The 56,772-nt window shown below is 70.4% G+C and carries 55 protein-coding genes and 1 pseudogene (2 of these 56 cut by a window edge); 24 read left to right on the top strand and 32 right to left on the bottom strand.

The window, feature by feature from the left end:
• On the top strand, positions 1-625 hold the 3' portion of the coding sequence (locus tag ORI60_RS12255) for a glycosyltransferase (protein WP_266037232.1). 611 nt of this gene lie to the left of the window's left edge; 625 of the gene's 1,236 nt are visible here — the last part of the coding sequence; the start codon falls outside the window, past its left edge; it ends in the stop codon at positions 623-625.
• Between the two features lie 20 nt (positions 626-645).
• Here the strand turns inward: ORI60_RS12255 and ORI60_RS12250 are convergent, their stop codons facing one another.
• The 6 genes from ORI60_RS12250 to ORI60_RS12225 form a co-directional block, all read right to left on the bottom strand.
• Positions 646-1,056, bottom strand: coding sequence for an STAS domain-containing protein (locus ORI60_RS12250; RefSeq protein ID WP_266037293.1), 411 nt, complete (start codon positions 1,054-1,056; stop codon positions 646-648).
• Between the two features lie 180 nt (positions 1,057-1,236).
• Positions 1,237-2,994 (bottom strand): ABC transporter ATP-binding protein, encoded by a 1,758-nt coding sequence (locus ORI60_RS12245; RefSeq protein WP_266037230.1) that lies wholly within the window; start codon positions 2,992-2,994, stop codon positions 1,237-1,239.
• 141 nt (positions 2,995-3,135) lie between these two features.
• Positions 3,136-4,068, bottom strand: a complete 933-nt coding sequence (locus tag ORI60_RS12240; RefSeq protein ID WP_266037228.1) for an arsenic resistance protein — start codon at positions 4,066-4,068, stop codon at positions 3,136-3,138.
• Between the two features lie 56 nt (positions 4,069-4,124).
• Complete coding sequence (locus ORI60_RS12235) at positions 4,125-4,514, bottom strand: MerR family transcriptional regulator (protein WP_266037227.1); 390 nt, start codon at positions 4,512-4,514, stop codon at positions 4,125-4,127.
• A gap of 5 nt (positions 4,515-4,519) precedes the next feature.
• The gene (locus tag ORI60_RS12230; protein WP_266037225.1) at positions 4,520-4,819 is read right to left on the bottom strand and encodes a hypothetical protein; all 300 of its coding nucleotides are present in this window, start codon (positions 4,817-4,819) and stop codon (positions 4,520-4,522) included.
• A gap of 60 nt (positions 4,820-4,879) precedes the next feature.
• Positions 4,880-5,248, bottom strand: a complete 369-nt coding sequence (locus tag ORI60_RS12225; RefSeq protein WP_266037224.1) for a nitroreductase family deazaflavin-dependent oxidoreductase — start codon at positions 5,246-5,248, stop codon at positions 4,880-4,882.
• 64 nt (positions 5,249-5,312) lie between these two features.
• Here ORI60_RS12225 and ORI60_RS12220 point away from each other — a divergent pair, with 64 nt between their 5' ends.
• The 3 genes and pseudogenes from ORI60_RS12220 (at position 5,313) to ORI60_RS12210 (ending at position 8,207) form a co-directional block, all read left to right on the top strand.
• Positions 5,313-5,855, top strand: a complete 543-nt coding sequence (locus tag ORI60_RS12220) for a hypothetical protein (RefSeq protein ID WP_266037223.1) — start codon at positions 5,313-5,315, stop codon at positions 5,853-5,855.
• Positions 5,856-5,984: 129 nt separating this feature from the next.
• Positions 5,985-7,793: pseudogene (locus tag ORI60_RS12215) on the top strand (glycoside hydrolase family 3 protein); the annotation flags it as partial.
• Between the two features lie 24 nt (positions 7,794-7,817).
• Positions 7,818-8,207 (top strand): carbohydrate-binding protein, encoded by a 390-nt coding sequence (locus ORI60_RS12210; RefSeq protein WP_266037292.1) that lies wholly within the window; start codon positions 7,818-7,820, stop codon positions 8,205-8,207.
• On the opposite strand, the gene ORI60_RS12205 is transcribed toward ORI60_RS12210, so the two are convergent.
• The 4 genes from ORI60_RS12205 to ORI60_RS12190 form a co-directional block, all read right to left on the bottom strand.
• On the bottom strand, positions 8,204-9,295 hold the full coding sequence (locus tag ORI60_RS12205) for a glycosyltransferase 87 family protein (protein WP_266037222.1): 1,092 nt from the start codon (positions 9,293-9,295) through the stop codon (positions 8,204-8,206). The two genes, ORI60_RS12210 and ORI60_RS12205, sit on opposite strands and share 4 nt — an antisense overlap.
• Before the next feature lie 107 nt (positions 9,296-9,402).
• Positions 9,403-10,029 (bottom strand): response regulator, encoded by a 627-nt coding sequence (locus ORI60_RS12200; RefSeq protein ID WP_266037221.1) that lies wholly within the window; start codon positions 10,027-10,029, stop codon positions 9,403-9,405.
• Complete coding sequence (locus ORI60_RS12195; RefSeq protein ID WP_266037219.1) at positions 10,026-11,042, bottom strand: sensor histidine kinase; 1,017 nt, start codon at positions 11,040-11,042, stop codon at positions 10,026-10,028. Before ORI60_RS12195 ends, ORI60_RS12200 begins: the two co-directional genes overlap by 4 nt.
• Positions 11,043-11,111: 69 nt before the next feature.
• Complete coding sequence (locus ORI60_RS12190) at positions 11,112-12,338, bottom strand: aspartate aminotransferase family protein (RefSeq protein WP_266037218.1); 1,227 nt, start codon at positions 12,336-12,338, stop codon at positions 11,112-11,114.
• A gap of 77 nt (positions 12,339-12,415) precedes the next feature.
• On the opposite strand from ORI60_RS12190, the gene ORI60_RS12185 reads away from it, so the two are divergent.
• Positions 12,416-13,285: a LysR substrate-binding domain-containing protein gene (locus ORI60_RS12185; protein WP_266037216.1), complete on the top strand. Its 870-nt coding sequence runs from the start codon at positions 12,416-12,418 to the stop codon at positions 13,283-13,285.
• 86 nt (positions 13,286-13,371) lie between these two features.
• Complete coding sequence (locus tag ORI60_RS12180) at positions 13,372-14,376, top strand: LLM class flavin-dependent oxidoreductase (protein WP_266037214.1); 1,005 nt, start codon at positions 13,372-13,374, stop codon at positions 14,374-14,376.
• Here ORI60_RS12180 and ORI60_RS12175 read toward each other — a convergent pair.
• Positions 14,365-15,639, bottom strand: coding sequence for a lanthionine synthetase LanC family protein (locus tag ORI60_RS12175; protein WP_266037212.1), 1,275 nt, complete (start codon positions 15,637-15,639; stop codon positions 14,365-14,367). The genes ORI60_RS12180 and ORI60_RS12175 overlap by 12 nt on opposite strands.
• 24 nt (positions 15,640-15,663) lie before the next feature.
• On the opposite strand from ORI60_RS12175, the gene ORI60_RS12170 reads away from it, so the two are divergent.
• Positions 15,664-16,515: an aminoglycoside phosphotransferase family protein gene (locus tag ORI60_RS12170; protein WP_266037211.1), complete on the top strand. Its 852-nt coding sequence runs from the start codon at positions 15,664-15,666 to the stop codon at positions 16,513-16,515.
• A 30-nt stretch (positions 16,516-16,545) separates the two neighbouring features.
• Positions 16,546-19,575, top strand: coding sequence for a BTAD domain-containing putative transcriptional regulator (locus ORI60_RS12165; RefSeq protein WP_266037210.1), 3,030 nt, complete (start codon positions 16,546-16,548; stop codon positions 19,573-19,575).
• A gap of 18 nt (positions 19,576-19,593) precedes the next feature.
• Here the strand turns inward: ORI60_RS12165 and ORI60_RS12160 are convergent, their stop codons facing one another.
• From ORI60_RS12160 to ORI60_RS12115, 10 genes are all read right to left on the bottom strand, one after another.
• A complete protein-coding gene (locus ORI60_RS12160; protein WP_266037209.1) occupies positions 19,594-20,367 on the bottom strand; it encodes an ABC transporter permease in 774 nt (257 codons plus the stop codon).
• Complete coding sequence (locus tag ORI60_RS12155) at positions 20,364-21,314, bottom strand: ATP-binding cassette domain-containing protein (protein ID WP_266037207.1); 951 nt, start codon at positions 21,312-21,314, stop codon at positions 20,364-20,366. The genes ORI60_RS12160 and ORI60_RS12155 overlap by 4 nt, the downstream gene beginning before the upstream one ends.
• A 66-nt stretch (positions 21,315-21,380) precedes the next feature.
• Complete coding sequence (locus ORI60_RS12150) at positions 21,381-22,493, bottom strand: MalY/PatB family protein (protein WP_266037205.1); 1,113 nt, start codon at positions 22,491-22,493, stop codon at positions 21,381-21,383.
• A 104-nt stretch (positions 22,494-22,597) separates the two neighbouring features.
• Positions 22,598-24,079, bottom strand: coding sequence for an alpha/beta hydrolase (locus ORI60_RS12145; protein WP_266037203.1), 1,482 nt, complete (start codon positions 24,077-24,079; stop codon positions 22,598-22,600).
• A gap of 113 nt (positions 24,080-24,192) precedes the next feature.
• Positions 24,193-24,585: a hypothetical protein gene (locus ORI60_RS12140; RefSeq protein ID WP_266037201.1), complete on the bottom strand. Its 393-nt coding sequence runs from the start codon at positions 24,583-24,585 to the stop codon at positions 24,193-24,195.
• Between the two features lie 135 nt (positions 24,586-24,720).
• Positions 24,721-25,467 (bottom strand): glucose 1-dehydrogenase, encoded by a 747-nt coding sequence (locus tag ORI60_RS12135; RefSeq protein WP_266037200.1) that lies wholly within the window; start codon positions 25,465-25,467, stop codon positions 24,721-24,723.
• Positions 25,468-26,973, bottom strand: a complete 1,506-nt coding sequence (locus ORI60_RS12130) for an aldehyde dehydrogenase family protein (RefSeq protein ID WP_266037199.1) — start codon at positions 26,971-26,973, stop codon at positions 25,468-25,470.
• A gap of 24 nt (positions 26,974-26,997) precedes the next feature.
• Positions 26,998-27,846 (bottom strand): SDR family NAD(P)-dependent oxidoreductase, encoded by an 849-nt coding sequence (locus ORI60_RS12125; protein ID WP_266037198.1) that lies wholly within the window; start codon positions 27,844-27,846, stop codon positions 26,998-27,000.
• A gap of 25 nt (positions 27,847-27,871) precedes the next feature.
• The gene (locus ORI60_RS12120) at positions 27,872-28,957 is read right to left on the bottom strand and encodes a Zn-dependent alcohol dehydrogenase (RefSeq protein WP_266037197.1); all 1,086 of its coding nucleotides are present in this window, start codon (positions 28,955-28,957) and stop codon (positions 27,872-27,874) included.
• A 76-nt stretch (positions 28,958-29,033) separates the two neighbouring features.
• Entirely contained in the window at positions 29,034-29,225 is a 192-nt protein-coding gene (locus tag ORI60_RS12115; protein ID WP_266037196.1) for a ferredoxin, read from the bottom strand.
• Between the two features lie 45 nt (positions 29,226-29,270).
• On the opposite strand from ORI60_RS12115, the gene ORI60_RS12110 reads away from it, so the two are divergent.
• Both ORI60_RS12110 and ORI60_RS12105 read left to right on the top strand, forming a co-directional pair.
• On the top strand, positions 29,271-30,431 hold the full coding sequence (locus tag ORI60_RS12110) for an acyl-CoA dehydrogenase family protein (RefSeq protein WP_266037195.1): 1,161 nt from the start codon (positions 29,271-29,273) through the stop codon (positions 30,429-30,431).
• 9 nt (positions 30,432-30,440) lie between these two features.
• Positions 30,441-31,355, top strand: a complete 915-nt coding sequence (locus ORI60_RS12105; RefSeq protein ID WP_266037194.1) for an acyl-CoA dehydrogenase family protein — start codon at positions 30,441-30,443, stop codon at positions 31,353-31,355.
• On the opposite strand, the gene ORI60_RS12100 is transcribed toward ORI60_RS12105, so the two are convergent.
• Complete coding sequence (locus ORI60_RS12100; RefSeq protein ID WP_266037193.1) at positions 31,339-32,427, bottom strand: NAD(P)H-dependent flavin oxidoreductase; 1,089 nt, start codon at positions 32,425-32,427, stop codon at positions 31,339-31,341. The two genes, ORI60_RS12105 and ORI60_RS12100, sit on opposite strands and share 17 nt — an antisense overlap.
• A complete protein-coding gene (locus ORI60_RS12095; RefSeq protein WP_266037192.1) occupies positions 32,408-33,994 on the bottom strand; it encodes an acyl-CoA synthetase in 1,587 nt (528 codons plus the stop codon). The genes ORI60_RS12100 and ORI60_RS12095 overlap by 20 nt, the downstream gene beginning before the upstream one ends.
• Before the next feature lie 74 nt (positions 33,995-34,068).
• On the opposite strand from ORI60_RS12095, the gene ORI60_RS12090 reads away from it, so the two are divergent.
• From ORI60_RS12090 to ORI60_RS12075, 4 genes are all read left to right on the top strand, one after another.
• Positions 34,069-34,860: a crotonase/enoyl-CoA hydratase family protein gene (locus ORI60_RS12090; protein ID WP_266037191.1), complete on the top strand. Its 792-nt coding sequence runs from the start codon at positions 34,069-34,071 to the stop codon at positions 34,858-34,860.
• 97 nt (positions 34,861-34,957) lie between these two features.
• Positions 34,958-35,728 (top strand): hypothetical protein, encoded by a 771-nt coding sequence (locus ORI60_RS12085; protein ID WP_266037189.1) that lies wholly within the window; start codon positions 34,958-34,960, stop codon positions 35,726-35,728.
• A gap of 25 nt (positions 35,729-35,753) precedes the next feature.
• A complete protein-coding gene (locus tag ORI60_RS12080) occupies positions 35,754-36,479 on the top strand; it encodes an HAD family hydrolase (RefSeq protein ID WP_266037188.1) in 726 nt (241 codons plus the stop codon).
• A gap of 323 nt (positions 36,480-36,802) precedes the next feature.
• Complete coding sequence (locus ORI60_RS12075; protein WP_266037187.1) at positions 36,803-37,705, top strand: DUF1963 domain-containing protein; 903 nt, start codon at positions 36,803-36,805, stop codon at positions 37,703-37,705.
• Between the two features lie 556 nt (positions 37,706-38,261).
• Here the strand turns inward: ORI60_RS12075 and kstD are convergent.
• Genes kstD through ORI60_RS12055 form a run of 4 tightly spaced genes read right to left on the bottom strand, consistent with a single transcriptional unit; the run spans position 38,262 to position 42,996 of the window.
• On the bottom strand, positions 38,262-39,968 hold the full coding sequence (gene kstD, locus ORI60_RS12070) for a 3-oxosteroid 1-dehydrogenase (protein ID WP_266037186.1): 1,707 nt from the start codon (positions 39,966-39,968) through the stop codon (positions 38,262-38,264).
• On the bottom strand, positions 39,965-40,420 hold the full coding sequence (locus tag ORI60_RS12065; protein WP_266037185.1) for a pyridoxamine 5'-phosphate oxidase family protein: 456 nt from the start codon (positions 40,418-40,420) through the stop codon (positions 39,965-39,967). Before ORI60_RS12065 ends, kstD begins: the two co-directional genes overlap by 4 nt.
• Positions 40,413-41,927 carry an acyl-CoA synthetase gene (locus ORI60_RS12060; RefSeq protein ID WP_266037184.1) on the bottom strand — a complete coding sequence of 505 codons (1,515 nt, stop codon included), beginning with the start codon at positions 41,925-41,927 and terminating at the stop codon, positions 40,413-40,415. Before ORI60_RS12060 ends, ORI60_RS12065 begins: the two co-directional genes overlap by 8 nt.
• Positions 41,928-41,952: 25 nt before the next feature.
• Complete coding sequence (locus ORI60_RS12055; protein WP_266037183.1) at positions 41,953-42,996, bottom strand: LLM class F420-dependent oxidoreductase; 1,044 nt, start codon at positions 42,994-42,996, stop codon at positions 41,953-41,955.
• Positions 42,997-43,041: 45 nt separating this feature from the next.
• Between ORI60_RS12055 and ORI60_RS12050 the strand changes: the two genes are divergently transcribed.
• Genes ORI60_RS12050 through ORI60_RS12030 form a run of 5 tightly spaced genes read left to right on the top strand, consistent with a single transcriptional unit; the run spans position 43,042 to position 47,485 of the window.
• Positions 43,042-43,986: a Zn-ribbon domain-containing OB-fold protein gene (locus ORI60_RS12050; RefSeq protein WP_266037182.1), complete on the top strand. Its 945-nt coding sequence runs from the start codon at positions 43,042-43,044 to the stop codon at positions 43,984-43,986.
• Positions 43,987-43,993: 7 nt separating this feature from the next.
• Positions 43,994-45,049 (top strand): thiolase domain-containing protein, encoded by a 1,056-nt coding sequence (locus ORI60_RS12045; protein ID WP_266037180.1) that lies wholly within the window; start codon positions 43,994-43,996, stop codon positions 45,047-45,049.
• Entirely contained in the window at positions 45,049-46,191 is a 1,143-nt protein-coding gene (locus ORI60_RS12040; RefSeq protein WP_266037178.1) for a thiolase domain-containing protein, read from the top strand. The genes ORI60_RS12045 and ORI60_RS12040 overlap by 1 nt, the downstream gene beginning before the upstream one ends.
• Positions 46,188-47,048, top strand: a complete 861-nt coding sequence (locus tag ORI60_RS12035; protein WP_266037176.1) for a TIGR03619 family F420-dependent LLM class oxidoreductase — start codon at positions 46,188-46,190, stop codon at positions 47,046-47,048. The genes ORI60_RS12040 and ORI60_RS12035 overlap by 4 nt, the downstream gene beginning before the upstream one ends.
• Positions 47,045-47,485 (top strand): nuclear transport factor 2 family protein, encoded by a 441-nt coding sequence (locus tag ORI60_RS12030; protein ID WP_266037175.1) that lies wholly within the window; start codon positions 47,045-47,047, stop codon positions 47,483-47,485. Before ORI60_RS12035 ends, ORI60_RS12030 begins: the two co-directional genes overlap by 4 nt.
• 54 nt (positions 47,486-47,539) lie before the next feature.
• Here the strand turns inward: ORI60_RS12030 and ORI60_RS12025 are convergent, their stop codons facing one another.
• Positions 47,540-48,766, bottom strand: coding sequence for a cytochrome P450 (locus ORI60_RS12025; RefSeq protein WP_266037174.1), 1,227 nt, complete (start codon positions 48,764-48,766; stop codon positions 47,540-47,542).
• Positions 48,767-48,893: 127 nt separating this feature from the next.
• On the opposite strand from ORI60_RS12025, the gene ORI60_RS12020 reads away from it, so the two are divergent.
• Positions 48,894-50,021: a steroid 3-ketoacyl-CoA thiolase gene (locus tag ORI60_RS12020; protein WP_266037173.1), complete on the top strand. Its 1,128-nt coding sequence runs from the start codon at positions 48,894-48,896 to the stop codon at positions 50,019-50,021.
• Here the strand turns inward: ORI60_RS12020 and ORI60_RS12015 are convergent.
• Genes ORI60_RS12015 through ORI60_RS12005 form a run of 3 tightly spaced genes read right to left on the bottom strand, consistent with a single transcriptional unit; the run spans position 50,005 to position 52,578 of the window.
• Positions 50,005-50,955 carry a hypothetical protein gene (locus ORI60_RS12015; RefSeq protein ID WP_266037171.1) on the bottom strand — a complete coding sequence of 317 codons (951 nt, stop codon included), beginning with the start codon at positions 50,953-50,955 and terminating at the stop codon, positions 50,005-50,007. The genes ORI60_RS12020 and ORI60_RS12015 overlap by 17 nt on opposite strands.
• A 10-nt stretch (positions 50,956-50,965) precedes the next feature.
• Positions 50,966-51,820, bottom strand: coding sequence for an SDR family oxidoreductase (locus ORI60_RS12010; RefSeq protein WP_266037170.1), 855 nt, complete (start codon positions 51,818-51,820; stop codon positions 50,966-50,968).
• Positions 51,820-52,578, bottom strand: a complete 759-nt coding sequence (locus ORI60_RS12005) for an SDR family oxidoreductase (protein WP_266037169.1) — start codon at positions 52,576-52,578, stop codon at positions 51,820-51,822. Before ORI60_RS12005 ends, ORI60_RS12010 begins: the two co-directional genes overlap by 1 nt.
• Before the next feature lie 63 nt (positions 52,579-52,641).
• Here ORI60_RS12005 and ORI60_RS12000 point away from each other — a divergent pair, with 63 nt between their 5' ends.
• From ORI60_RS12000 to ORI60_RS11985, 4 genes are read left to right on the top strand one after another with little or no spacing between them, the layout of a single operon-like run.
• Positions 52,642-53,409 carry an enoyl-CoA hydratase family protein gene (locus ORI60_RS12000; RefSeq protein ID WP_266037167.1) on the top strand — a complete coding sequence of 256 codons (768 nt, stop codon included), beginning with the start codon at positions 52,642-52,644 and terminating at the stop codon, positions 53,407-53,409.
• Positions 53,384-54,181 carry a CoA transferase subunit A gene (locus ORI60_RS11995; protein ID WP_266037166.1) on the top strand — a complete coding sequence of 266 codons (798 nt, stop codon included), beginning with the start codon at positions 53,384-53,386 and terminating at the stop codon, positions 54,179-54,181. Before ORI60_RS12000 ends, ORI60_RS11995 begins: the two co-directional genes overlap by 26 nt.
• The gene (locus ORI60_RS11990) at positions 54,178-54,891 is read left to right on the top strand and encodes a CoA-transferase subunit beta (protein WP_266037164.1); all 714 of its coding nucleotides are present in this window, start codon (positions 54,178-54,180) and stop codon (positions 54,889-54,891) included. Before ORI60_RS11995 ends, ORI60_RS11990 begins: the two co-directional genes overlap by 4 nt.
• Positions 54,888-55,937 carry an NAD(P)H-dependent flavin oxidoreductase gene (locus ORI60_RS11985; protein ID WP_266037163.1) on the top strand — a complete coding sequence of 350 codons (1,050 nt, stop codon included), beginning with the start codon at positions 54,888-54,890 and terminating at the stop codon, positions 55,935-55,937. The genes ORI60_RS11990 and ORI60_RS11985 overlap by 4 nt, the downstream gene beginning before the upstream one ends.
• On the opposite strand, the gene ORI60_RS11980 is transcribed toward ORI60_RS11985, so the two are convergent.
• Positions 55,921-56,772: the 3' portion of an acetyl-CoA C-acetyltransferase gene (locus ORI60_RS11980; protein WP_266037161.1), read on the bottom strand. 279 nt of this gene lie beyond the right edge of the window; the window shows 852 of its 1,131 coding nt (coding positions 280-1,131); the start codon falls outside the window, past its right edge — the gene reads right to left on this strand; it ends in the stop codon at positions 55,921-55,923. The two genes, ORI60_RS11985 and ORI60_RS11980, sit on opposite strands and share 17 nt — an antisense overlap.

Here is a 56,772-nt window from a genome sequence, read left to right as displayed (position 1 = left end):
CGTCGACCGGCGTCGCCCGCGCAAGATCGTCTCGGTGGGCAGGTTGTTGCCGCGCAACGGATTCGACGACCTGATCCGCGCTCTGTCCACAACAGACGGAGCTGAGCTGGTGATCGCCGGCGGCGCGCAGGGGGATGTCGGCGGCGATGCGGAGGCGAAAAGACTGCGCACGCTGGCCCGTTCGGCGGGTGTCGGCGACCGTGTCTCGTTCGCAGGTCACGTGCCGTACGCCGAACTGCCCGCGCTGCTGCGGTCCGCGGATGTGGTGGCGTGCACCCCGCGGCACCGGTCGTCCGATGGCGTGGCGCTGGAAGCGATGGCCTGCGGCACCGCCGTTCTCGCCACCGCGGTCGGCGGTCTCGTCGACGTCGTGCTGGACGGGCTCACCGGCGTGCTGGTCCCGCCGGGAAAACCGGGGGCGACAGCCAAGGCGCTGAGGGCCTTGCTCGCCGACGGCATCCACCGGGATGTGCTCGGCGCGGCAGGACAAGACCGGGCACACGCGAGGTATTCGTGGCACCGTGTCGCGTCCGACCTCGTCCGCGTCTACTCGGCCGCGGCGGGCACCCGCACGACGGCTCCTGCCACCGCCAGGGCACGGTCCGCACGCGCTCAGGCGGGTTGAGCGCCGGGGTGATGAATCCCCTACGGCAGGCTGGCGTGCCGGCACGCCAGCGCCTCGCCGACGTCGAGGTGGAGGTCCAGGAGGCCGGACAACCCGGTGATCGTCAGCGGTGAGCGCACCTGGCGGGTGCGCGCGACCACGCACAGGCTGGTACCCGTCCGCTCCGCCATCTCCCGCACGTGCACCAGAACGGTGAGACCGGCCGCGCTCAGGAAGCTCACCTCGGAGAGGTCGACGACGAGGTGGTGGGTGAACCGCAGTTGTTCGGCGATGCGGTCGCGCAGCACCGCGCAGGTGATCATGTCCACCTCACCGCTGACGGCGACCACGACCGCTCCGGACGGGGCGGTCCGCAGGGTGGTGGTGAGGAGTTCGGCGAGCCGACGGCGCGTCTGAACAGGTCGCGGGCCGCTGATCGTGGTGATATCCATGTGTGCCACGGGACCTTCCCTCGTCGGCTGACGCCGCGCCGGGGTCCGGGGCACTTGCCTCAACGCTACACCCACCACGCCCGACGCGGAAGCTCCGCGACCTGGGCACTGGTCCACGCGTGGAACGTCCACAGTGGATTCCAAGACCCGGTCAGCAGGGCCGGCATTCGCGAGGACTGATCACCGAGTACCGACCGCCTCGTCGAGGAAACCGCCGGACTGGTGGTGCCACAGCTTCGCGTACGTCCCCGCGGCGTCGAGGAGTTCCGCGTGGGTGCCCTGCTCGACGATCCGACCCCGGTCGAGCACGATCAGCTGGTCCATTCGCACGACCGTGCTCAGCCGGTGTGCCACGACGATCGCGGTGCGGCCCTCCATGAGCCGCCACAACGCCTCCTGGACGAGCACCTCGCTCTCCGAGTCCAGCGCGCTGGTCGCCTCGTCCAGCAGCAGGATCGGCGCGTCGCGCAGGATGGCGCGGGCCAGCGCTACCCGCTGCCGCTGCCCGCCGGACAGCTTGATGCCGCGTTCGCCGACCATCGTGTCGAACCCGTCGGGCAGCGCGTCCGCGAACTCCGTCACGTGCGCGGCGTGTGCGGCGCGGTGGATTTCGGCTTCGGTCGCGCCCGGCCGTGCGAACGCGATGTTCTCGCGCAGCGTCCGGTGGAACATGGCCGGGTCCTGCGGCACGTACCCGATCAGGCCGCGCAGGTCGGCCTGGCCCAGGCGGGCGATGTCCTGGCCGCCGATGAGGATGCGGCCCCGATCGACGTCCATGAGCCGCAGGAGCAACCGGGTGAGCGTGGTCTTACCGCCGCCGGAACGGCCGACGAGCCCTATCCGCGTTCCGGCCGGGATGTTCAGGTCGAGCCCGTCGAACAGCGGCTCGCCTCCGCCGTGCGTGAACACGACGTTCTCGAACCGGACACGGGAGTCCCTCGCGCGCAACGGTTCCGGATGCGGCAGGTCGAGCACGGTCGGCGGGTCGAGCAGCAGTTCGGTGAACTGGGCCGCCTCGGTGAGCGCGCTCTCCACCTGCCGGTAGATCTGGTTGAACTCGAACATGATCCGCGTCGCGTTCCCGAAGTAGGCGAACGTCACCACGATCGCCTCCACGCCGAGCCCGTCGCTGACGCCGATCGCGACCACGAGGCCGAGCACGTTGGTGAGCACGGACAGCGGTGCGATGACGGTGTCGATGCGCAGGTTGTTGTAGTCCCACGACCGCAGCGCCAGCGTGCGCTGCTTGGCGGCGCGGGTCCGGTGCTCCGCGCCCTCGCGCCGCTCGGCGGCGAACGCCCGCACCGTCTCCATGTTCGTGAGCGTGTCCGAGACGTGGCCGGACACCTCGGCGATGGCGGCCTCGCGCTGGTCGACCAGCCGCTGGCGCTGGCGGATCAGCGGCGCGACCACGCATCCCGTGACCAGGATCAGGCCGATCAGCACCGCGACGAGCACCGGGTGGTAGCTCCACAGCACGACGCAGGCGAAACCCAGCGGGATGAGGTTGGCGAAGATCTTGAACGCCAGGGTGTCGACGAAGTCCTCGAAGCGGAACGCGAAGCTCAGCACCCGTTTGGTGAGCGACCCGGCGAAGTTGTCGTGGAAGAACGCCGCGTCCTTGGCCAGCAGCTCGTCCATCGCGAGGGCGGACAGGTTCTCGATCCCGCGGCCGTCCACTCGGTTGAGGCAGTGCAAACCGATGCGCCACAACAGTTCCGACAGCAGCATGAAACCGCCGAAGGCCAGCACGTACGGCAGGACGACGCCGAGGCTCGTACCGCCCCCGCCCGCGAGCTTCCCCACGAGCCCGCCCACGGCCAGCGGCGCGAGGTAGAGCTGGCACGTGACGCCCAGCGCGGGCAACACGAGTGCGCCCGCGGTGAGGAAACCGTGGCGCCGCAGTTCCTTCCCGTACAGGCGCAGAGCGAGTGGCACCGCGTTCTTGCGGACAGGTCTTTCTGATGCTGACGCGACCATCCGACCCCCCTCCGGACACCTCGGCTTCCTCATGCTGCCGCAGGAGGTCCGGTCGCGGCGATCGAATATCGCCGCGTCCACGCGGCCGGCGGGGGATGATCAGGAAAGCAGCAGCCGCGGCACCACCCGCACGTAGACGACCATGCCGGCCACTTCGACGAGCGTCTGCGTCACCACGACGACAGCGGCGACGTCGCCGGGCAAGGCCAGTGCCAGCGGCAGCACGACCAGCGAGTTCCGCGTCGCCCCGGTGAACACGATCGCGCGGCCTGCCGCGACGTCCAGGCGGAACACCCTGGCGACCAGGAGCCCGGCGAACGCCATGACCACGAGGAACAGCACGTAGAACGGTGCCACGCGCGCGACCTGCGTCAGGTCGCCACCGAGTTTCGGCACCTGCGACGCGACCACGGCGAACAGGGTCGCGGCCATCAACGGCACCATCGTCGTGCTGATCGCGCCGATCATCCGCCCCGCCCGCGCCTGGGTGAGCCACGCGAGCGCCAGCGGGATCACGATCAGCACGACGAAGGCCTCGACGAACGGCCCGGGGTCGACGACGGCCAGGCCGGAGCCGAGGAAGAGCCACAGGTAACCGGGCAGCAGCACCATCTGCGCGAGCAGCAGCAACGGTGTGGCGGCGAGCAGGCGCCGGCTGTCGCCACCGGCCAGCCCGCTGAACACGATCACGTAGTCGACGCACGGCGTGAGCAGCACCAGCAACACGCCCAGCCGCACGGCCTGATCGTCCGGCAGGAACGTGAAGAGCGCGGCCACCACCAACGGCACCACCACGAAGTTCACGACGAGAGCGGCCGCGAGGAACCGCCCGGCCCGCAGCGAACGCCCGAGCTCGGCCACCGGCACCTGCAGGAACGTCACGTACAGCAGGACCGCCAGCACGGGGTTGATGGCGTGTTCGAGCACCGGGCCGGCTCCCGGAGCGGCCCAGCCCGCCACCGCTCCCGCCGCCAGCGCGCCGAGGTAGACGGCGACCTGGTGACGTTCGATCCCCGCGACGAACCCCGGCACGGCACCCTCCCGATCAGATGATCAGGACGATATCCCCTGGCAGGCGCCTCGCCCGCTCACCCCGGTCCGGCGAAAGGCAGCGGGCACGACGGCGAGTGCGAGCAGGTGACGAGGTCGTCGCACCCGGCCGAGATCGCCGCGCGCAGGGTGTCGCGGACGACCTCCAGGTCAGCGATCCTCGCCTCGACCTCGCCGAGTTTCACCTCGGCGCGTGCGCGCAGACCGGGGCGGCGGGAGCCGAGCGCGAGCAGGTCGGCGATCTCGTCGAGGGTGAACCCGAGCCGTTGCGCCGCCTTGATCACGCGGATCACCGCCACCGTGCCGGGCGGGTAGAGCCGATGCCCGCCGAGCGACCGCTCCGGCGGGGCGAGCAGGCCGACGCGCTCGTAGTACCGCAGCGTCTCCCGGTTCACCCCGGCCGCCTCGGCGACCTCCCCCGTCCGCATCCCGCTCACCTCGCCGCCAGCGCGTCGAGCACCTCGGCCCGCGAGTCCGGCACCGAGATCGCGAGGCTCAGGCCACCCCCGGTCGCCGTCAGCTCGAACGTGAAGAACGAGCAGCAGCCCGTCTCCCGCACCGCCAGGTCCGCCGCACGGGCGGCGACCTCCGGCCGTCGCTCCAGGTCCAGCACCAGCCGCGTCCTCACGGGACGGTGGCGTGCGGCGCCGGCGAGCAGGTCGTCGAACTCGGCCAGGCGTAGCGGTCGCTCGGCCGTGGGCAGGGTGCACGCCCAGTTCTCCGGTTCCTCCATGACTCGACGGTAAGCCCGTACCGGGGTACCGGATGCAAGTCCGTGCGGGGCGCGGTCCGGTCAGGCGACGTCCATGCGGAGGAACTCCCTGATGCGCAGCGACTTCGGCGGGCGCTTCACTCCTTCGGCGAGTGCCGCGAACGCCTCCGCCTCGCCCACCACGCGCGGCGCGGTCACCTCGACGTCCTCGCCGTTGACCGTGAGCGTCGCGTGCCCGGCCACCAGGACGTTGCGCACCCAGTCCGAGCGCGACCCGTAGACCAGGACGACCAGGAAGCCGCCCTCGACCGGATGCGCCTCCATCGGGGTGCGGTAGGGCATCCCCGAGTTGCGGCCGACGTGGGTGAGCACCGCCCACCTGCCGCTCTTCAGCGCGTGCGGGTTGAACACCCGCTTGTTGATGTGACCCCACCATCTGGGCATCGGCATGTCGGTCTCCTCTCCTGTTCCAAGACGCGTTCGGGGCGCCGAACCGTTGAAGTACCGTGCGCGCGTGGAGATCACCGACGACCGCGCCTTCCCCGCCGCGCTGACCGCGCTGAGCAGAATCGACTTCCCGTGGGAGTACGACGAGAAGGCCGACGAGCCCGCGCCGGGCAACATGGACTACGAGCCGTACGAGGAGTTCGAGTCGGCCGGGGACACGACCGACTGGATCAGGTCGTGGACGGGCAACGAGGACCTGGACGGGGCCGAGTTCCGGCTCTTCGGGAAGGACGGCACCGGCGGGCTCGCCGTGCTGTGGCTGGTGCGGGAGGGGCCGCTGACCGCCCAGCCCGTCGTGTTCTTCGGGTCGGAGGGCGAGGTCGGGCCCGTCGCCACGAACCTGAGCGAGTTCCTCTGGCTGCTCGCGGGCGGGGTGGGGCCGCAGGAGGCCGTCGAGTTCGGGGCGGACAGCGGTGTGCCGAACGAGGAACTGCGTGCCGTCGCCGAGAAGTACTCCGGGCTCGAGCCGCTCACGCCGGCCGAGGTGCTCGCAAGGGCGCGGGCGGAGTTCCCCGGCTTCGCCGAGACGGTCCAGTCCTGGTGCCGCTAGTCCGCGAGGGGAACCGGTACTCGTTCCGGTTCCCCGATGGTCTACACCACCAGGTGAACGCGGGTTACGCTCAGCGAACCCTGTTGTGCCGCAAGGTAAACAGGACCTCGTCCCCCGGAGGTCTGCCCTGTGAGAAAGTTCCTCGCGGCCGCACTTCTGCTCGGTGCCGCCGTCGTCCCCACCGGAACGGCCGCCGCGGCCGACCCGATCTACAAGGACCCCTCCCAGCCGATCCCGGCTCGTGTCGCCGACCTGCTGGGCCGCATGTCGCTCGACGAGAAGGTCGGGCAGATGACGCAGGCCGAGCGCAACTCGGTCAGCAACGCCGACCTCGCCACCTTCCGGATCGGCTCGCTGCTGTCCGGCGGCGGGTCCGCGCCCTCGCCGAACAACGCCACGTCGTGGGCGGACATGTACGACAACTTCCAGCGCGCGGCGATCGCGACGCCGCTGGGCATTCCCCTGGTCTACGGCGTCGACGCCGTGCACGGCCACAACAACGTCGTCGGCGCCACGATCTTCCCGCACAACATCGGCCTGGGCGCGACGCGTGATCCCGGACTGGTGCAGCGGATCGGCCGCGCCACGGCCGAGGAGGTCTCGGGCACCGGCATCGACTGGGACTTCGCGCCGTGCCTGTGCGTCGCGCGCAACGACCGGTGGGGCCGCACCTACGAGTCGTTCGGCGAGACGCCCCAGGACGCCACGGCGATGACGACGATGATCACCGGCCTGCAGGGCGCGAAGCTGTCGGACTCCGGCTCGGTGCTCGCCACCGCCAAGCACTACATCGGCGACGGCGGCACGACCAACGGCACCGACCAGGGCAACACCCAGGTCAGCGAGGCCGAGCTGCGCGCGACGCACCTGCCGCCGTTCCGCGACGCCATCGCCAGGGGCGTCGGCTCGGTGATGATCACCTACAGCAGCTGGAACGGCACGAAGCTGCACGGGCACAAGTACTTGATCACCGACGTGCTGAAGAACGAGCTCGGCTTCAGCGGCCTCGTCGTGTCGGACTGGAACGCCATCGACCAGATCGACGGCCAGCCCGGCTTCACCGCCGCCGAGGTGCGCGACTCGATCAACGCCGGCCTCGACATGATCATGGTGCCGACCGCGTGGCGGCAGTTCATCACCTACCTCAAGCAGGAGGTGCAGGCGGGACGCGTGCCGATGTCGCGCATCGACGACGCCAACCGCCGCATCCTCACCAAGAAGTTCGAGCTCGGCCTCTTCGAGAAGCCGCTGACCGACCGCGCGTACACGCCGACCGTGGGCAACGCCGCACACCGCGCGCTGGCCCGTGAGGCGGTGCGCAAGTCGCAGGTGCTGCTGAAGAACCAGAACGGCGTGCTGCCGCTGCCGAAGACCTCGTCGAAGATCTTCGTCGCGGGCAAGAGCGCCGACAACATCGGCTACCAGAGCGGCGGCTGGACGATCTCGTGGCAGGGCGGCAGCGGTCCGGTGACGCCGGGAACCACCGTGCTGCAAGGCATCCGCTCGGCCGTGTCCCCGTCCACCACGGTGACGTACAACCGCAACGGCACCGGCATCGACGGCACGTACCAGGCCGCGATCGCCGTCGTCGGCGAGACCCCGTACACCGAGGGCGCGGGCGACCGGCCAGGCGGCCTGGGGCTCGACGCCGAGGACATCGCGACCCTCAACACCCTGCGCGCCACCGGTGTCCCTGTCGTGGTGGTGCTCGTGTCCGGCCGCCCGCTGGACGTCGCGGCGCAGCTGCCGCAGTGGCACGCCCTGGTCGCGGCCTGGCTGCCGGGCACCGAGGGCAACGGCGTCGCGGACGTCCTGTTCGGCGACCACAGGCCGACCGGCACGCTGCCGTTCACGTGGATGCAGAGCGCCTCGCAGCAGCCGATCAACGTCGGCGACGGCAAGGCTCCCCTGTTCCCGTACGGGTTCGGCGCCCAGTTCCCCGCCACGCAGAACGCCTACGGCATCATCGGTGCCTCCTACTACGACGAGCAGCGCGGCACCCAGGTCGAGCGGTGCACCGACTCCGGCTGCGGGCAGAACGTCGGCTACCTGACACCGGGCGACCACGTGGCCTACGCGGACGTCGACTTCGGCGCCACGCCGCCGACCTCGGTGACCACGCGGATCGCGTCCGGCTCCACGGCGAACGGCACCCTGCAGTTCCGCCTCGGCAGCCCGACCGGCCCGCTGGTCGCGACCGTCCCGGCGGCGAGCACGGGCGGGTGGCAGACGTGGACCAGCCGCACCTCCGCCGCGTCCGGCGCGACGGGCGTCCACCGGCTCTACCTGGTGGCGGCCGGCGGCACGGGCGGTGACCTGGCGAACGTGAACTGGTTCCAGTTCGCCCGCTAGAGGCCGACGGCTGAACGGGGTTCCTGGCGGGAGCCCCGTTCGGCCTTGTCCCGCGCAGTGCTGATGACCGCACACCAGCAGAGGAACGCGAGACCCAGCCAGACGTAGGTGTTGCCGGCGAGGTGCTGCCACCACGTCCACGCCAGCTCCCGGTCTCCCGCCGTGGGCAGCAGCCAGTGCGGGCCGACCGCGAACACCGCCGCGACCGCGATCCGCACCCAGCCCCGCAGCAGCAGCAAGGCGGGCGCGATCCACACCCAGTGGTGCGACCAGGACACCGGTGAGATCAGCAGACCCGTAGCCGCGACCGCAACAAGCGCGGTGAGGTCGTCGCGCAACCGCGGCAACAGCACGATCGTCGACACGAGCAAGGCGGCCACACCGGCGAACCACAGGAACTCCGGGGCGCCGAGCCGGAACAGCAGGCCGCGCAACGACTGGTTCGCGCTGTAGGAGAGGCCGCCGACCCGCGCGGGGTCGAGCATGGCGTGGAACCAGAACTGCTTGGACTGGTCCGGCGCGAGCGCCCAGCCGAGCAGGCCGCACGCCGCGAACGTCGCCACGGCGGTCAGCGCGGGCCGCCACCGCCCGCGGGACAGGAAGAACAGCACGAAGATCGCCGGGGTCAGCTTGACCGCGGCGGCCAGCCCGACCAGCAGGCCGCGTGGCCACGGCGTGCGCGGCAGCAGGCAGTCGGCGGCGACCAGGCCGAACAGGATCAGGTTGACCTGCCCCATGTCGAGGGTGATCCGCAGCGGTTCGAGCAGCAGGCACAGCGCGACCAGGCCGAAACCGGCCCACCTGCGGACCGCCGCCGTGCACAGACCGATGCCCGCGGCCGTGAACAGAACCGCCGTGAGAGCCAGGGGAAGTGGCGCCAGAACGCCGAACACCATCGCCGCGAAGGGCGGGTAGGTGAACGGCAGTCCCCTCGGGCCGTGGAAACCCGCGGTGTACAGGTCGGTGCCGGCGAGCCACGCCTCCCCGCCCGCGAGGTACACGCGCAGGTCCAGCACACCGGTGCCGAAGCTGCGCACGAAGACCCAGACGAGCAGACCGGCAACCGTTGCGCCCCAGAGGTTTCTCACAGCACAGAACACTGCTGTGCGACGAGGTCCCGCCGGATCGGCCGGAGAGCGTCACGATCATGGCCGTTGGGACGGCCCGCGGAGCCGAACTGGCCGACTGGCCGTGGTCAGTCGGCCACCACGTGCGCGCGGAACGCCCACGCGACGATCTCGACGCGGTTGCGCGCCCCGACTTTCGCCTGCACCGACGCCAGGTAGGCCTTGACCGACGACACCGAGACCTTCAGCGAAGCCGCGATCTCGTTGTTGCTCAGGCCTTTCGCCACGTGCCGCACGACGTCCAGCTCGCGCTCGCTGAGCACCTGGGCGTCGGCGTTCGCGGCCGGCGGCACCGACCGGCGCAGCACCCGCAGCACCACCTGCGGTGACACCAGGACGTCACCCCTCGCCGCCGATCTGACGGCCTCGGCCAGCAGCCCGGGACTCGCGTCCTTCGTGAGGAACCCGCACGCGCCGAGGTCCAGCGCCTTGTTCAGCACCTCGTCGCTGTCGAACGTCGTGACCACCACGACGCGGGTGTGCGGCGCGAGCTGCCGCGTGACCTCCAGCCCGTCGAGCCCCGGCATCCGCACGTCCACCAGGCACACCTGGGGTTCCAGTTCACGAGCGCGCCGGACCGCGTCGATCCCGTCCGCCACGTCCGCGACCACGCTGATGTCGGGCTGCGCCTCCAGGATCAGCCGGAACCCGGCCCGCACCATGTCCTGGTCCTCGGCGATGAGCACGGAGATCACGCGCGCACCTCCAGCGGCAGCTCGGCGGTGACGAGCCAGCCCTCCCCCGTCGCACCCGCGAAGAACCGCCCGCCCAGCTCGTGCACCCGTTCCCGCATGCCGACCAGCCCGAAGCCTCCGGAGTGCGGCGGCCCCGCCCTGCCGTTGTCCACAACGGACAGCAGCACCAAGTCCGAAGTCAGCCGCACGTCCACTTCCACCCTCGTCGCGCCGAGGGCGTGCTTGCGGGCGTTGGTCAGCGCTTCCTGGACGATGCGCAGCACCGACCGCCCCAGCTCCGGCCGCACGTCCGCAGTCAGCTCGACGTTCGTCCGCACCGGCAGTCCCGACCGCTCGGCGAGCCGGTGCAGGTCCGCCGCGAGGTCGGTGGTCGCGGCCGCGGCCCCGTTGTCCCGCAACGTCCTGACCATCGCGCTCATCGCCCCCAGCGCGTCCGTGCCGCCCTCGACTATGCCCGGCAGCATCTCGCACGCCCTGTCCTTGTCCTGCGCCGCCACCACGAGCGCCGCCTGCGCCTGCACCAGCATGCCCGTGACGTGGTGCGCCACCACGTCGTGCAGCTCCCGGGCCATGTCGAGGCGTTCGTCGCGCCGCGCCCGCTCCTCCGCGGCCGCCGCCAGCGCCTCCCTCGACCGTTCCCGCATCCGCAGCAGCAGCCCGCCGGCGACCATGATGATGCTCAGGATCAGCATCAGCTGGACGGCGTCCGCGCGGGACAGCGATATGTGCGGGCGGTAGAACGCGGCGTGCTCGGCGACGGCCACGAGCACCAGGATCGACGGCACGGCCACGAGCACCGGTGTGCGCCACGCGTGGGTGAACACGAGAACCAGCACGACCGCCGACTCGGCGATCGTGTACACCGGGTGGTCGAACACCGACTCGCCCACGCCGGGACCGCTGATCAGGTGCAGCGCCCGCTCGAAGCCGATGATCCGGCCGGTGACCGCGAAGACGGCGGCGACCACGACGGCGGTGGCGATGATGAGCGGTCGGCCGCGTAGTTCCCCCACGCGACCGATCGTAGGAGCAGGGCGGGCCACCCGGCCTCGACCGTCCAGCCGAGGCGGGTGGCCAAGTGGTCAGGCCGCGCCGATCGCCTCGTCCAGGATGCCGATCCCCAACGCCAGCTCGTCCTCCGACGCCGTCAGCGGCGGCGCGATCCGGAACACCCCGCCCATCCCCGGCATCTGCACGATGTTCATGTGCAACCCCAGGTCCAGGCACTTCTGCGTGATCGGCGCGCTCAGCGACTCGTCCGCGATCTCCAGCCCCACCAGCAGCCCGCGCCCGCGGACGTCCGTCACCAGGTCGTGCTTCGCGGCGATGTCCTCCAGCCCGTTGCGCAGGAGCGCCCCGAGCTTCGCCGCCCGTTCGTCCAGCCGCTCCTCGGCCAGCACGTCCAGCACGGTGTTGCCGACCGCGGCCACCAGCGGGTCCGACACGTGCGTGGTGAAGAACAGGTAGCCGCGGGCGTGCGCCTCCTCCTCGATCTCGGCGGACGTGATCACGGCGGCCAGCGGCAGCCCGGCGCCCAGCGTCTTGGACAGCGTCAGGATGTCCGGTACCACGCCGTCGCGCTCGAACGCGTACCAGTTGCCCGTGCGGCACAGCCCGGTCTGGGCCTCGTCCATGATCAGCAGCATCCCGCGCTCACGGCACTTGGCCGACAGCGCGGCGAAGTAGCCGGGCGGCGGTTCGAGGATGCCGCCCGACGAGAGGATCGGCTCGACGATGCAGGCCGCCAGCGAGCCGACCGACTGCGCGTCGATCAGGTCGAACGCCAGGTCGAGCTGGGCCTGCCAGTCGCCGGACGGCGCCGGGATCGCGTAGTTGCCGGGGGTCGCGGGACCGTAGCCCTTGCGGCCCGCGCTGTAGGTGGCGGCGGCCGCGGCGGCGGTCATGCCGTGCCAGGAGCGGGCGAACGCCACCACCTCGTGCTTGCCGGTGACGAGCTTCGCCATGCGCAGCGCGGCCTCGTTCGACTCGGCGCCGGTGGTGAGCAGCTGCACCTTCGACAGCGACGGCGGCAGCGTCCCGGCCAGCCGCCGGGCCAGGTCCACGACCGGGCGGCTGAGCATGCCGCTGAACAGGTGGTCGAGGTTCGCGATCTGGCGCTGCACCGTCTCGACGATGCGCGGGTGGGAGTGGCCGAGGATCGCGCTCATCTGCCCGGACGTGAAGTCCAGGACGCGCCGGCCGTCCTCGGTGAACAGGAAGCTTCCCGACGCGCTGTCGATGATCTCGCGCGTGAACGTGCCGCCGTAGCGGACGAGGTGGCGGTCGACGTCGTCCCAGAAGGTGTCCATGGGAAGAAAGCTACGAGCGGGTGAGCATCAGGTCCATCTCACAGTTCCACGCTCGCTGTTCGGAAATACTGCACAGCATGACGCTCAACCCGTGGCGCCTGCGCCTGCTCAGCCAGCTCGACGCGCTGGGCACCGTGCGGGCCGTGGCGCAGGCCGCGAACCTGAGTGCTTCGAGCGTGTCCCAGCAGCTCGCGGTGCTCGAGAGCGAGACGCGCACGCAGCTGATCGAACGGACCGGGCGGCGCGTGCGGCTCACGTCGGCCGGGCTCATCCTGGCGAGCAGGGCCCGGTCGATCCTCGACCAGATGGACGCCGTCGAGGCCGAGCTGAGAGGCCTGAACGACGAACCGTCGGGCCTCATCCGGCTCGGCGCGTTCCAGAGCTCGATCCACACGCTCGCCGTGCCCGCGATCCAGGCCCTCCGGCACCCGCACCTCGACGTCGAGATCGTGGAACTGGAACCGCACGCCAGCATGCCCGCGCTGCTCGCGGGCGAGGTCGACGTGATCATCACGACCACCGACTTCGTGGAGCTGCCGGTACCGGGCGACATCGACGTGGTGCCGCTCGGCCAGGACCCGATCGTGCTGGTCACACCGCCGAACCACCCCGCGGCGGACGTCGCCGCGTGCAAGGACGAGCCCTGGGCGTTCGACATCCCCGGCTCGTACATGGCCAAGCTCGCGACGCGGCTGTGCCGGCAGTCGGGGTTCGAGCCGCGGGTGGTCGGCCGGTTCAGCAACTACATGCTCACGCTCAAGCACGTCGAGGCCGGTCTGGCGGTCGCGGTGCTGCCCGCGCTGGCCGTCGACCGCAGGTTCGACGTGGTCACGAGGGAGCTGCCGGTGACGAGGAGGATCACCGCGGCGGTGCGCCGCGACTCCCGCGCGGCGATCACCGTCGTGCTCGACGCCCTGCACACCCGCTCGCAGTCGGACGAGCGGTGAGGCCGGCCTCCCCGTCCGGCGTTGTTCCAGCATCTGGACGTAGTTGAGACGTCACCTAAACTCGTGAGGAGACACGAGGAGGAACGGTGCCGCGGAAGTCAGAGCCGTTGCGAAAGCTGGGTTTTCTCACCATCGGACTGTTCGACGAGCACGATCCGGGCGCGGGTCACCGGTCCACGCTCGACGTCATCGTGCTGGGCGAGGAGCTCGGGTTCGACAGCGCGTGGGTGCGGCACCGGCACCTGCAGTTCGGCATCTCGTCGCCGGTCGCCCTCCTGGCCGCCGCGACCCAGCGGACCAGCCGGATCCAGCTCGGCACCGCGGTCATCCCGCTGGGCTGGGAGAACCCGCTGCGGCTCGCCGAGGACCTGGCCACGGTCGACGTGCTGTCCGGCGGCCGGCTCAACCCCGGTGTGAGCGTCGGGCCGCCGATGCACTGGGACGACGTCAAGCACGCGCTCTACCCGGAGACCGCGGACGTCGAGAACTTCAGCTACGACCGGGTGCAACGGCTGCTGGACTTCGTGGGCGGCGAGAAGGTCACCTCGTTCAGCGGAGTCGAGGGCATCGAGGTGTGGTCGGACCGCGTGCAGCCGCACTCGGCCGGGCTGCGCGACCGGATCTGGTACGGCGGCGGCAGCCTGCGGTCGGCGCGGTGGGCCGGCGAGCACGGCCTGAACCTGCTGGCCAGCAACGTCGTCCAGGCCGAGGAGTCCGAGGACTTCGCCGAGATCCAGCGCTCGCACATCCGGACGTTCCGCGAGCACGGCGGCGGCCGCGTCTCCCAGGGCCTCGTCGTGATCCCGACCGACTCGGCCACACCCGATCAGCGCGCCAAGTACGAGGCCTACGTCGAGGGACGCAGCGCGCGGATCGGCACGCCGTTCGGGCCGCGCAGGTTCATGTTCGAGCGCGACCTGATCGGCACGTCCGCGCAGATCGCCGAGCAGCTGTACGAGCACCTCGCCTTCCAGGAGGTCGACGAGGTGGCGTTCGCGCTGCCGTTCAGCTTCGCCCACGAGGACTACGTGCAGATCCTCACCGACATCGCCACGAAGCTCGGCCCGGAACTGGGCTGGTCACCCGTCTAGCATCCACCAGGTGTCCATGCGGGGCACCGACCTCGTGTCGCCCTGTTCCACGCGATCGGCGTGGAACAGGAACCCTGCGATGCCCGCCGCCCCCTGCATCCAGCCGATCCCGGGCGGCAGCAGCGGTTCGTCGTTGCGATGCTCGGTGAACCGCCAGCACACGCCGGATCCGTCCGGGACCGCCCGGTCCACCACGTCGTCGGCGAGGCGGAACGCGAAGTCCGTGTGCTGTCCCGAGTCGAGCAGCACGTCACCCACACCCGCCGTGCCGCAGCACCGGCCGTCGTTGTCCCAGAAGCCCGGGTACTTCCGCTCCGGCAGGCCGGAGACGCGAATGCTGTGCAGACAACGGCGATGCCAATCCGTCACGTCCACGCCCGCCACCTCGGCGATGCCCGCGTGCCGCAACGCGGGCCACAGCAACGAGGTTCCGGTCGGGCCGTGGCACCAGCCGTAGCTGAACGGATCCTGGTCCTCGAGACCGGGGACGCGGCGCCGCACCCGGAACCCTCCGTCGCCGGTGTCCGCCAGCGCCACGAGGTGCTCGGCCCCCTCGGCGGCGGCCTCCACGAGGTCGGGCCGCCCGAACTCGGCACCGGCCACCGCGAACGCCGCCGCGACACCCGCGACCCCGTGCGAGAAGTTGGGGCTGTGCCAGTCGTTCGTCGTGAAGCGCTCCGGCACCCACCGCCAGTTGGCGCCGGCCTCGGCCTGCTCCCGTTCGGCCAGCAGGACCTCGGCCGCCGTCCGGGCCAGCTCGTCGGCGCCCTCGACGCCATGGCGGCGGGCCCACACCGCGCCCAGCAGCACGCCCGCCGTGCCCACGGCGAGGTCGTGCACACGGGCGCCCGGCAAATACCTCGGCGGTTCCAGGAAGCCCTGCGGCCATCCGTCCGGAGTGGACAGTTCGAGCAACCGCGTCACCGCGGCCCCGGCTCCGGCAGCGCCCAGTGCCGTCAGCACGCTGATCGCGCTGACCAGCCCGTTGAAGAACGTGGCGTCGGTCGTCACTCCGATGCGGGCCCGCACCCTTGCCGCGACGGCGTCCGCCAGCTCCTGCTCGCGAGCCGTCCACTCCCGGCTCAGGCGGATCTCCGCGAGCACGTGCGCCAGCCCGCCGACACCCGCGTACATCCCCTCCCGGTAGGGCACGTCCAGTTCGCCGCCGGGAAACTCCGGGATCCACACGCCGCTGTCGTCGTGGCGCACCTGGTCCAGCACCCACCGCCAAGCGTCCTCGGCGGTCCCCCGGTACGTCCCCATGCGCCGATCATTACATTGGCGGAGGTGACTGTGCAGCGAACGCTCGCGGCCGCCGGGCTCACGGACGCGAAGACGACACCGTTGGGCGGCGGCACCTACAACTCGGTGTTCCGGGTGTCCGCGCTCGAGGGCGAGTTCGTGCTGAAAGTAGCCCCCGGCGACCAGCCAGGACTGACCTACGAGCGGCACCTCATGCGGACCGAGGCGCTGTTCTGCAGGTTGGCCGCCGCGGTCGCGCCGGTGCCGGAGGTCGTGTACGCGGACGACACCGCGCTCCTGGCCACCTGCCTGCCGGGCCGCCCCGTCTTCGGGCGGTCCGATGTCGACCGTCCGAGGCTCCGCCGGGAGCTGGGGCAGGTCGTGAGGGCGCTGCACGAGGTGACCGGTCCCGGTTTCGGCTATCCGCAGCTCGGCCTGCACGGCACGTGGACCGAGGCGTTCTTCGCGATGTTCGACGCCGTGCGGGCCGACGCCGAACGCTACGGCGTGCGGCTCCCCACGACCGATCTGCACCGCCACACCAAGGCCTTCGACGAGGTGGGGCGCCCGGCACTGGTCCACTTCGACCTGTGGGACGGCAACGTCCTCGCCGACACCGGGCTCACCGGACTGGTCGACGGTGAGCGGGCATTCTGGGGCGATCCGGTCGCGGAGTTCGTGTCGCTCGCGCTGTTCGGGTCGATCGAGGACGACGCCGAGTTCCTCGCGGGCCACGGCTTCGAGTTCACCGACTCGGCGCGCGTCCGGCTGGCCGCCTACCAGGCCTACCTGTACTCGATCATGCTCACCGAACGGGTGCCGCGCGGCGGCACCGACCAGGCGATCGAGCGCGTGATCATGGACGCACTGACCCGCGCACTGGGCGTTCTGGCCTGATCGCGCCGGGTGATCTGGGAAGCTGGAACCGTGCGCGTGGCATTGCTGGGCCCGACGACCGTCGAGACCGAGGACGGCACACCGGTCGACATCGGTGGTGCCCGCGTCCGCATGCTCGTCGCACGCCTCGCCCTCGACCCCGGCCGGCCGGTGCCGACGACGACGCTGATCGACGACCTGTGGGGCGAGCAGCCGCCGGCCGACGCCGTGAACGCGCTGCAGTCGCTCGTGTCGAGGCTGCGCAAGGTCTGCCCGGTCGCGCTGGAGCCGGGCGGGTACCGGCTGGGCGTGGCGACCGAGGACGTCGACGTCTTCCGGTTCGAACGGCTCCGCGCCGACGGCCGGCTGGACGAGGCGCTCGCGCTGTGGCGTGGTGACGCGCTGGCCGACGTGCGGGAGGCGCCGTTCGCCGCGCCGACGGCCGCGCGGCTCGACGAGGCACGCCTGTCCGCGCAGGAGGACCGCGGCGAGCTCGACGTCGCCGCGCTGACCGCGCTGCACGAGAAGCACCCGCTGCGGGAACGCCTGGCCGGGCTGCTGATGCGGGCGTTGTGCGCGCAGGGCAGGCAGTCCGACGCGCTGCGCGTCTACGCCGAGGTCCGCGGCAGGCTCGCCGACGAACTGGGAGTGGATCCCTCGCAGGAGCTGCAGGAGGTCCACCTCGCGGCGTTGCGCGGCGAGCTCGGGCCGCGGGCGGTGGCCGACCGGTTGCCGGTGCGGCTCACCAGCTTCGTCGGCCGGGACGACGAACTCGCGGAGATCTCGGGACTGCTCGGCGGGGCCCGCCTCGTGACGCTGGTCGGCCCCGGCGGCGCGGGCAAGACGCGGCTCGCCACCGAGGTCGCGGCACGGCATCCGCTGCACGGCAAGGGCCGGGTGTGGTTCGCGGCGCTGGCCGGCGTCCGGGCGGCGGAGGACCTCGCCGGTGCGGTGCTCAGCGCGTTCGAGGTGACGTTCGCCGGGGATCCGCGGCGGCCGGCCAGCGAGGGCATGAACCGGATCGCCGAGGTGCTCGGCGCCGGGGAGTCGTTGCTGGTGCTGGACAACTGCGAGCACCTGATCGCGGCGGCCGCCGAGTTCACCACCGAGCTGTTGCGCCGGGTTCCGAACCTCCGCGTGCTCGCGACCAGCAGGGAACCGCTCGCGATCGACGGCGAGTCGCTGTGCCCGATCGGACCGCTCGCCGTGCCCGACGGCCAGGCGGACGTGTCCGCGTTCGGCGCGGTGCGGCTGTTCCTCGACAGGGCGAGCGCGGTGAAGCCGGGGTTCCACCTCGACGAGTCCACTGCGGACGACGTGAAGCTCATCTGCCGCAGGCTCGACGGCATGCCGCTCGCGCTGGAGCTGGCGGCGGCGCGGCTGCGGTCGATGACGGTCCGGCAGATCACCCAGCGCCTGGACGACCGGTTCCGGCTGCTCACCTCGGGCAGCCGCACCGCGCTGCCGCGCCAGCGCACGTTGCGCGCGGTCGTCGAGTGGAGCTGGGACCTGCTGACCGAGGAGGAGCTGCTGCTGGCCCGGCGGTTCGCGGTGTTCCCCGCGGGTGCCGACCTCGCCGCCATCGAGGCCGTCTGCCTGCCGGACCCGTTCTACGTGCTCACGTCGCTGGTCGAGAAGTCCATCGTGGACGTCATCGAGATCGGGGGCGAGCCGCGGTACCGGATGCTGGAGACGATCCGTGTCTACGCGGACGAACAGCTCGACGCCTCCGGTGAGAAGGGGGAGGTCGTCGGCCGGTTCCGGCACTACTACCGGGAACTGACCGCGCGCTGGGAGCCGCTCACCCGCACCGCGCGGCAGCTCGAGGCGATCGACGTCTACGAGGCGGAGCAGGACAACGTCGTGGCGGCGTTGCGCGGGGCGATCGACGACCACGAGGTCGAGCTGGCGGCGGACCTGCTCGGCGGCACGTTCTGGTACTGGCTCGTCAAGGGCGACAACGAGCGCGCGCAGATGTCAGTGCGCGACGTGCTCGCGCTCGGCGACCTGCTGCCGGCCGACCGCTTCGCGACGTTCCGGGCGATGCAGCTCATCATGGCCGCCGTACCGGGGGTGACGGACGCGGCGGAGGCCGCGGAGGTCATCGAGAGCTGCGTGAACTCCGGCGCCGTGCAGAAGTACCCGTCGCTCGCGATCGCGCTGCCCATGCTCGCGTTCCTCAGCCAGAACACCGAACTGGCACGGCGCGAGGTGAAGCGGGCGGCGGAGAGCGAGGACCCGTGGTCGCGGGCGGGCGCGGAGTGGGCGCACAGCTTCATGCTGGTCGACGACGGGGACCTGGAAGGCGCGGAACAGGCCCGCGACCGCGCGTACGACCAGTTCACGGCCATCGGCGACCGGTGGGGTTCGGCGATGACGCTCGGCATGAAGGCCGCGTTCGTCTCGCACACCGGGGACAACCAGGCGGCGATCGACCTGTACCAGCGCGGGCTGGAGGCGGCGACGGAGCTGCGCTCGCAGGACGACGCCGTGCAGCAGCGGTGGCGGCTCGCGGTGGAGTACGCGCGCATGGGTGATCACGCCGCGGCCGCCCGCGAGGTGGCCGCGGCGGAGCAGTTCGTCGGTGACGTCGGCAACGACCAGCTGTCCGCGATGCTCGACTACGCGAAGGCGGAGGTGATGCTGCGCGCGGGCAGGGTCGACGAGGCACGCGCGCTGAGCGACTCGTTCAAGCAGCGCACCACCACGCCGTCCGTGCTCGGGACGTTCGTCGCGGAGTGGATCGCGATGCTCGACGCGCGCATCGCGATCGCCGACGGCAGGTTCGACGACGCCGAGGCGTCCGCCGGGGTGGCGGTCGAGACGACGTCGGCACGCGGAGACATGCCGGATCTCTCGACGGTGGCGGAACTCCTGGCCCAGGTGCGGCACCGGCAGGGCCGCGACGACGCCGCGCGGCGGTTGATGGCGCTCGCCCAGCTCATCCGCGGGCGGCTCGACATGGGGGATCCGGACGTGCGGCACCTCGTCGCCGAACTGGGTGAGCCCGCACCGCTGACGATCACCAAGGCCGAGGCGCTGCGGCGGGTGCGCGAAGAGGCGGGCCTCAGCACCGGCTGAGACCCGCCTCCCGGTCGGTCAGACGCGCTTGCGGTAGGCCCACATCGCCAGCGGGAAGAACACCGCGACCGCGCCGGCCATCCAGATCAGCGATCCGGTGAGCGGCCCGGCGATCGCACCGCCGTTGAGCAGCCCGCGCAGCGCGTCCGAGAGCAGGCTCACCGGGCTGATGTCCGCCCACGCCTTGAGCCAGCCCGGCATCGTCGAGGTGCCGACGAACACGTTGCTGCCGAACGTCAGCGGCATGATCAGCACGATCATGATGCCCTGCACGGCCTGCGGGGTCTTGAGCAGCATGCCCACGAACACCGACGCCCAGCAGAAGCACAGTCCGAACGCGATCGCGAGCCCCGCCGCGATCAGCAGCTCCGCGGGACCCGTCTGCACCCGGTAGCCCATGACCGTGGCGATGATCATCAGCACCACGACGCACACCACGTACCGCACGACGTCCGCCAGCACAGCACCCACCAGGGGCGCCGACCTCGCGATCGGCATCGCGCGGAACCTGTCGAAGACACCCTTGGAGACGTCCGTGTTCAGCTGCACCCCGGCGGTCATGCTCGCCTGCAGGATGTTCATCACCAGGATGCCCGGCACCAGCATCTGCAGGTACGCGTCGGTGTTCCCGGCGAGAGCACCACCGAAGAGGTAGGTGAACATCACCAGCAGGATGATGGGCGCGATCGTCACGTCCGCCAGCTGCTCGGGGTTCTTGCGGATCTTGAGGATTCCCCGCCAGGCCAGCGCGAAGCCGTGGCGCACTCCCCTGTCCAACGCGATTGTGCTCATACCAGGCTCCCCTCGTTCCGCTTTCCGGTGAGCGACAGGAAGACCTCGTCGAGCGAGGGCAGCCGCAGTGCCAGTTCATCGGCGGTGATACCGGCCTCGTCGAGCTTGCGGACCAGGGTGGACAGCAGCACCGGGTCGCTCACCGGCGCCGTCAGCAGTCCGGTGTCGTCGTCCCTCGTCGGCCGGACCCCGGTCAGGTCGCCGAGAATCCGGTGCACCACGTCGAGATCGCTCAACGACGTCGGCCGCACCTGCAGCGTCTGCCCGCCCACGCGCCGCTTCAGCTCGTCCGGCCTGCCCTCGGCCACGACGCAGCCGTGGTCGAACACCGTGATCGAGTCCGCGAGCTGGTCGGCCTCCTCCAGGTACTGCGTGGTGAGCAGGACCGTCACGCCCTCCGCGACGAGCTTGCGCACCACCGCCCACACCTCGTTGCGGGCGTGCGGGTCCAGCCCGGTGGTCGGCTCGTCCAGGTACAGCACGGACGGGTTGCCGACCAGGCTGGCCGCGAGGTCGAGCCGCCGGCGCATCCCTCCCGAGTACGTCTTGGCCGCCCGCCCCGCGGCGTCGGTGAGCTCGAACTGCTCCAGCAGCTCGGCCGCCCTCGCCCGCGCCCCCGCACGGGAGAAGTCGAGCAGGCGGGCCAGCAGCACGAGGTTCTCCGTGCCGGACAGGTCCTCGTCCACCGACGCGTACTGGCCGGTCAGCCCGATCAGCGACCGGACGGCCCTCGGGTCCTTCAGCACGTCGTGGCCGTGGACCGTGGCGTGCCCCGCGTCCGGGCGCAGCAACGTGGCCAGCACCCGCACCGCCGTGGTCTTGCCCGCGCCGTTCGGCCCGAGCACCCCCACGACCTTCCCCTCCGGCACCTCCAGGTCGACGCCGTCGAGCGCCTTGGTCTCCCCGTAGTGTTTGACCAGGCCTTCTGCCCTGATCGCGAGTGCCATCGTTCCTCCCTCGTGTTCAGGAGGAACTGTGCGCCGCGCCGCTGGCAGACCGCGCACAGCGCACTGTCAGCGGCTGGCAGCCATCCGGCGCACGGCCTCGGTGATGATCTCGGGCGAGGTGCCGATGTTGAACCGGACGTGGCCCGCTCCGCCGCTGCCGAACTCGGCGCCCGACATCAGGGCGACCCTGCCCCGCTCGACGAAGAACGCGGCCGGGTCGTCGCTGACGGCCCGGCAGTCGAGCCAGGCCAGGAACGTCGCCTCGGAGGGTTCGTAGCCGATCTCGGGCAGGTGCTCGGAGAGCAGGTTCTTCAGGAGCTTCCGGTTGTCGTCGAGACCGGCAAGCAGGGCGTCGAGCCACTCGCCGCCCTCGCGCAGCGCGGCCGTGTGCGCGATCGTGCCGAAGTGGCTCGGCCCGTGGCTGACCTCCTCGGGCAGCCTCGCGAGTTCGTCGGTGTTGGAGATCGCGACCGCCGCCCGCATGGCCGCCAGGTTCCAGCCCTTCGACGCGGACATGAGCGACATCCCGTTCTCGTCGACGCTCAGGTAAGGCACGAACTTCGTGCTCCTGGAGACGAGCGGTGCGTGGATCTCGTCGGCGATCACGCGGACGCCGTACGTCCCGGCCAGCCGTGAGAGGGCCGTCAGCTCCTCGGCGGTGTGGACGGTGCCGGTCGGGTTCTGCGGGTTGCACAGCAGGTACACCGGACGGTCGGCCTTGACGTGCCGGAACGTCCGTTCCAGCAGCTCGAGGTCGAGGCGGCCGTGCTGGAGCGGTGCCTCGACGACCGCGCGGCCCGTGCTCCTGACGAACAGGTAGAACGGCGGGTACACGGGCGGGCTGACGATCACGGGGGCGGCGGGCCCGGAGACCAGTTTGATCAGCTCGACGATGCCGAGCATCACGTCGGACACGAGCGCCGTGCGGTCCACCGGGAGGTTCCAGCCCCAGCGTTCTCGTGCGAACGCCGCGAGCGCCTCCTGGTAGTGGGTGCCCGCCGGGTAGCCGGTGTCGCCGAGGTCCAGCGCCTCCACGACCGCCTGTTTGACGGGCTCGGCCACGTCGACGTCCATCTCGGCCACCCACAACGGCAGCACGTCGTCCGGGAACTGCCGCCACTTCACGCTCGTGCGCTGCCGCAACCGTTCCAACGGCACCTGGGTCAGCGGGTTCAGCATGAACCCCAACGTAGGTCACCGGGGACGAGCCGTCACGTCGTGCGGTGATCTGCTTCGGCAGAGCGGCGGGGGCCCCGCGGGCGAGGCCCCCGCCGAAACCGAGCTCAGGCGAACGGCGACTTGTCGATGCCGCAGGTCTTCTGAGCGGGCAGCACACCGGTGAAGAGGTACTCCCGCTTCACCTTCTCCGCGCACGCGCTGCGCACGTACATGGAGGTGTGCCCGTACCCCTCGACGGTCAGGAATCCCGTGCGGGCCATCTCCGCGGCACCGTCGCGCGCACCGTGCAACGGCGTCGAGGGGTCGAACCTGCTGTTGACGAACAGGATCGGCGCCGACGTCCAGCGGTTCCACGGCCCGGTGTAGCGGTCGTCGTCACGGCCCTGCCAGAACGCGCAGGCCATCATGTCGAACACCACCGCACGGCCCCAGTACGGCACGCGCTGGTCCTCGGTCCTGCCGTACGCCGAGTACACGGCCGGGTCGCGCGGGAAGTCGCTGTCCGAGCACTGCACGGCGTTGAAGCCCTCGAACCGGTTCGTGACGTAGTCGGCCGACGCCTTCAGCGAAGCCGGCGCCTCCCAGACGCCCTGGAGCACGCGAGCGGTGTCCTGCCATGTGTCCGGCTGCGCCAGCGCGTCCCACACGAGGCTGATCAGCGCAACGCGGTCGAACCGCCCGTCCGGCGTGGTGACCGGGGACGCCGTCACCCGGGCGACCAGATCAGCCCACTTCTGCTTCAGGTCGCCGCCCGCGAACGCGCAGTTCGCGCCCGGTGCCGCACAGAGCTTGAGGAACTGGTCGAACGTCTCGGCGACACCGCGCGGCACGTCCTGGCGGGTGTCCAGCGGCACGGTCGTGCCCTGGTCGCCGTGCCCGGTGGCGTTGCCGGCGAAGTCGAGCGCGCCGTCGAACGCGAGCGCGCGAACCTTGTCCGGGAACAAGTTCGCGTAGATCGCGCCGAGGTGCGTGCCGTACGAGATGCCGTGGTAAGTCAGCTTCTTGTCGCCCACGGCCTTGCGCAGCAGGTCGAGATCGCGGGCCGTGTTGGCCGACGAGACGTGGTCGAGCAGGTCGCCGGACTTCTCCTCGCAGCGCCGGACGAACTCGCGGTAGCCGTCGTAGAACGCCGGTTCCTCCGCCGCGGTGTCCGGGTAGACCGGGATGGAGTTGAGGAACCGCTGCTGTTCCTCGACGCTGTCGAAGCAGCGCACGGTCGCCGAACGGCCGATGCCGCGCGGATCCCACGACACCACGTCGAACCGCGACCGCAGTTCGGACGAGAACAGCCACTCCCACTTGCCACACGCCCGCAGTCTGTCCACACCGGACGCTCCGGGCCCGCCGAAGTTCACGAACAACGAGCCGATCCGCTTCGCCGGGTCGGTCGCGGGCAACCTGATCAGCGCCAGGTCGATCTTCGACCCGAACGGCCGGTCGTGGTCCAGCGGGACCTTCGCGGTCGAGCACTGGAACCCGTCCTGGCAGTCCTGCCACGACAGCACCGGCGTCTGCGCCTCTTCCGAGGCCGGCGCGGCGGGCGCCAGCCCGATCAAGAGCGCGGCCGTCAACAACAGTGATTTCACATCGAGCTCCCCGGGTATGACCTCTCGATCATGGATACGCCGGAGAGGTCCACCCGGTTGCACCGGGACGGAAGAGGGGGTTCCCAGGACGAGCCCGGGAACCCCGCGCCTGCTCAGTCGATCGGGACGCAGGGCACGCCGCGCTGGCTGTACCCACCCGTGGCGAGCCTTTCCCAGAGCACGGCGCACAGGTCGTGGGCGGTCGACGCGAACCACTCGACGTTGATCGTTCGCGTGACGCCGGCCCCCAGCCACGCGTCGCCCGACGTGGGCTCCGCCCGCACCTTGCTGCCGTTGACCACGATGTCCCAGTGGCCGGTGAATCCGATGGTGTGGATGTTGGTCAGCTTGACGGTGCCGATGTAGCTCCCGCAGCTGTCCCGCTGCACCTTCGCCCAGACGTGCGAGTCCCAGTTCCCGTTGCACGCGGGGCTGACGTCCGCCGAGGCCGTTCCCGGCCCTGCCAGGGCCAGGAAGAACGCCACGATCGCCGCTGCTTTGCGCATGAGCTGCACTCCTCCCCAAGTCGACGACCGCCGTACCCCCAATGCACGGCGGTGGTCGATGGAGACGCTAGCCAGGCCCCGTTGATGACGATCGGGGATCCGCGGCTAATCAACAACGCTGACCAATGCGGTCTCTCAGCTCAACGCGTGGGTCGCCGTGGCCCCTCCGTCGACCACGAACTCACTGCCGGTGCAGTACGCGCTCTCGTCGCTGGCCAGGAACAGCACGACGTTCGCCACGTCCTCCGGCTGCCCGATCCGGCGCAGCGCCAGCTTCTTGCCGATCGGTGACACGTCGATCGGCCGCCCGAGGGCCTCGCTGACCATCGGGGTGTCGATGGCGCCGGGGTGCACGGAGTTCACCCGGATCCCGTGCTGCCCCAGTTCCATCGCGGCGACCTTGGTCATGCCGCGGATGGCGAACTTCGACGCCGTGTACGCCACGAGGTACGGCATGCCGCCCAGGCCCTCGACCGACGACACGTTCACGATCGACCCGCCGCCGGCCCGCTTCATCGACGGCACGACCGACCTCATGCCGAGGAACGTGCCGACCTGGTTGATGCCGATCACCCGCTGGTAGTCGGCGAGCGTCGTGTCTGCCAGGGCGGAGAAGTGCAGGATGCCGGCGTTGTTCACGAGGACCGTGATGTCGCCGAACGCCGAAACGGTGAACGAGACGGCCTCGGCCCACTCGTCCTCCGACGACACGTCGAGGTGGCAGTACTCGGCACCGAGCTCGGCCGCGAGCTCCTTGCCCTGGTCGTCGAGGACGTCGGTGATCATCACCCGCGCGCCCTCGGCCGCGAACCGGCGTGCCGCCGCCGCGCCCTGACCGCGGGCGGCGCCGGTGATCAGGGCGATCTTCCCGTCGAGCCGCATCTACATCATCTCGTCGGTCAGCGGCATCATCACGGTCTTGAGCTCGGTGTAGGCCTCGTAGGCGCTCTGCCCGCCCTCGCGGCCGAGCCCCGACTGCTTGTAGCCGCCGAACGGGATGTGCGGTTCGAGCTGGAAGCCGTTGACGCCGACCATGCCCACCCGCAGGGCCTTCGAGACGCGGAACGCGCGGCGGACGTCGTTGGTGTAGACGCCGGCGCCCAGGCCGTACTCGGTGTCGTTCGCGATGCGGACCGCTTCTTCCTCGTCGTCGAACGGCACGATCGTCAGCACCGGCCCGAAGATCTCGTCACGGGCGATGGCCATGTCGTTGCTGGCGTCCGCGAAGATCGTCGGCGCGACGAAGTTGCCGGACGCGTAGTCGCCCTCGAGCCGGGTGCCGCCGGTCACCAGGCGGGCTCCCTCCTCCTGGCCGCGTTCGATGTAGCCGAGCACGCGTTCGAGCTGCTTGCCGTTGATCAGCGGGCTGGCCAGCACCGCGGGGTCGAACGGGTCGCCGAACGTCACCGCGGTCGCGAGCATCTGCGCCATCGAGATGAACTCGTCCTGCGCGTCCCGCTGCACCAACGCCCGCGTGTGCGCCACGCACGCCTGGCCGGACAGGCCCATGGTGACCATGCCCATGCAGGTCATCGCGGCGAGGCCGACGTTCGGCGCGTCCGAGAACACGATCGCCGGCGACTTCCCGCCCAGTTCCAGGGACACGCGCTTCATCGTCCCGGCGGAGGCCTCGACGATCCGGCGGCCGACGGTGCGGCTGCCGGTGAAGCTGATCTTGTCGACGCCGGGGTGGGTGATCAGCGCTTCGCCGGTCGGGTTCCCGGGGCCGGTGACGAGGTTGACGACGCCCTCCGGCAGCCCGGCCTCGATCAGCAGCTCGACCATGCGGATCACGCAGAACGACGCGTACTCCGACGGTTTGACCACGACCGTGCAGCCGGCCGCCAGCGCGGGCGCGAGCTTCTGGGCGAACAGCACGAACGGCGCGTTCCACGGCAGGATCGCCGCGACGACGCCAACCGGTTCGCGGAACGTCATCGCGAGGTGGTCGCCACCCTGGTACGGCGGCAGCGTCTGGCCGCCGACCTTGTCGATCCAGCCGGCGTGGTGGTCGAAGATGTCCGCCGCGATGCCGACCGACGTGGCGTAGATCTGGCCGAACGACAGCGGCACGCCGTTGTCCAGCGCCTGCAGTCCGCGCAGCTCGTCCGAGTGTTCCCGCAGCAGGTCTCCGTACCTGCGCAGGACCTTGATGCGCTCACCCGCGCGGCTGCGCGGCCACGTGCCCTCGTCGAACGCCTTGCGCGCCGCACGCACCGCCGCGTCCACGTCCTGCACCGAGGCGACGGCGAAGCTGCCGATCTCCTCGCCGGTCGCGGGGTGGTGGTGGGTCCAGGTCTCGTCCGCCTCGCGGAACTCGCCTCCGATGAGGAGCCGGCCGTCCTTGAGGCCCAGCGTCTCGCGGTGCGGTTGGACGGTGAGCGTCACAGCTCCTCCTAGAGTCGCCAAAAATCAGATGCGCAGTGTTTCCGTGCAGGCGAAAGACCTCTGTGGATCGCGATCGGCGAAGTAGCCGTCGAGATCGGTGAACTCGCCGAACTTCTGCTCGACGGTCGGTGGTGCCATCAGCGCGACCATGCCGCCGTGCACGACGAAGACCTGTCCGTTGATCCTGTCGCCGGACGGTCCGGCCAGGTGCGCCACGAACTTCGCGACGTGCTCGGGCGCGAGCGAGTCGTCGCCTTCCGGCGCGTCGCCGAACACGTGCGCGGTCATCCGGGTGCGGGCCCGCGGGCAGATCGCGTTGGCGCGCACGCCGTAACGGCTCGTGCCGCGGGCGGTGGCGACGGTCAGCGCCGCGATCCCCGCCTTGGCCGCCGCGTAGTTGGCCTGCCCCTCGGAGCCGAGCAGGAACGCCTCCGAGGACGTGTTCACGATCCGCGCGTAGACCGGCTCACCGGCCGCCTTCGACTGCTGCTTCCACAGCGCGACGGCGTTGCGCGACAAAAGGAAGTGGCCGCGCAGGTGCACGCGCACGACCAGGTCCCACTCCTCGTCGGTCATGTTGAACAACATCCGGTCGCGCAGCACTCCGGCGTTGTTCACGACGACGTGCAGCCCGCCGAACTGCTCCATCGCGGCGGTGACGAGGGCGTCGGCGGTGCTCCGCTCGCCCACGTCACCCTCGACCACGACGCACTTCGCGCCCAGTTCCCCGATCTCGGCCGCGGCGGCCTCGGCCGAGCCCGGCAGGTCGTTGAGCACGATCGACGCACCGGCCCTGGCGAGCTCCAGCGCCTCCGCGCGGCCGAGCCCGGCACCCGCGCCGGTGACCACGGCGACCTTCCCCGCAAGGTCCACAAGAGACTCCCAGAAGAGATGTGTGTCAGTCGAAGAGGATCACCTGGCGGATCAGCGACCCGCCGCCACGCAGGGCCTGCAGGCCCTCGTTCACGTCCTCGAGCCTGATCCGCCTGCTGATCATGCCTTCGAGGTCCAGCCGGCCCTGCCGCCACAGCGCGATCATGCGAGGGATGTCCCGGCGGAAGTTCGCGGTCCCGTAGAACGACCCGTGCAGCGTCTTGTCGTGCAGGAAGAGCTCCTGAGCGCTGAACGACACCATCGCGTCCGCCCGGCCCGCCCCGACGACGACCGTGTGGCCGCCCCGGCGCGTCAGGTCCCACGCCTGGCGGATCGTCGCGGGCAGGCCGACCACGTCGAATACGTAGTCGAAGCCCATGCCGGAGTTCAGCTGGTTGTTCAGGTCCGCGACACCGTCGGGCGTCGTCGCGTGCGTCGCGCCGAACTTCTGCGCCACCTCATGCTTCTCGAGCACCGGGTCGACCGCGACGATCCGTGCGGCGGCGGCGAGCCGGGCACCCTGGATCACCGCGACACCGACACCACCGCAGCCGATGACGGCGACGCTGGAGCCCGGTTCGACCTTCGCGGTGTTGAGCACGGCTCCGACACCGGTCAGGATGCCGCACGACAGCAGCGCGGCGATCTCCCACGGCACGTCGTCGTCGACCTTCACCGCGGCGTCAGCGGGCACGACCATCTCCTCGGCGAACGCGCCGAGCCCCGCGTACCCGAAGGCCGGGTTGCCCCCGACGACGAACCTCGGTGACGTGAACGCCGAGATGGTGTGCACGAGGCACAGATGGGACTGGCCCGTCACGCACTGCGCGCACTTCCCGCACGGCGGCACGAACGTGATCGCCACGTGGTCGCCGACCGCGAGCGACGTCACGGCGCTCCCGATCTCGACGATCTCCCCGGCGCCCTCGTGACCGACCACGCCGGGCGTCAGGGCCGGCAGCGTTCCGTCCATTGCGGACAGGTCGCTGTGGCACACCCCGCACGCCTTGATCCGGATGCGGATCTCCTGCGGCCCGACCGGGGCCGTGGTCACGTCGTCCCGGAGCTCGAGCTTGTCGTCGCCTACCTGGTTGAGCACGGCAGCCTTCACCGGTATCACTCCTCGCTGAGCTCACGGCCTGGTGCCGTCGAACACTAGAATCTGTTCTTGTTCATGACAAGGCCCATCAGCGTGAGAGGCGCAGTGCGCCTTTGGGGCACGACACGACGGCGCGCTCGGCCGGCTCCTCCTCCGACGGGGCCAGCTCACCGTCCCGGATCTGCAGAACCTCGTCGTCGTCAAGGTCAAACACCTCAGGCAGGATTGACATGCACTCCCCGTGCGCCTCGCACAGCGAAGGGTCGACGCCGACCTTCATCGCGGCCTCCTGACATCAAGTAGAACTTGTTCTAGAGTAGCGGTCATGCGCATCGGTTTCACGCCCGAACAGGAGCAGTTGCGCCAGGAGTTGCGGGCGTACTTCGCCGCGCTCATGACGCCCGAACGCAGGGCCGCGCTCGCCGGCGGTGGCGACTACGGCGACGCCGCGGTCTACAAGGACACCGTCCGCCAGATGGGGCTGGACGGCTGGCTCACCATCGGCTGGCCGGAGGAGTACGGCGGCCGCGCCCGCCCGATGATCGAGCAGCTGATCTTCCTGGACGAGGCGTCCGCGGCCGGTGCGCCGGTGCCGTTCCTGACGCTGAACTCCATCGGCCCGACGATCATGTCCCTGGGCACACCCGAGCAGAAGGCGTTCTACCTGCCGAAGATCGCGTCCGGGGAGCTGCACTTCGCCATCGGCTACTCCGAACCGGAGGCGGGCACCGACCTCGCGGGCCTGCGCACGCGCGCGGTCCGCGACGGTGACGAGTACGTGGTCAACGGCCAGAAGATGTGGACCAGCCTCATCCAGTACGCCGACTACGTCTGGCTCGCCTGCCGCACCGACCCGGAGTCGCAGCGGCACAGGGGGTTGAGCGTCATCATGGTGCCGACCACCGCCCCCGGCTTCTCCTGGACGCCCGTGCCGACCATGTCCGGGCCCACGACCAGCGCCACCTTCTACGACAGCGTCCGGGTGCCCGCGGCGAACCTCGTCGGCGAGGAGCACAAGGGCTGGAAGCTCATCACCAACCAGCTCAACCACGAACGCGTCGCCCTCTGCTCGGCCGCTCCGCTGCAGACCGCGCTGCGCGAAGTTCGTCAATGGGCGGACGAAACCGGTGCCGCGAAACAGGAATGGGTGCGCCTGCACCTCGCCCGCGTGCACGCCAAGACCGAGTTCCTCAAGCTCGTCAACTGGCGGATCGCTTCCGGTTCCGACGAGGCCCCGTCACCGGCGGAGGCCTCCGCCACCAAGGTGTTCGGCACCGAGTTCGCGACCGAGGGATACCGCCTGCTGATGGAGGTGCTGGGCGCCAACGGGATCGTGCGCACGGGCTCCGCGGGAGCGCTGCTGCACGGGCGCGTCGAACGCATGCACCGGTCGTCGCTGATCCTCACGTTCGGCGGCGGCACCAACGAGATCCAGCGGGACATCATCGCGCGGGCGGGCCTCGGGCTGCCCGCTGTGCCTCGGTAAGGAGACTCCGTGGACTTCACCCCGACCGAGGCTCAGCGCGAGCTGGCCGCGCTGACCCGCAAGATCCTCGACTCGTCCGACACGCCCTGGCTCGACCTGGTCAAGTCGGGCGTCGTGCCGGAACGGCCCGACGAGTTCGGGGTGCTGGAGCAGTGCTCGGTGCTGGTCGAACTGGGCCGCGCGGTCTCCCCCGTGCCCTACCTGCCCGCGACGGTCGCGGCCTCGGCGCTCGCCGAGTTCGGCACGCAGGAGCAGCGCGAACGCTGGCTGACACCGGGAACCGTGCTGTCCGTGGCGCTGTCGGACGCGGACGGCGTGAAGACGACGGTGCCGTCCGCGTCGGAGGCGGCCGCGTTCCTGGTGGCGCACGAGGAGCAGGTTTTCCTCGTCGAGGCGGAGCAGCTGGAGATCACCCCGCAGGAGCTGGTCGACGGCTCGGACGCGGGGTGCTTCGCGTTCTCCGGCACCGGCGAGGTGGTGCCCGGCCTGTCCCCGGACTGGTTGATCACGCGGTACGCGCTGGGGTTGTGCGCTCTGCAGCTCGGTGTCACCGAACGCGCGCTGGAGCTGACGGCCGAGTACGCGCGGACCCGCGTGCAGTTCGACCGGCCGATCGGCAGCTTCCAGGCCGTGGCACAACGGCTCGCTGATGCGTACATCGACGTCGCGGCGATCCGCCTGACCCTCTGGCAGGCCGCTTGGCGGCTCTCCGAAGGACTGGACGCGGCGGCCGAGGTGGCGACGGCGAAGTTCTGGGCCGCCGACGCCGGGCACCGCGTGGCGCACACCGCCGTGCACGTGCACGGCGGCACCGGCATCGACATGAGCCACGACGTCCACCGCTACTTCACGGCGGCGAAGCGCCACGAGTTCGAGCTGGGCGGCGCGACCGCCCAGCTCCTCAAACTCAGCGCAGCTTGGTGAGGCGTTCGACCGTCGCGTCGAACTCCGCCAGCAGGTCCGCGAGGACCTCCGCGACCGGGCGGACCTCGTTCATCCGCCCGACGACCTGACCGACCGGCATCGAGACCACCGTCGGGTCGTCGGACCGGGCGATCCGCAGGTGTGCCTCGCTGACCAGGATGTTCTGCAACGGCATCGGCAACGGTTCCGGGGCGCCCGGCGCGGACCACGCCTCGGTCCACCGCGTCTTCAGCAGCCGCGCGGGTTTGCCGGTGTAGACGCGGGTCCGGACGGTGTCGCTGGACCCGGCGGCGAGCAACGCCTCCTTGGTGCTGGAGTTGCCCAGGGTGTACTCGGCGGTGGTGAGCCAGTACGAGCCCATCCAGACACCGGACGCGCCGAGCGCCATCGCCGCGGCGGCCTGCCGTCCCGAGCCGATGCCGCCCGCGGCGAGCACAGGGACGTCCACCGCGTCCACGATCTCCGGCACGAGCACCATCGTCGCGACCTCACCCGTGTGGCCGCCGGCCTCGTAACCCTGCGCCACCACGATGTCGACGCCGTTGGCCACGTGCCTGCGCGCGTGCTCGGCCTTGCCCGCCAGCGCCGCCACCGGGACGCCGGCCGCGTGCACCCGTTCGATGACGTCGGTGGGCGGCGAGCCCAGGGCGTTCGCGATGAGCCGGATCGGGTGCTCCAGGGCCACGTCGACGTGCGAGCGCGCGACCGAGTGCAGCCAGCCGAGCACGCCCTCGCCGCCCTCGCCGTCGGGCAGCGGCGGCACGCCGAGCTTCAGCAACGTCTGTTGCACGAACTCCTTGTGGCTCTGCGGGATGAGGCTCGCCAGGTCGATCTGCGTGCCTTCCTTCGGCACGGTGGCGGGCATGACGATGTCGACGCCATAGGGCTTGCCGTCGGTGTTCTCGTCCATCCACGTCAACGCGCGGTCGAGGTCCTCCGCGTCGTTGAACCGCACGCACCCGAGGACACCGAGCCCGCCTGCCCGGCTGATCGCCGCCGCCACGTGCTCGGACGGCGTGAAGCCGAAGACGGGGTGTTCGATGCCCAGCTCGTCACACAGGCTGGTGCGCATGATCCTCCACGTGGCGCTTCGCCCACTGGTAGTCGGGTTTGCCGCTGGGGGTGCGGCCGATCTCGGTGACGAGCCACAGCGAGCGCGGCACCTTGTAGCCGGCGAGGGTCTCGCGGACATGAGCGTCCAGTTCGGACAGTGTCGGCGTCGCGCCGTCGCGCGGCTGGACGATCGCACCGACGCGCTGGCCGAGCAGGTCGTCGGGGATGCCGATCACGAGGGCGTCGAACACGTCCGGGTGCGACTTCAGCACTCCCTCGACCTCCTCGGGGAACACCTTCTCGCCGCCGGTGTTGACGCAGGTGTTGCCGCGCCCCAGCAACGTGATGTCGCCGTCCTCCTCGAAGCGGGCGAAGTCGCCGGGCACGGTGAACCGCCTGCCGTCGACCTCGACGAACATCCGCGCGGTCTTCTCGGGGTCCTTGTAGTAGCCGAGCGGGATGTGCCCGCCGCGCGCCAGCTTGCCGATGACGCCCGGCTTCGGCTCCAGCTTGTTCCCGTCCTCGTCGATGACGATGGTGTCCTCGTTGAGCTTCACCTTGGTGCCGTCGGTCTTCACGATCTCCTTGGGCACCGCGCCGATGCCGGTGGACCCGGTCTCGCTCGACCCGATCGACTCCAGCAGCGTCGTGTGCGGCAGGTGCTCGTGGTACTGCTTCTTGACGGTGTAGGAGAACAACGCGGCGCTGCTGTTGAGGATGTACAGCGACGAGCCGTCGTACGTGCCGCGCTGGAACTCCTCGATCAGCGGCCGGCCCATGGCGTCTCCGGTGATGACGGCGACCTGGACCTTTTCCCTTTCGATCACCCGCCAGATCTCGGCGGGGTCGAACTTGGGCACCAGCACCACCGTGCTGCAGCTGAACAACGCGCCCAGCACGGCCCACTGCGCCGCGCCGTGGATCAGCGGCGGCAGGCACAGCCGGATGAGCCCGTAGTCCTTGCCCGCCTTGGCCTGCTGCCACTCGTCCGTCAGCCGTTCGCCGGTGACGAAGTCGATGCCGCCGCCGAGCGTGCGCCACACGTCCTCGTGGCGCCACATCACGCCCTTGGGCATGCCGGTCGTGCCACCGGTGAACAGGATGTAGAGGTCGTCGGGGCTGCGCGGCCCGAAGTCCCGCTCCCCCGACTCCTCGGCCAGCGCGGTCTCGTAGTCGGCGCCCTCGAAGTCCTCTTCCGACTCGTCGTCGATCACGACGGTGTGGCCGGGCGCGCCGACCTCCGCGACCAACGGCGAGTACCGCCGTTCGTGTACGAGAGCGGTCAGGTCCGCCTCACCGAACAAGTATTGCAACTCGTTCTTGGTGTAGCGGTAGTTGACGTTGATCGCCACGGCGCGCAGCTTGTAGACCGCGAGCATGGCTTCGACCAGCTCGATCGAGTTGCGCGCGTAGAGCCCCACGTGCGCACCCTGCGTCACGCCGTTCTTTGCCAGGTGGTGAGCCAGTTTGTTGGCTCGCGACTCGAGCTCGGCGTAGGTGACCCGCTTGGCCCCGCACACGAGCGCGGTCCTGTCGGGCACGGTGTCGGCGGCGTGTTCAACGAGGTCTGCGACGTTGAGGGCCATGGTACGCAAAGTAGAACGTGTTACTGTTCTGGACAATCCCCCGTGCGGTCAGACTCGATCCAGGAGGCGCGCGAATGACGACCACGACGGAACCCCACGCGTTGGTGGAACTGACCGGCAACGTCCTGGTCGTCACGATGAACCGCCCGGAGGTCCGCAACGCCCTGTCCGGCCCCATGCTGGCCATCATGAAGGACGCGTGGGACCGGGTGGACTCCGATCCGGACGTCCGCGTCTGCGTCCTGACCGGCGCGGGCGGAGCGTTCTGCGCGGGCGCGGACCTCAAGGCGATGACGTCGAACCACCCCAGCGAGAACGCCGGCAAGTTCGACTTCTCCGTCATCGAGCCGCTGCTCAAAGGACGCCGGTTGACGAAACCGCTGATCGCCGCGGTGGAAGGCCCCGCCGTCGCGGGCGGCACGGAGATCCTGCAGGCGACCGACATCCGCGTGGCCGGCGAGAGCGCGCGGTTCGGCGTCTCGGAGGCGCGCTGGGGCCTGTTCCCGCTGGGCGGCTCGGCGGTGCGGCTGCCGCGCCAGATCCCCTACACCGTCGCGGCCGACCTCCTGCTGACCGGACGGCACATCCGGGCCGCGGAGGCCAAGGAGATCGGGCTGATCGGGCACGTGGTGCCGGACGGCCAGGCCCTGGACAAAGCCATGGAACTGGCCGCCCTGATCACGGCCAACGGGCCGATCGCGGTGCGGAACATCCTGCGGACCATGCGGGAGACCGAAGTGATGCACGAGAACGAGGCGTTCACAGTGGACGCCCGGCTCGGCATGGAGGTGTTCTCCAGCGAGGACGCGAAGGAAGGCCCTCGCGCCTTCGCGGAGAAGCGCAAGCCGGAGTTCAAGGGCCGGTAGGTGCGTTCCGAACCACTTCGTTCGCGCCCGTAACACTTCGCGGCACCGGTCCGATCTGCGAATCACACATCCGCAGTCCGGGGGGCAGGGGCCAGTCGTGAAGCACGCCGAGCAGGAGACCGACAACGAGATCGAGGGCAACGTCAGCGGCACGGCGTTCCAGGCCGGGTCGATCGCGTTCAACCTCGGTTCCCCCGGCAAGTCCAAGCGGGGCAGGGTGTTCTGGAGCCTCGCCACCTCGGCGGTGGTGGTCGCCTTCGTGGTCGCTTCCACGCTGGCGATGAAGCTGACGGCTCCCGGCGGGCCGACGAGGGAGACGCCCGCCGCGGCCACCGGTGCGAGCCCGGTCGAGGCCGCCGTCGTCCCGGCACCGGTCTCCACCGGCGCCCTGCCCGCCCCGGCCACGGCAGCCCGGCCGGGCCCGAACGTCCAGCCGGGGCGCCAGACCACCAGTGCACCTGCCGTCGTCCCACCGGTCACCACGACGACGACAACCACCGCCAAAGCGGTCACGGTCCCCTCCGTGTCCGCGGGCGACGACGTCCGGTTCAGCGGCACCGTGCCGTTCGGCAGCTACAACCTCGATCTGGCCCAACCTCGCGGCATGGACGGCATGAACGTCTGGCCCCTGACGCCCGGCCGTCTGCACGGCGACGAGAACTACTGGCTGGCGGAGTGGACCGGCGACGGCACACCGGGAAAAGCCGAGTGCGACACCGACATCTCCCAGCGCGGAACGAGGGACGCCACGAACCTGGTCGCGGGCAGCCGGGTCTGCGGGCGGACACCCGGCGGCCGGACCTTCCTGGTCGAGGTCGCCGCCGTGGACAGCACGACGATCACCGGTCAGGTCACGGTGTGGGAGTGACGCTCCCGTGTGCCAAGGTCTGTCCATGACCCGCGCCGTCGCCATCATCGACCTCGACGACTGCCTGATCCCGGACGGCGCCGCGGTGCGCGCCGCCGTCCGCGCGGTGCTGGAAGAACTCTCGATCGTCGCCGACGAGCAGGCGGTCGGCACGGTGCTGGCCGCCGCCCGGCGGGAGTGGCGCGGCAACCCGCATGTCACACATCCCGAGGTGCAACGGGTCGCCTCCTGGGAGGCGCTCTGGGCGGACTTCCACGACCTGCCCATGCCCGAGGCGTCGATCAGGGCACTGGTCGGCAACGACGTGCGGGCGTGGCGGCTGGCCCTCGACGACCTCGGCAGCACGGCGGACGCCGAGGCAGCCGCCCTGGCGTTCCGCAGGCTGCGCAGCGCCCTCGTCGTCCCGTTCCCCGGCGTCGAGTCCGCATTGGACTCACTCCGGGAACGCCACGAGCTGTGGCTGGCCACGGACGGCTGCCGGTCGCTCCAGCGCGCGAAGCTGCGCCTGTCCGGTCTCGCCGAGCGGTTCCAGCGCGTGTTCGTCTCGGGCGAGGTCGGGCATCCCAAGGGCACCGCGGAGTTCACGGCCGCGGTCAGGACCGCGCTGACGGAGGGACGGACGGTGTGCCTCGTCGCCGGTGACAGCACGACCACCGATCTCCTGCTCGCGGAGACCGGTGGCTGGCCGTTCGTCCGGATCACCGACGAGGTGCGGTTCGCCGACGTGCCCAACTACTGCCGTTGCCCTTAGCTCGGGTTTCAACCTTTGATGTCCGTTGTCGAGGTCCTGCCGGGCTCGTGGTGTAGAACTCGTGGCGGAACCTGGGCAGGTCCCCCAGCGCATCGGTTGCGCTGGTGTGGTGCACACCGATCGTCGAAGCCCTTGGTTGTGATCTTCCGTCTGTCGCAGGAAGGAAAGACCAACCAAGGGCTTCGTGCATGAGCAACCAGGTGTCCGTCGGACAAGCTCGCAGTGGTTCGGGGGCAGTGGTTCGGGGTGAGTGGCGGCATCCGCTTCCGTCTCAACAGGACCGTGCTGCGAGAACGGTCACACGATCTGCGATCATCCCGGTCATGGATCGTTATGAGCAGTTCCGCAGTGCCGCAGTCGATCGGGGCATTCCCGAGGACGAGATCGGCAAGTTCGCCGAGCTGATTCGGTTCGGGGTCTGGACCTGGCTGAGCACGGGTGAGGGCGAAGTCGTCGGTCAGGTCGGCGGCCTTCCCCGGTTACCGGTGGGCGTGGAATGGCCAGGGGGTAGCTTCCCGTTGCCGTTCATCGGGTCTGTCGACTGTGCGGCTCTTCCCCGGGCCGAGGGACTCGGTCTGCCGGAGGACGGGTCGCTGTTGTTCTTCCTGCACCACGAGGAGGACATCGAGGAGTACCCCACTACCGACTACTCGCGGGTTCTGCACGTTCCTGCGGGCACGGAGACCGAGGAGGCGGCGCCGCCGCCCGGCCACGACTCCAGGTCGACCTACATGGACGCGACCATTCCGTTCCTCATCCCCGAGCACTGGATCGTCGCGCGGGTGCGGCCCGAGTTGCCGGAGTGGATCGAGAATCGGGACGTGCGGTTCGCGACGGCCGATGTGAAGGAGTTGTTCGGCTCGCTGAAGCACCTCGACGAGTTGTGCGGGGTCGTCGAGCAGCTCTGGCCGGAGGAGAGGCCGAACCACCACAGCACGCTCCAACTCGGCGGGTACTGCCGCAACATCGGCAGTGGGCACAGCCCGCACTCACAGATGGCCGGGGTCCACGCGCAGGGGCAGCGCAGGGCGAACCCCGAGATGTCCCAGGACGAGTGGCGGCGCCTGGAGCACGAAGAGGAGGAGCGGCTGGTACGACAGTGGGTGCCGCTCGCCCAGTTCTCCACGGAGAGCGAGTTCTACTACGGGTGTTTCCTGATCGACGAGGACGACCTCGCTGCCAAGAGGTTCGACAAGATCCATTCTTGCACGATGTTCACCGAGTGAAGCCGGTCGGCGCGCCCATCGGGTTCCGGTGGCGCCGTGAGGGCGAGGCGTTGCGGGCCGTCGACGCGTTCATCTGTCGCACGTCGCTGACGATGGAGTACGACTGAGGTCTGCCTTTGAGGTCATCCCGCAGACCGGCGTGATCCTGGCGAACCCCGGCCAGCCGGGCGTGACGATGCCGTCCGGCCTCGGCGGCCATCGCCTGCGAGTGCGACACGACGCAGCCCGACCCGGCGTTGTCGCCGAAGGAACGCGCCCGGTTCACCGCCGAACGAGACGCCGCCCGCAACCGCGAGTGCGTCGGTCCGGCCGGTTGCTCGTGGAGGATCGGCGCCGCCCCTGGGAACGCGCACCAGCCACACCCGCCCGGCTGTCCCCAGCCCGCGTCCGCCGAGGACTTCGTGCGATCCGACCGATGATCGCCTCACCCGCGAACACACCGAAATCCTGCCACCCAGGCCCCGGACACCCAGCCGGGTCACGAAACCGGCTTACGACACAACACCACGAGCCCGGCAGGACCTCGACAACGGACGTCAAAGGTCGAAACCCGCGCTTAGACGTCGTTGGCCGCGATGTACCCGAACGTCATCGCGGGCCCGATCGTCGACCCCGCCCCGGCGTAGCTCCGCCCCATCACGGCCGAGCTCACGTTGCCCGCCGCGTACAGGCCGGGGATCACCGACCCGTTCGGCCGCAGCACGCGGGCACGCGCGTCCGTCACCAGGCCGCCCTTGGTGCCGAGGTCACCGGGCACGATCTTGAAGGCGTAGAACGGCGGCGTCCACAGCGGCGCGAGGCAGGAGTTCGGGAACACCGCCGGGTCCGTGTAGTAGTGGTCGTAGGCGCTGTCGCCGCGCTGGAAGTCGGTGTCCCGGCCGGTCAGGGCCTGGTTGTTGAACCGGCTCACGGTCGACCTCAGGTTCGCGCCCGGGACGCCGATGGCCGAGGCCAGGCCGTCGAGCGACCAGTTCTTCACGACGGCACCGGACTGGTACCAGCCGTCGGGCAGCGGCAGGGCCGGTGCCACGTCGGCGAAGAGGTACCTGTTGCGGTAGTTCTGGTCGACGACGAGCCAGGCCGGGATGCACGGGTCGGACGGGTTCTTGTCGTACATGACGTGCACGACGTCGCTGTAGGGCGCGGCCTCGTTGACGAACCGGCGGCCCGCCGCGTTGATCATCAGGCCGCCGGGGAGGGTGCGTTCGGCCAGGCAGAAGTACGGGGTGCCGGGCACCGGGATCGCGGGGCCCCACCAGGCGTCGTCCATCAGGTCGAGCGCCGCGCCGGCCCGCTGGCCCGCGCGGTGGCCGTCGCCGGTGTTCTCCCTGGCGCCGACCGTCCACTGTGTACCGATGGGCTGGCGCTGGTACTGGGCGCGCATGGCCGCGTTGTGTTCGAAGCCGCCCGAACCCATGATCACGCCGCGCCGTGCGCGCACGGCTCCGCGGGAGGTCAGCACTCCCCTGACGGCGCCGTTCTCCACGATCAGGTCTGTCAGACCGGTGTTCAGCCAGACCGGGACGTTCGCCTGCAGCAGGCCCGCGCGAAGGCCGCCGGCCAGCGCCTGGCCCATCGTCAGGGGCTTCTGCCCGGCCAGGGCCGCCGCGGTGCCGCGTGCCAGGGCGGCGGCCGCGGTCGCCGCGCCCTTCGCGTTGACCAGGGCCAGCGCGAGCCACTTGTAGTCGGCGCCGTAGATGACCATGCCTGCCGGCGTGGCCAGGTAGGGGGCGTTCAGGTTCGTCAGCTCGGCGCCGAGGACGCGGCCGTCGAGCATCTCCGGCTCGATCGAACGGCCCTTCGCGATGCCGCCGGGGTACTCCGGGTAGTAGTCGCTGTAGCCGTCCATGTGCCGGAAGCGCAGGGGGCTGTTGCGCATGACGAACGAGATCATCCGCGGCCCGTGCGCCAGGTAGGCCTGCTGCCGCGCGAGCGGGATGTCACCGACGACGGCCGCCAGGTACTGCGCGGCCTTCGCCGGCGTGTCCGGCACGCCGGCCGCCAGGATCACCTCGTTGTTGGGGATCCAGATGCCGGCGCCCGAGCGGGCGGCCGAGCCGCCGTAGGTCGGCGCCTTCTCGACGACCACGCAGCTCAGACCGCGCTTGGCGGCGGTCAGCGCGGCGGTCATGCCGGCCGCTCCCGCGCCCACCACCACGACGTCGAACTCGCCGAGATCGGCGGAGGCGGTCCCAGGTCTGACCAGTCCGGAGGCCAGCGCGAGACCGGCTCCGGCGAGCACCTGACGGCGGTTCAGGTTCACGGGTTCACTCCAGACATCGTCTTCCGGTGGTCCCAGCTGGCGGTCTTGGTCGGACGGAAGATCACGGCGACGCGTCGGGACATCGCCTTGTGCAGGGCTTCACGGGCTTCGGGGTCGGTGCCGACCTCGCCGAAGTTGCGCGCCACGACGGCGTCCACCACCCGCCCGAGGTCCGGCGTGAACTCGGTGACGCCCTCCATGTGCACGCCGCGCAGCTGGTCGTAGGTCTCCCCCGCCTCGGCCAGCACGCTGCAGCGCGGGTCCCGGCGCAGGTTCACGATCTTCTGCGACTTGCGGTCCGTGCAGAACACGAGCTCGCCGTCCACCCACGCGAACCACATCGGCGCGAGGTGCGGCAGGCCGTTGCGGCCGATGGTGGCGACGATGAGCGTCTTCTGGCCCTGGAGGAAGGTCTCGACCTCGTCCGGCGTCATCCTGATGAGGTCACGCAAGGTCGCGCAGCTTCCGCTTGTACAGCTTGCCGTTCGGGTCGCGCGGCAGTTCGGCCAGGTACTCGACCGTCCGCGGCAGCTTGAACTTCGCGAGCCGGGTGCGCGCGAACTCCAGCAGCTCCTCGGTCAGGGCCTCGGACGCCTCCACGCCGTCCGCGGGCTGCACGACCGCCTTGATCGACTCGCCCCAGTCCGGGTGCGGCACGCCGAACACCGCGACGTCCGCGACCTTGGGATGGCAGATCAGCTCACCCTCGATCTCCGCCGGGTAGATGTTCACACCGCCGGAGATGATCATGTCGTTCTTGCGGTCGCACAGGAACAGGTAGCCGTCCTCGTCCAGGTACCCGATGTCCTGCAACGTGAAGAGCTTGCCGACGCGTGCGGCCCGGGTCTTCTCCGCGTCCTTGTGGTACTCGAAGGTCGCGTCGCCCATCCGCATGTAGACCAGGCCCTGCTCGCCCACCGGGAGCTCGGTGCCGTCCTCACCCAGGATCTTGATCTCGGACGTCGGCCACGGCAGACCGACCGATCCCGGCTTGCGCAGCCATTCCTGAGCGGTGATCGCCGTGCCGCCGCCCTCGGTGGCCGCGTAGTACTCGATCACGACTGGCCCCCACCAGTCGAGCATGCGGCGCTTGACCTCCAGCGGGCACGGCGCCGCGCCGTGGATCATCGCGCGCAGCGAACCCGTGTCGTACTTGGCCTTCACGTCGTCCGGCAGGGCCAGCAACCGGTGGAACTGGGTCGGCACCATGTGGCTGTGGGTGACCTTGTGCCGCTCGATCAGCCGCAGCATGTCCTCCGGCGCCCAGTGGTCCATGAGCACGGTGGTGTGGCCGAGCTGGATCGAGATGACGACGAAGTTGAGCACCGCCGTGTGGTAGAGCGGCGACCCGCACAGGTGCACGTGCCCGTCGTGCGGCTTGATCCCGAAGATGCCGAAGAACCAGGCGGCGGACGGCGGTACGACGTCCGGGTCGGCGCCGGTCAGCGGCCTGCGCACGCCCTTGGGGCGGCCGGTCGTGCCGGAGGTGTAGAGCATCGGCGACCCCGTGGTGCGGCCGTCCGGCCTGCCTTCCCCGCCCTCGCCGAGCTTCGCCAGCGGCGTGAAGCCCGCGATCTCACCGACGGCGAACCGCGCCTGCGGCGGAAGGCCCGCCGCGGCTTCGGCGGCCGCCTCGGCGAACCGCTCGTGGGCGACGAACGCCTTGGCACCGCTGTCCTGCACGAGGTACGCGACCTCGGCCCCGGTGAGGTGCCAGTTGGCCATCACGACGTAGAGGCCGGTCTGGTAGGCGGCGAAGTACACCGCCACCAGGTCGGCGCTGTTGGGCAGCATCAGCACGATGCTGTCGCCGGGTTCGAGACCCAGTGCCCGGAACCCGCGTCCGCAGCGGTTCGCGGTGTCCGCGAGCTCCGAGTAGGTGATCTCGCGACCACTCGGATCGACCAGCGCGGTCAGGTCCGGCTGATCGGCAGCGATGTTCCAGAGTCCTGTGACCACACCCTCAAAGTAGAACGCGTTTCACTTACTGACAAGCCTCCGACAAGGCCTTGATCGAGGCAACGTCGCGGCAGCCGACGAGCAGTGTCGTGACGCCCGCCTTCTCCCAGCGGCGGACCTCGTCGCGGACGTGCTCGGCGGTGCCGACGATGCTGATCTCGGCCACCAGCTCGTCCGGAACCACCTGCGCCGCCTCGTCCTTGCGCCCGGCCTGGAAGAGCCTGCCGATGTCCTGGACGACCTCGCCGTATCCCATGCGGGTGAACACCTCGGCGTGGAAGTTCATGCCGGGCGCGCCCATTCCGCCGATGTACAAAGCGACGAACGGCTTCAGCATCGCCCGCACCGAGGCCGGGTCATCGGTCACGACGACCTGACAGGTGGCCGCGACCTCGAAGTTCTCCCTGCTGCGAGGGGAATCCGTCCGGCGCGACTTCGCGAAGCCCTCGTCCAGCCACTCGTCGTACATGCCGGCGAGCCGTGGCGCGTAGTAGATCGCGAGCCAGCCGTCCGCGATCTCCGACGTCAGCGCGACGTTCTTCGGACCCTCCGCACCGAGCCAGATCGGCAGGTCGGCGCGCAGCGGGTGCGTGATGGGCTTGAGCGGCTTGCCGAGCCCCAGGGCACCGGGTCCCTGATAGGGCAACGGGTAGTGCGGACCGTCGTTGCGCACCGGCGCCTCGCGGGCCATCACCTGGCGCAGGATCGACACGTACTCCCTGGTCCTGGCCAGGGGTTTCGCGAACGGCCGTCCGTACCAGCCCTCGACGACCTGCGGCCCGGACACGCCCAGGCCGAGCACGAACCGTCCGCCCGAGAGGTGGTCCAGGGTCAGCGCGTGCATCGCGCAGGCCGCCGGTGTGCGCGCCGACATCTGCACGACGGACGTACCCAGCCGCACGCGCGAAGTCCCGGATCCCCACCACGCCAGCGGGGTGAACGCGTCCGAGCCCCACGCCTCGGCGGCGAACACCGCGTCGAAGCCGAATTCCTCCGCCGCCGCCACGAGAACGGCTGCGTTCTGAGGCGGACCGGCGCCCCAGTACCCGAGCTGCAGACCGAGCTTCATGCACTCATCTTGCCACCATTTCGAGAACCTGTTTCACTTTGATCTGTGACTCGGCCGCTGAGTGCTCCGCTCGACGTTGGCTTCGACTACACGCGCTCCCTCGGCCCGACGCTGGGCCGGTTCCTGTCGGATCTGCGCCGCCGCAAGGTGACCGGGATCCGCGGCAGCGACGGGCGCGTGCACGTGCCGCCGCTCGAGTACGACCCCGTGACCGCCGAACGCCTGCACGAGTTCGTGGACGTGGCGGCGACCGGTGTCGTGCGCGGGTGGTCGTGGATTCCCGAGCCCCTCGAAGGACAGCCGCTCGACCGGCCGTTCGCGTGGGCGCTGATCCAGCTCGACGGAGCGGACACCTCGCTGTTGCACGCCGTCGACGCCGGTTCACCGGAGCAGATGGCGACCGGAACACGGGTGCGCGCAAGGTGGCGCGGCGAACGGGTCGGCGCGATCACCGACATCGAGTGCTTCGAGATCTCCGGCGAACCGGCCGACCCGCCCGCGGAGGCCGACGACGTCAGCATGGTCACCACGCCGGTGAACCTGCACTACACGCATTCCGCGTCGCCCACGGAGGACCCGTTCCTGCGCGGCCTCATGGAGGGCAGGCTGATCGCCCAGCGCTGCCCGGTCTGCGAGAAGGTCTACTTCCCGCCGCGCCCCGCCTGCCCCGTGGACGGCGTGCCGACGACGGACCAGATCGAGCTGTCCGACCGCGGCACCGTCACGACGTACTGCGTGGTGAACGTGCCGTTCCTCGGCCAGCGCATCCCGCCACCGTACGTCTCGGCGTACGTGCTGCTCGACGGCGCGGACATCCCGTTCCTGCACCTGCTGCTCGGCGTCGCCCCCGAGGACGTCCGGATGGGCATGCGGGTGGAGGCGGTGTGGAAGCCGCGCGAGGAGTGGGGCCCGACGATGCAGAACATCGACCACTTCAAGCCCTCCGGCGAGCCCGACGCGCCGTTCGACTCCTACTCCCAGCACCTGTGAGGCTCGCGTGCGTGACATTGCGGTAGTCGGCTTCGCGCAGACGCCCTGCGTGCGCGAGACCGACGGCACCACCAACGGTGTCGAGATGCTGGTGCCGATCTTCCACGAGGTGCTCGGCGGGCTCGGGCTCACCAAGACCGACATCGGTTTCTGGTGCTCGGGCTCCTCGGACTACCTGGCCGGGCGGGCGTTCTCGTTCGTCTCGGCGGTCGACGCGATCGGTGCCTTCCCGCCGATCACCGAGTCGCACGTCGAGATGGACGCCGCGTGGGCGCTCTACGAGGCGTGGGTGAAGCTGCTCTGCGGCGAGATCGACACCGCGCTGGTCTACGGCTTCGGCAAGTCCTCGGCCGGGCAGCTCCGCCGGGTCATGGCGATGCAGCTCGACCCGTACCTCGTGACGCCGCTGTGGCCGGATTCCCTCGGCCTGGCGGGGATCCAGGCGCGCATGGGCATCGAGAACGGTCTGTGGGACGAACGCGCGATGGCCGCCGTGGCCGCGCGGAGCCGTTCCGCCGCCTTGTCGAACCCGCTCGCCCAGCTGTCCGGCGAGGTCGACGCCGACGAGCTGCTGGCCCTCCCGTACGTCGCGGATCCGTTGCGGCGGCACGACTGCGCGCCGATCACCGACGGCGCCGCCACGATCGTGCTCGCGGCCGGCGACAAAGCACGGGAGCTGTGCGACCGTCCCGCGTGGATCACCGGCTTCGAACACCGCACGGACACGCCGTCGTTCGGCACGCGCGACCTGACGACCTCCCCCTCCGCCGTGGCCGCGGGCAAGGCGGCTGGCGCCGACGGCGTGCAGGTGGCGGAGCTGCACGCGCCGTTCACCCACCAGGAGATCCTGCTGCGCCAGGCGTTCGGGCTCGGTGACGACGTGACCGTGAACCCGTCCGGCGGCGTGCTGGCGGGCAACCCGATGTTCGCCGCGGGGCTGGCCCGCATCGGCGAGGCCGCGCGCAGGATCCACGACGGCTCGGCGGCCAAGGTCCTGGGGCACGCCACCAGTGGCCCGCTGCTCCAACAGAACCTCGTGTGCGTGATGGAAGGGCGTGAGTGATGCGACCGGCAGCAGTGGTCGGCGTCGGCCAGACGCACCACGCGGCGAAACGCCTCGACGTGTCGATGGCGGGCCTGTGCCGCGAGGCGATCGACCGCGCGATGGCCGACGCCGGCGTGGACTGGTCCGACATCGACGCCGTGGTCCTCGGCAAGGCACCGGACCTGTTCGAGGGCGTGATGATGCCCGAGCTGTTCCTCGCGGACGCGCTGGGCGCCGTCGGCAAACCGCTGCTGCGCGTGCACACCGCCGGTTCGGTCGGCGGCAGCACCGGCAACGTCGCCGCCAGCCTGGTGCAGTCCGGCGTGCACGACCGGGTGCTGGCCGTGGCGTTCGAGAAGCAGTCCGAGTCGAACGCGATGTGGGCGCTGTCCGTGCCGACGCCGTTCACCATGCCGGTGCACGCGGGCGCGGGCGGTTACTTCGCACCCCACGTGCGCTCCTACATCCGCCGCGCCGGCGCCCCCGAGCACGTGGGCGCGGTGGTCGCGGCCAAGGACCGCCGCAACGGCTCCAAGAACCCGTACGCGCACCTCAAACAGCCGGACATCACCGTCGAGTCGGTGCAAGCGTCCACCATGCTGTGGGACCCGATCCGGTACGACGAGACGTGCCCGTCCTCGGACGGCGCCTGCGCGGTCGTCATCTCCTCGCGGCCGACCTCGGGCCGGGCCGCCTGGATCCGCGCGACCGCGATGCGCACCGAGCCGACGACGTTCGCCGGGCGCGACCAGGTCAACCCGCGGGCGGGCCAGGACGCCGCCAGGGCGTTGTGGAAGCAGGCGGGCATCACCGACCCGCTGTCCGAAGTGGACGCCGCCGAGATCTACGTGCCGTTCTCCTGGTTCGAGCCGATGTGGCTCGAGAACCTCGGTTTCACCGACGTCGGCCAGGGCTGGAAGCTCACCGAGGCTGGCGAGACCGAGATCGGCGGCCGCCTGCCGGTGAACCCGAGCGGCGGCGTGCTCTCGTCCAACCCGATCGGTGCCTCCGGCCTGCTGCGCTTCGCCGAGGCGGCCATGCAGGTCATGGGCACCGCGGGAGAGCACCAGGTCGACGGTGCGCGGGTCGCGCTGGGCCACGCGTACGGCGGTGGTTCGCAGTTCTTCGCCATGTGGGTCGTCGGATCGGAGCAGCCGTGAAGTTCACCGTCGGTATCGCCATGAGCCCGCTCGACCAGCTGACCGATCTGGCCCGGTGCGCCGAGGAGTGCGGCTACGCCTCGATCGCGCTGCCGGACTCCCTGTTCTTCTCGGAGAAGGTCTCCGCGGACTACCCGTACACCCCGGACGGTTCCCGCATGTGGAACGCCGACACCCCGTGGGTGGACCCGTTCGTCGCCGCGGCCGCGATGGGCGCGGTGACGTCACGGATCAACTTCTACACGCAGGTCCTGAAACTGGGCTCCCGCAACCCGCTCCTGCTCGCCCGCCAGGTGGGGTCGGTCGCGCACATGACGGGCAACCGCTTCGGCTTCGGCGTGGGCCTCGGCTGGTCGCCGGAGGAGTTCGAGTGGTGCGGCGTCCCGTTCAAGAACCGGGGACCCCGCGTGGACGAGATGATCGACGTGCTGAAGCTCGTGCTCGGCGGCGGCATGGTCGAGTACCACGGCGACTACTTCGACTTCGACCGGCTGCAGATGTCGCCGGCCCCCACCGCGCCGGTGCCGTTCTACGTCGGTGGCCACTCCCCCGCCGCGTTGAAGCGCGCCGCCCGCGTGGGCGACGGCTGGACGTCGGCGATGATCAAGTTCGAGGAGCTCAGGTCGGTCATCGCGCGGCTCACCGATCTCGGCTGCTTCGAGCGGCCGTTCGAGATCCAGGCCGTGTGCATCGACCGGTTCGGGCTCGACGGCTACCGGCAGCTGGCCGAGATCGGCGTGACCGACACGATCGTGGTGCCCTGGTTGTTCTACGGCGTCGGCTTCGACGGCAGCCTGCAGGCCAAGAAGGACGGACTTCGGCGCTTCGCCGACGAGGTGATCGGAGAGTTCGCGTGACCGCAGTGACCTGGACGGCTTCCAAGACCGAGACCCCCGCCCGCGTGGCTTCGTGGCGTTCGATGGACTGCGTGTCGCGCGGTGCGAAGGACGAGTGGCTGGCCCTGTTCGCCGAGGACGCCGTCGTCGAGGACCCGGTGGGCCCGTCGATGTTCGACGCCGAGGGCAAGGGCCACCAGGGCAAGGAGGCGATCGCCGCCTTCTGGGACCTCGCGATCGCCAACGTGGAGCGCTTCGAGTTCGCCGTGCACGACTCGTTCGCGGCGGGCTCCGAGTGCGCGAACGTGGGCACGATCAGCGCGTTCCTGCCCGGCGGGGCGCGCGTGGACACCGAGGGCGTATTCGTCTACAACGTGGGCGAGGACGGCCTCATCAAGTCGATGCGGGCGTTCTGGGAGACCGAACGGGCACTCGCGACCCTGCGCGTCGAGGCCTGACGCCGCACAGCATGAGGCCCCTCCATCCGCAGGTGGAGGGGCCTCAGTCGTTTCTCACGCGTACTGGACGCGGAACTCCTTGATGCCGTTGAGCCAGCCCGAGCGCAGCCGCCGCGGTTCCGCGACCTGCCTGATGTTCGGCATGGCGTCCGCGATCGCGTTGAAGATCAGGTCGATCTCCAGCCGGGCCAGGTTCGCGCCGACGCAGAAGTGGGCGCCGCTGCCGCCGAACCCGAGGTGCGGGTTGGGGTCGCGGGTGATGTCGAACTCCTCCGGGCTCTCGAAGACCTCCTCGTCGAAGTTGGCCGACGAGTAGAACATCCCGATCCGCTGTCCCTGTTTGATCTCCACACCGCTCAGCTCGGTGTCGGCCATCGCGGTGCGCTGGAACGACACCACCGGCGTGGCCCACCGGACGATCTCGTCGCCGGTCGTCGCGGGCCGCTGGTCCTTGTACAGCTCCCACTGCTCGGGGTGGTCGAAGAACGCCTTCATGCCGTGCGTGATGGCGTTGCGCGTGGTCTCGTTGCCCGCCACGGCGAGCAGCAGCACGAAGAAGCCGAACTCCTCCGACGCGAGCCCGGCGCCGTCCACGTCCGCCTGGACCAGTTTGGTGACGATGTCCTCGCGCGGGCACTTCCGCCGGTCCTCCGCCATCGTCCACGAGTAGCCGAGCAGCTCGGTGGCGGCGGTCAGCGGTTCGATCTCGAACTCGGGGTCGTCGTAGGCGATCATCTGGTTCGACCAGTCGAAGATCTTGCGGCGGTCGTCCTGCGGGATGCCGATCAGCTCCGCGATGGCCTGCAACGGCAGCTCGCAGGCGACGTCCGACACGAAGTCGCCGCTGCCCTTCTCCAGCGCCTCCGCGACGATCCGCTCGGCGCGCGCGGTCAGCGCCTCGCGCAGGCTGTTCACCGCGCGCGGGGTGAAGCCGCGGGAGATGATGCCGCGGACCTTCGTGTGCGTCGGCGGGTCCATGTTCAGCAACAGCAACCGCTGCATCTCGATGTTGTCGCGCGGCATGTCGTCCTTGAAGCGGATGATCGCCGTGTTCTCCCGGCTGGAGAACAGCTCGCTGTTGCGCGAGACCTCCTTGACGTCGCGGTGCTTCGTCACCACCCAGAAGCCCTCGTCGGGGAACCCGCCAGAGCCCAGCGGCTTGGAGTTCCACCAGATCGGCGCGGTCTGCCTCAGTTCGGCGAACTCCTCCAGCGGCAGCCGGCTCGCGTACATGTCGGGGTCGGTGAAGTCGAAGCCTTCCGGGATGCGCGGCTTGCCCACAGGAACCTCCTAGGTGGAACGCGTTCTATCTGATTCAAACACGCTTGCGGCTTGTGTTGAAGCCCCCACACGGCCAATCTGGAGCAACACAGGAACGTGTTCTAGTTAGGTTGCCAAGGAGGCTCGCGTGGGCAGTCCGGTGATCGTGGGAGCGGTGCGCACGCCCATCGGCAGGCGGAACGGCTGGTTGTCCGGCCTGCACGCCGCCGAGCTCCTCGGTGCGGCACAACGGGGGCTGCTCGACCGGACGGGTGTCGATCCGTCCACCGTCGAACAGGTCATCGGCGGCACCGTCACCCAGGCGGGCGAGCAGTCGAACAACATCACCAGGACGGCCTGGCTGCACGCGGGCCTGCCGCAGACCACCGGGTGCACCACGGTCGACGCCCAGTGCGGGTCGGCCCAGCAGTCCACGCACCTCATCGCCGGGCTGATCGCGGCGGGCGCCATCGACGCCGGCATCGCGTGCGGGGTCGAGGCGATGAGCCGCGTGCCGTTGCGCAGCAACATCGGCGAGACCGGCATGCCGCGCCCCGACTCGTGGACCATCGACCTGCCCAACCAGTTCGTCGCCGCCGAACGCGTCGCGGAACGGCGGGGCATCGGGCGCGAGGAGGTCGACCGGTTCGGCGTCCAGTCGCAGAACCGCGCGCGGGCGGCGTGGGCGGCGGGCCGGTTCACCGCCGAGGTCGTGCCGGTGAAGGTCGGCGAAGATCTCGTGGACACCGACCAGGGCCTGCGGGAGACGTCACTCGAAGCGCTGGCGGCTCTCAAACCGGTCGTCCCCGACGGCGTGCACACCGCTGGGACGTCGTCGCAGATCTCGGACGGCGCGTCCGCCGTGATGGTCGTGGACGAGGAGTTCGCGCGGGCGCACGGGCTGAAGCCGCGCGCCCGGATCGTCACGCAGTGCCTGGTCGGGTCGGACCCGTACTACCACCTGGACGGGCCGGTCGACGCCACCGCGCGGTTGCTGGAGCGCAGCGGGATGAAGATGGCCGACATCGACCTGTTCGAGGTCAACGAGGCGTTCGCGTCGGTGGTGCTGTCGTGGGCGGCGGTGCACCGGCCGAACCTGGACCGGGTCAACGTCAACGGTGGCGCCATCGCGATCGGTCACCCCGTGGGCAGCACCGGCACCCGGCTGATCACGACCGCGCTGCACGAGCTGGAGCGCAGGGACGCGGCGACGGCGCTGATCACGATGTGCGCGGGCGGGGCCTTGGCCACCGGCACGATCATCGAACGGATCTGAGGTCCGCGGCGGGGTACGGGGTCCGCCGGCTCTCGTGCTGGAAGCGGCGGTAGAAGTCCTTCATCACCGCGGCGACGTCGTTGTGGCGGCTCAGGACCTCGGCGACCCGCGGCGGAACCCCCTGCGCGCGCAACGCGTACGAGAACCACATGACCAGGTGCGTCACCGTGTAGCAGCGGTCGTAGTCCCGGTTCTCGGCGAAGAACGCGGTCTCCTCCTCGGACAGGTCGAACCGGGAGGAGATCGCGAGGCCGTAGTCCGCGAAGTACAGGCGCTCGCCGTCGGTCAGGACGTTCTGGAAGTGGCCGTCGAAGTGCAGCAGGCCGCGGGAGTTCATGAACTCCACCCCGGCCGCCAGCTCCCGTTCGACCCACTCGCAGGCGCTCTCGAGGTCGTCCTGGTCGTTCAGCCAGTCGTGCAGGTTCCGCGGGACGTACTCCAGGAAGAGCGCGATGCTCGCGGTCGACTCCCTCAGCGCCTCGATGCGGGGGCCCACCTCCGGTCCCCAGTAGCCGACCGCCTGCTCCAGTTCCGCGGGCAGCGTCTGGCCGGGGTGCGGCAGGACCCGCCAGTGGTACATCAGCGGAAAGCCCTCGTGCTCGCCCGCCAGCACCCACTCCGTCGTCATGACGTGCACGGCCAGTTCGCGCCAGGCCCCGAAGCCCGCCGCTCCGATCAGCCCCACGCCGTAGTGCGCGTGCATGGGCAGGTCGTAGAGGTTCGCGGTCGACCTGACGTTCTCCGGCCTCAGCTCCAGCTCCGTCAGCGGCACCCGCTTGACGAACACCGGCGTGCCCGCGACGTCCAGCAACGCCGTCGGCCCGCCGATCCCCGCCACGCCCGGCTCGGCGCGGTCCAGCAGGTCGCCGAGTTCGCCGTCGCTGAGCCGCGACAGCGCGGCGGAGACCGCGGAGTGGGAGGCCGGACGGGTCACATGATCGACGTTACCCGGCTCCGTAGACCGGCGTCGGGTTGTCGCCGGCGACGAGCTCGCGCACGACGCCACCCAGTTCCTCCGGCGACCACCGCTCGCCCTTGTCGATCTCCGGCCCGCGCCGCCACCCGTGCACGACGCAGACACGTCCGCCGTCGACCTCGAACATCCGCCCCGTCACGTCCCCGGCCTCCTCGCTGCCGAGCCACACGACGAGCGGCGAGACGTTCTCGGGGGCCATCGCGTCGAAGCCTTCCTCCGGCGCCGCCATCACGTCCGCGAACGTCGCCTCGGTCATCCGTGTCCGCGCGGCCGGGGCGATCGCGTTGACCGTGACCCCGTAGCGGGCCAGTTCGGCGGCCGCCACCAGCGTCATCGACGCGATGCCCGCCTTCGCCGCCGAGTAGTTCGCCTGCCCGACGCTGCCGAACAGGCCCGCGCCGGACGACGTGTTGATCACCCGCCCGGACACCGCGCCGCCCGCCTTGTGCACGGCACGCCAGTGCGCGGCGGCGTGGTGCAGCGTCGCGAAGTGACCCTTGAGGTGAACGCGGACGACCTCGTCCCACTCGTCCTCGCTGCACCCGACGACCATGCGGTCCCGCACGATGCCGGCGTTGTTGACGAGCACGTCCAGTCCGCCGAACTCCGACACGGCGGTGTCGACCAGCCGTTTCGCACCCGCCCAGGTGCCGACGTCGTCGGTGTTGACGACGGCCCGCGGCCCGATCAGCTCCGCCACCTCGCCCGCGACCGCCGCGGACAGGTCGTTCACCACGACCCTGGCCCCGGCGGCACCGAACGCCAGCGCGTGGGCACGGCCGATGCCGCGCCCGGCCCCTGTCACGATCACAACCCGGTTCATCAAGAGCCCCCATCGGCAGCGGTCAGGAACGCGGGTGCCTCTCCCCCGCCGTGCACGACCAACGTGGCGCCGCTGACGTAGGACGCCAGCGGCGAAGCCAGGAACACCGCGCACGCGCCGACCTCGTCCGGCGACGCGAGGCGCCCCAGCGGCACGGTCCTCGCCACGGCCTCGATCCCGGCCTCGGAGCCGTAGTGCAAATGCGACTGCTCCGTGCGCACCATGCCAACGGCCAGCGCGTTGACCCGCACCTTCGGCGCCCACTCCACGGCCAGCGACGAGGTCAGGCTGTCGAGACCGGCTTTCGCGGCACCGTAGGCGGCGGTTCCCGGAGACGGACGCCGCCCGCTGACGCTGCTGACGTTCACGATCGCCCCGCCGGAAGCCTGGGCCTGCATGACCGCGTTGGCCGCCTGGGACACCAGCAGCGGTGCCAGCAGGTTCAGCTCGACGATCTTCGAGTGGAACCGCGGCGACGCCTTGTCCGCCAGCGCGAACGGCGCCCCACCCGCGTTGTTGACCACGACGTCGAGCCGGCCGTGCTCGGCGGCGATCCCGGACACCAGCGCGCCCACCTGATCGGCATCCCGCACGTCGCACGCCACGAACGACGCGCCGGCCACCTCGGCGGGACGCCGCGCACACGTCACGACGACGGCCCCAGCGCCGAGAAACGCGCGGGTGATGCCCAGACCGACACCCCGCACGCCGCCCGTCACGAGGACCACTGCTCCGTCGAGGTCCAGTTCCACATGCACCTACCCCGGTCGCTCCGGCACTGCTAAATTACCAAGCAATCGCTTGGTTCGGAAGGCGGCTCAATGGGAATCTCCAGCAGCCACACCGAAAACGGCATCGTCGAGGTCACCGTCGACTACCCCCCGGTCAACGCCATCCCCTCCCGGGGCTGGTTCGAGCTGGCCAAGGCCATCACGTCCGCGGGCGAGGACCCGGAGACGAGGGTGGTGGTCCTGAGGGCCGAGAACCGCGGCTTCTGCGCGGGAGTCGACCTCAAGGAGATCCAGCGGGCCGAGGGCTACAACGCACTCGTGGCGGCGAACCGGGGCTGCGCCAAGGCTTTCGCGGCCGTGTACGACTGCGAGGTGCCGGTGATCGCCGCGGTGAACGGGTTCTGCCTCGGTGGTGGCGTGGGCCTGGTCGGCAACGCGGACGTCATCGTGGCGTCCGACGACGCCACGTTCGGCCTGCCCGAGGTCGACCGTGGCGCGCTCGGCGCCGCGACCCACCTGGCCAGGCTCGTGCCGCAGCACCTGATGCGGACGCTGTACTACACGGCCCGCAACGTCAGCGCGCAGACGCTGCACCACCACGGCAGCGTCGTCGAGGTCGTACCGCGCGTCCAGCTCGACGACGCGGCGCGCGAGATCGCCAAGGAGATCGCGAAGAAGGACACGGCGGTGATCCGCGCGGCCAAGGAGGCCATCAACGGCATCGACCCGCAGCGCGTGCACCAGAGCTACCGCTTCGAGCAGGGCTTCACCTTCGAGCTGAACCTCACCGGTGTGTCGGACCACGCCCGGCAGGCCTTCCTGGACGGACACCATGCGCGACAAGCGAATGACAGCTGACGAGGTCGTCGGCGAGATCAAGGGCGGGATGACCGTCGGCATCGGCGGCTGGGGCTCGCGGCGCAAGCCGATGGCCCTGGTCAAGGCCCTGCTGCGCTCCGGCGTCAGCGACCTCACCGTCGTGACGTACGGCGGGCCGGACGCCGGGCTGCTGTGCGCGGCGGGCAAGGTCCGCAAGCTGGTCTACGGCTTCGTCTCGCTCGACTCGATCCCGTACGACCCGTGGTTCAAACGAGCGCGCGAGACCGGCGCGATCGAGGTGCTGGAGCTGGACGAGGGCATGTTCCAGACGGGACTGCGCGCCGCCGGGCACCGGTTGCCGTTCCTGCCGCTCCGGGCGGGGCTCGGCTCGGACGTGCTGAAGTACGCGCCGGAGCTCAGGACCGTGCGGTCGCCGTACGACGACGGTGAGGAACTGGTCGCCATGCCGGCGTTGAAGCTCGACGTCGCCCTCGTCCACCTCAACCGCGCCGACAGGCACGGCAACGCCCAGTACCTCGGGCCCGACCCGTACTTCGACGACCTGTTCTGCCTGGCCGCGGACCGGCGTTACGTCTCGTGCGAACAGATCGTGGAGACGTTCGATGGGCCTCCGCAGACGTTGCTGCTCAACCGGATGATGGTCGACGGCGTGGTGGAGGCGCCGGGTGGAGCGGGGTTCACCAGCTGCGTGCCCGACTACGGCCGCGACGAGGCACTCCAGCGCCAGTACGCGGAAACGGCCTCCGACCTGGAGAAGTGGCCGGACTTCTACGAGAGGTTCCTGCGATGAGCGACATCACGAGAGCCGAGGTCTGCGTCACCGCCTGCGCCGACCTGTTCCTCGGAGCCGGGGAGACGCTCGCCAGCCCGATGGGCCTCATCCCGTCCCTCGGCGCCAGGCTGGCCCGCCTCACCACCGAGCCCGACCTCCTGCTCAGCGACGGCGAGGCGTTCCTGCTGACGCCCGAGTCCACTGTGGAGGGCTGGCTGCCGTACCGGAAGGTGTTCGACGTCGTCGCGCACGGCCGCCGGCACGTCGTGATGGGCGCGAACCAGGTCGACAGGTTCGGCAACCAGAACATCTCCGCGATCGGCGACCACGCGAAGCCCACCCGGCAGTTGCTCGGCTTCCGCGGTGCTCCCGGCAACACCGTCAACCACCGCACGAGCTACTGGGTGCCCCGGCACAGCACGCGGGTGCTGGTCGAGGCCGTGGACGTGGTGTCCGGCGTCGGCTACGACCGCGCGGCGGGGCCGTTCCACGACGTCCACCGCGTCGTCACGAACCTCGCCGTGCTCGACTTCGACACCCCCGACCACTCGATGCGGGTCGTCTCCGTGCACCCCGGGGTTTCGGTCGACGAGGTCCAGAAGCAGACTTCGTTCCCGCTCGTCGTCCAGGACGTCACCGAGACCAGGCTGCCGACCGGCGAGGAGCTGGAGCTGATCAGGACCCGGCTCGATCCGGGAGGCAAGCGGGACGGGGAGGTTCCGCAGTGAGGACCGCGCTCACCGACCTGGTCGGGGTCCGGCACCCGGTGGTGCAGACCGGCATGGGCTGGGTCGCGGGGCCACGCCTGGTCTCCGCGACCGCCGAGGCGGGAGGGCTCGGCATCCTGGCCTCCGCCACCATGACGTACGCCGAGCTCGAAGCCGCGATCGAGGAGACCCGCTCCCGCACGTCCGAGCCGTTCGGCGTGAACCTGCGGGCGGACGCGCACGACGCGCCGGAGCGGATCGACCTGCTGATCCGCGAACGCGTGGAGGTCGCCTCCTTCGCGCTGGCCCCGAAACCGGACATGATCGCGAAGCTGAGCGACGCCGGGGTCGTCGTGATCCCCTCGATCGGTGCGGCCCGGCACGCCGAGAAGGTCGCGAAGTGGGGCGCCCACGCCGTGATCGTCCAGGGCGGTGAGGGCGGCGGCCACACCGGCGGCGTCGCCACGACGTTGCTGCTCCCGAGCGTGCTGGACGCCGTCGACATCCCGGTGATCGCGGCCGGCGGCTTCTTCGACGGCCGGGGACTGGCCGCCGCGCTCGCGTACGGCGCGGCCGGCATCGCGATGGGCACCAGGTTCCTGCTCACCCGGGAGAGCACGGTCCCGGACGCCGTGAAACACGCCTACCTGCAACGGGATCTGAACGGCACGGTCGTGACCACGCGCGTGGACGGCCTGCCGCACCGGGTCCTGCGGTCGGACCTCGTCGAGCACCTCGAGAGGTCCGGCCGCATCGGCAGTCTGGCGAGGGCGGTGACCAACGCTGCCAGGTTCCGGCGGCACACCGGGCTGAGCTGGCGCGCGATGGTCCGCGAGGGCCTGGCCATGAAGCACGGCAAGGACCTCACGTGGTCGCAGGTGGTCATGGCCGCGAACACGCCGATGCTGCTGCGCGCCGGCCTGGTCGAGGGCAGGACCGACGCGGGCGTGCTCGCGTCCGGTCAGGTCGCCGGGCTGCTGGGCGACCTGCCGGCGTGCGCGGACCTGATCGAGGGCATCGTCAAGGACGCCGAGGCGGCGATCGACCGGCTCAGAGACGTTCGATGATCGTCACGTTCGCCTGACCGCCGCCCTCGCACATCGTCTGCAACCCGAACCGGCCACCCGTCCGCTCCAGCTCGTGCAGCAACGTCGTGAACAGCTTCGTGCCGGTCGCGCCGATCGGGTGGCCCAGCGCGAGCGCTCCCCCGTTGACGTTCACCCGCCCCAGGTCGATCTTGAGCTCCTTGGCCCAGGCCAGCGCCACCGACGCGAACGCCTCGTTGATCTCGAACAGGTCGATGTCCGCGATGGACATGCCCGCTCGCTCCAGCGCGTGGCGGGTGGCCCGGATCGGCGCGGTCAGCATGTAGATCGGGTCGGATCCGCGGGCCGACATGTGGTGCACGCGGGCCCGCGGCGTCAGCCTGTGGTCGCGCACGGCCTGCTCCGACACGACCAGCACCGCCGAGGCGCCGTCGGAGATCTGCGACGACAACGCCGCCGTCGTGCGTCCACCCGGCCGCAACGGCGGCAGCTTCGCCATCTTCTCCGCACTCGTGTCCGGACGCGGGCACTCGTCGGCCGCGACGCCGTTGACCGGCGCGATCTCGCGGTCGAACCGGCCCTCCTTGATAGCGGTGATCGCGCGCAGATGGCTCTGCAGCGCGAACTCCTCCATCTCGCGCCGCGACAGGTCCCACCGCACGGCGATCAGGTCGGCCGCCCGGAACTGGTTGACCTCCTCGTCGCCGTACCGGTGCCGCCAGCCCTCGCAGCCCTCGAACGGGCTGACCGTCATGGCCGACCCGATCGGCACCTGCGACATGTTCTGCACGCCACCCGCGACCACGACGTCGGCCGTGCCGCTCATCACCGCCTGCGCGGCGAAGTGCAACGCCTG

The organism is Lentzea sp. NEAU-D7 (assembly GCF_026242055.1).
Lineage (GTDB): Bacteria > Actinomycetota > Actinomycetes > Mycobacteriales > Pseudonocardiaceae > Lentzea.
The sequence above is the reverse complement of the archived record's forward strand: the minus strand, read 5'-3'. Positions and strand labels throughout refer to the sequence as shown.

What these genes read in the sequence shown, in the direction of transcription:
- ORI60_RS12250 (WP_266037293.1), bottom strand. Translation starts at nt 1,056, where the DNA reads ATGGATATCACCACGATCAGCGGCCCGCGACCTGTTCAGACGCGCCGT.
- ORI60_RS12235 (WP_266037227.1), bottom strand. Translation starts at nt 4,514, where the DNA reads ATGCGGACGGGGGAGGTCGCCGAGGCGGCCGGGGTGAACCGGGAGACG.
- ORI60_RS12230 (WP_266037225.1), bottom strand. Translation starts at nt 4,819, where the DNA reads ATGGAGGAACCGGAGAACTGGGCGTGCACCCTGCCCACGGCCGAGCGA.
- ORI60_RS12225 (WP_266037224.1), bottom strand. Translation starts at nt 5,248, where the DNA reads ATGCCGATGCCCAGATGGTGGGGTCACATCAACAAGCGGGTGTTCAAC.
- ORI60_RS12190 (WP_266037218.1), bottom strand. Translation starts at nt 12,338, where the DNA reads ATGGACACCTTCTGGGACGACGTCGACCGCCACCTCGTCCGCTACGGC.
- ORI60_RS12185 (WP_266037216.1), top strand. Translation starts at nt 12,416, where the DNA reads ATGACGCTCAACCCGTGGCGCCTGCGCCTGCTCAGCCAGCTCGACGCG.
- ORI60_RS12175 (WP_266037212.1), bottom strand. Translation starts at nt 15,639, where the DNA reads ATGGGGACGTACCGGGGGACCGCCGAGGACGCTTGGCGGTGGGTGCTG.
- ORI60_RS12160 (WP_266037209.1), bottom strand. Translation starts at nt 20,367, where the DNA reads ATGAGCACAATCGCGTTGGACAGGGGAGTGCGCCACGGCTTCGCGCTG.
- ORI60_RS12155 (WP_266037207.1), bottom strand. Translation starts at nt 21,314, where the DNA reads ATGGCACTCGCGATCAGGGCAGAAGGCCTGGTCAAACACTACGGGGAG.
- ORI60_RS12150 (WP_266037205.1), bottom strand. Translation starts at nt 22,493, where the DNA reads ATGCTGAACCCGCTGACCCAGGTGCCGTTGGAACGGTTGCGGCAGCGC.
- ORI60_RS12140 (WP_266037201.1), bottom strand. Translation starts at nt 24,585, where the DNA reads ATGCGCAAAGCAGCGGCGATCGTGGCGTTCTTCCTGGCCCTGGCAGGG.
- ORI60_RS12135 (WP_266037200.1), bottom strand. Translation starts at nt 25,467, where the DNA reads ATGCGGCTCGACGGGAAGATCGCCCTGATCACCGGCGCCGCCCGCGGT.
- ORI60_RS12115 (WP_266037196.1), bottom strand. Translation starts at nt 29,225, where the DNA reads ATGAAGGTCGGCGTCGACCCTTCGCTGTGCGAGGCGCACGGGGAGTGC.
- ORI60_RS12110 (WP_266037195.1), top strand. Translation starts at nt 29,271, where the DNA reads ATGCGCATCGGTTTCACGCCCGAACAGGAGCAGTTGCGCCAGGAGTTG.
- ORI60_RS12100 (WP_266037193.1), bottom strand. Translation starts at nt 32,427, where the DNA reads ATGCGCACCAGCCTGTGTGACGAGCTGGGCATCGAACACCCCGTCTTC.
- ORI60_RS12095 (WP_266037192.1), bottom strand. Translation starts at nt 33,994, where the DNA reads ATGGCCCTCAACGTCGCAGACCTCGTTGAACACGCCGCCGACACCGTG.
- ORI60_RS12090 (WP_266037191.1), top strand. Translation starts at nt 34,069, where the DNA reads ATGACGACCACGACGGAACCCCACGCGTTGGTGGAACTGACCGGCAAC.
- ORI60_RS12080 (WP_266037188.1), top strand. Translation starts at nt 35,754, where the DNA reads ATGACCCGCGCCGTCGCCATCATCGACCTCGACGACTGCCTGATCCCG.
- ORI60_RS12075 (WP_266037187.1), top strand. Translation starts at nt 36,803, where the DNA reads ATGGATCGTTATGAGCAGTTCCGCAGTGCCGCAGTCGATCGGGGCATT.
- ORI60_RS12055 (WP_266037183.1), bottom strand. Translation starts at nt 42,996, where the DNA reads ATGAAGCTCGGTCTGCAGCTCGGGTACTGGGGCGCCGGTCCGCCTCAG.
- ORI60_RS12040 (WP_266037178.1), top strand. Translation starts at nt 45,049, where the DNA reads ATGCGACCGGCAGCAGTGGTCGGCGTCGGCCAGACGCACCACGCGGCG.
- ORI60_RS12010 (WP_266037170.1), bottom strand. Translation starts at nt 51,820, where the DNA reads ATGAACCGGGTTGTGATCGTGACAGGGGCCGGGCGCGGCATCGGCCGT.
- ORI60_RS12000 (WP_266037167.1), top strand. Translation starts at nt 52,642, where the DNA reads ATGGGAATCTCCAGCAGCCACACCGAAAACGGCATCGTCGAGGTCACC.
- ORI60_RS11995 (WP_266037166.1), top strand. Translation starts at nt 53,384, where the DNA reads ATGCGCGACAAGCGAATGACAGCTGACGAGGTCGTCGGCGAGATCAAG.
- ORI60_RS11990 (WP_266037164.1), top strand. Translation starts at nt 54,178, where the DNA reads ATGAGCGACATCACGAGAGCCGAGGTCTGCGTCACCGCCTGCGCCGAC.